The sequence below is a fragment of the Micromonospora sp. CNZ296 genome (assembly GCF_007827635.1).
Genome location: NZ_VISW01000005.1, coordinates 226868 through 284538, shown reverse-complemented (window position 1 = coordinate 284538; position 57671 = coordinate 226868). Strand labels below are relative to the sequence as shown.

The window sequence follows — 57671 nt, the reverse complement described above, 5'->3', positions numbered from 1 at the left end:
ACGCGCTCATCGCCCGGCAGGTCGAGGTCTTCCGGGACCGGGGCGAGCCGGTCGAGTGGAAGCTCGCCGGTCACGACGAGCCGGCCGACCTGGGCGACCGGCTGCGCGCCGCCGGATTCGTGCCGGAGGACCAGGAGACGGTCGTGGTCGGCCCGGTCGCGCCGCTCGCCGCCGCCGTCCCGGTGCTCCCCGAGGGGGTACGCCTGCGCGAGGTCACCAGCCGGGCGGACCTGGAGCGGATCGCCGCGATGGAGGAGGAGGTCTGGCACTCCGACCGCAGCCACCTGGTGTACGGGCTGGTCCGGGAGATCGAGGCCGATCCGCAGTCGATCACGATCGTGGTGGCGGAGGCGGGCGAGACCGTGATCAGCGCCGGCTGGATCCGTTACCAGCGGGGCACCGGCTTCGCCAGCCTCTGGGGCGGCTCGACGCTGCCGCAGTGGCGCAGGAAGGGCGTCTACCGGGCGCTCGTGGCCCACCGGGCGCGGCTGGCGCAGCAGCGCGGCAAGACGCTGCTCCAGGTGGACTGCTCGCCGGACAGCCGCCCCATCCTGGAGCGGCTCGGGCTCGTTGCGGTCACCACCTCCACGCCGTACGTCTACACTCCGTGATCATGGAACGGTTGACGGCGGACGAGCGGCTCACCCTGAAGACCGGTGCGTTCGGTGCCGTCTTCCTGGTCTCCAACGCCGTACCCGGGGTGCTGGCCATGGTGCGGGAGAGCTTCGCCGCCTCCGGCGCGCTCGCCGAGGTGGGGGGCGTGGTCAAGGAGGCGCTGACCACCGGGCCGCTGCCGCAGCTCCCCCGGGACTCGGTCCTGGAGGTCGAGTCGGTGGTGCTGCCCGCGCTGGGCCGGTCGGTGGAGATCCTGCGCGCCAAGTCGCCGGGCGACGTCGAGACGTACCGGTCGGTGGTGCTGGCCGCGGCGGAGCGGGTGGCCCAGGCGCACCGGGGGATCGAGCCGGCCGAGGCGGCGGCGATCGAGAAGATCCGGCAGGCGCTGGCCGAGCCGGCGTGACGGTGGTGAGTTGCGTCACTCCGGGCCGCCGGGGTGGCCATGCTACTTGCGGGTAACATTGCTCCGTGGGGAAGTGCACAGCAGCCCGCGGTTGACCCACGTTGCGTCACGCGGGAGGCTGCGCCCGTGACCGGGCGAGTGATCGCTACACCAAACAGGAGGGTCGTCGAAGCGCGATGAACATCGTCGTACTCGTCAAGCAGGTGCCCGATTCGGGCGCGGACCGCAACCTGCGTTCTGACGACAACACCGTCGACCGCGGTTCGGCGAACAACGTCATCAACGAGATGGACGAGTACGCCATCGAAGAGGCGTTGAAGATCAAGGAGGCGCACGGCGGCGAGGTCACCATCCTGACCATGGGTCCGGACCGGGCGACCGAGTCGATCCGCAAGGCGCTCTCCATGGGCCCGGACAAGGCCGTCCACGTGGTGGACGACGCCCTGCACGGCTCCTGCGCGGTGGCCACCTCGAAGGTGCTGGCCGCCGCCCTCGGGCAGCTCAACGCCGACCTGGTCATCTGCGGCGCCGAGTCGACCGACGGCCGGGTCCAGGTCATGCCGCACATGATCGCCGAGCGGCTGGGCGTGGCCGCCCTGACCGGCGCGCGCAAGCTCACCGTCGACGGGTCGAACCTGACCGTCGAGCGGCAGACCGAGGAGGGCTACGAGGTGGTCACCGCCTCGACCCCGGCCGTGGTCTCCGTCTGGGACACCATCAACGAGCCGCGCTACCCGTCCTTCAAGGGCATCATGGCGGCCAAGAAGAAGCCGGTGCAGACGCTCTCCCTGGGCGACCTGGGCGTGGCCCCGGCCGAGGTGGGCTTCGACGGCGCCACCAGCGCCGTGGTGGAGCACTCCAAGCGCCCGCCGCGCTCCGGCGGCGAGAAGATCACCGACGAGGGCGAGGGCGGCGTGAAGCTGGTCGAGTTCCTCGCCACCGAGAAGTTCGTGTGAGAGGTCACTGACATGTCTGAGGTTCTCGTCGTCGTCGAAGCCACGAAGGAATTCGGCGTCAAGAAGGTCACCCTGGAGATGCTCACCCTCGCCCGCGAGCTGGGCACCCCGAGCGCCGTCGTCCTCGGTGGCGCCGGCGCCGCCGAGGCGCTGAGCGCCAAGCTCGGCGAGTACGGCGCGGAGAAGATCTACGCCGCCGAGGGCGAGGAGATCGACGGCTACCTGGTGGCCCCCAAGGCCACGGTGGTCGCCGAGCTGGTCAAGCGCGTCCAGCCGGCCGCCGTGCTGCTCGCCTCGTCGCAGGAGGGCAAGGAGATCGCCGCCCGCCTCGCGGTCAAGCTGGACAACGGCATCCTGACCGACGTGGTCGGCCTGGCCGCCGACGGCACCGCCACCCAGGTCGCGTTCGCCGGCTCCACCATCGTCAAGTCCAAGGTCACCAAGGGCCTGCCGCTGGTCACCGTCCGGCCGAACTCGCTCAACCCGGCCCCGGCCGCTGCCACCCCGGCGGTCGAGCAGCTCACCGTGTCGGTCACCGACGCGGACAAGCTCGCCAAGGTCGTCGAGCGGGTCGCCGAGCAGAAGGGCTCCCGCCCCGAGCTGACCGAGGCGTCGGTGGTCGTCTCCGGCGGTCGCGGTGTCGGCAACGCCGACAACTTCAAGCTGGTCGAGGAGATGGCCGACCTGCTCGGCGGCGCGGTCGGCGCGTCCCGCGCGGCAGTCGACTCCGGCTACTACCCGCACCAGTTCCAGGTGGGCCAGACCGGCAAGACCGTCTCCCCGCAGCTCTACGTCGCGCTGGGCATCTCCGGTGCGATCCAGCACCGGGCCGGCATGCAGACCTCGAAGACCATCGTCGCGGTGAACAAGGACGCCGAGGCGCCGATCTTCGAGCTGGCCGACTACGGCGTGGTCGGCGACCTGTTCAAGGTCGTCCCGCAGGCCGCCGAGGAGATCCGCAAGCGCAAGTGAGCGTCGCGTGAAAGAAGGCCGCCGCCCGGTGCACCGGGCGGCGGCCTTTCTCGTAGGGAGCTGATCGGCGGGCCGGGGAGCTGAGCCGGCCCGCCGATCAGCCCGTCAGGGTGCCCCTCAGCAGGCTGTCGCCGGAGTGGCCGGGCTTGTTGTCGTACTGCTCCGCGCTGACGTCGACCACGGTGTAGGTACGCAGGTCGACGTTCGGGGGGATCGGCAGGAGCGCGTCCCCTGATCCGTTGCTCAGCGTACCCACGGAGAACATATCCATCGTGTTCGGATCGATCAGCCAGACCTCGTAGTACCCCGGAACGGTCGGGAGATTCGCCACGTGCAGATGCAATCGGTGGTCGCCGAGCACCCGGGCGTCGCCGGAGGCGTCCTTCGGCGTCGAACCGAACGCGGCGAGCGGCGCGCTGGCCAGCACCGGCGGCCGGGGATCGGTCTCCTCGCCGCCGCCGAGCACCGCGGCGGTTCCGGCCACGCCGATCACCGCGGCGGCTGTGGCGGTGACCGCTGTGGTCGCCCAACCCGGCCAGCGCCGGCTCCGCCGCGGACGACGTGCCACGACGGGTACGGCGGCCGGCTCCACCGGGTCGGCCGAACGCGGCAGGCGCCTGTCGGTCAGCGCCGGCAGCTGCTCGGCGGCCCGGACCTCGGCCATGATGCCCTGCCAGATGTGCTCCGGCGGGTCGGGCAGCTCGGCCAGGCCCTGGGTGCCCGCGCCGAGCCCGGCGACGTGCTGGAGCGTCTCCACCTCGCCCCGGCAGTGGTCGCAGGTGTCCAGATGGGTGGCCTCGCCGTCAGCCGCCTCGCTCTCACCGAGCGCCAGAAAGACCAGCCGGTCGTGGTCCAGGTGCTGCACCGTCCACCTCCCATCTGCGTTTCAGGCTCTGCATGCCGCGTCTGATGTGACTCTTGACGGTGCCGAGCGGCACTCCGGTCACCGCCGCGATCTGCTGGTGTGTCAGGTCGTCGTAGAACGCCAGCTCCAGCATCCGGCGCTGCTCGTCCGGGAGCCGGGCCAGCTCGTCGGCGACCACCAGGCGGTCGACCACGGTGTCCGGGTCGGGGCCGGTGGAGACCGGCTCCGGCAGTTGCTTCACCGTCTCGACCACCCGGGTCTCCCGGGCCGAGGCCCGGATCCGGTCGACCACCTTGCGCCGCCCGATTCCGAGCAGCCAGCCGACCAGTGAGCCTTTCGCCGGGTCGAACGTCTCCCGGCCGAGCCAGGCGGCGACGAACGTCGCCTGGGTCACGTCCTCGGCATCGCTGCGGTTCACGAGCGTCGTGGCGGCCAGGTGCAGCACCGCTCGCCCGTACCTGTCGTACGCCTCTCGCAGGGCCGCCTCGTCGCCGTCGCGGAACCGGGTGGCGAGGTCGTCCTCGCCCGGCGGTTCGGGGCCCTGCCTCGCCGCCGTCACCGGGCGGCTCGCCTTCCGTGGGGCATGCCCGACTGTAACTCCCACAGCCTTCGCCCCACTCTCCCGGTGTGTCGGTCACGACCCTCGTCACCTCTCCTTCGTCGCCGGAGGGTCCGGCGGATGCGCCCGGAGACGGGAAAAAGAAATCGGATCCGGGCGCATCCGGGGGCGACGGAGCCGGCGTAACCCGTTCTGCAAGCCAGGCCTGACGAATCAGCACCAACCACCAGGAGGCAGACAATGCAGTACGCGATGTTCCGTCGGGTCGCCGCGGGCGGCGCAGTGGCCGCCCTCACCTTCGCCGGCGTCGGCGCCGCCACCATGAGCCCGGCCTACGCCGCCTCGTCGAAGGTCTCCGTGGTCCACGGCATCCCGGACACCCCGGTCGACGTGTACGTCAACGGCGAGAAGACGCTGAACAACTTCAAGCCCGGCGACGTCGCCGGCCCGCTCACCCTGCCCGAGGGGGAGTACGACATCGCCCTGACCAAGCCGGGTGAGGCCATCGACAAGGCGATCCTGAAGGTGGACGACGCCGCGGTGCCGGGCGGGGCGAACATCAGCCTCGCCGCCCACCTGAGCGCCGCCGGCGAGCCGCAGATCACCCCGTTCGTCAACGACGTGTCCAAGGTGGGCGCCGGCAAGGCCCGGCTGATCGTCCGGCACACCGCCGCCGCCCCGGCCGTCGACGTGCGGGCCGGCGGCAAGCCGGTCTTCGAGGGCCTGACCAACCCGAAGGAGGCGAAGGCGGACGTGGCCGCCGGCTCGGTCGAGGCGGACGTGGTGCTCGCCGGCACCGACACCGTCGCCATCGGCCCGGCCGACCTGAACCTGAAGGAGGGCACCGCCACCATCGTCTACGCGATCGGCTCGGCCGAGGCGAAGAACCTGAGCGTGGTCGCCCAGACCATCAACGGCCTGCACTCGGCGCCGGGCGGCGTGCCCAGCGGCACCGGCGGCCAGGCCGGCACCGGCGTGGACACCTGGTGGTACGTGCTGGCCGGGGCCGGCGTGCTGCTCCTGGTCGGCGGCGGGGCGCGGGTGGCGGCAACCGCCCGGGCCGGTCGCCGGTGACGGTGCGCAACCGCGGGGCGCTGGCGGCGATGGCCGCCGGCGCCGCCGCGCTCACCCTGGCGGGTGTGGTGGCGTGCGGGTCCGAGCCCGCCGAGGACGTCGGCGGCGACGAGGTGACCGCCCTGGCCGGCGCCACACCCACGCCCACACCGGCGGCGACGGCGACCGGCGGCGGTTCGGTACCGGTGAACCCGGGGACGCTGCCGGCCGACAGCGAGATCGTGCCGCCGGTGAAGCTGAGCATCCCGCCGATCCGGGTCACCGCTACCGTCAACCCGGTGGGCGTCAACGAGCGCACCGACGAGTTCGAGGTGCCGCCCAGCGTGGACCAGGTCGGCTGGTACCGCTACGGCCCGGGCCTGGAGGCCGGCGCCGGCTCGGTGGTGATCGCCGGGCACGTGGACAGCGCCGAGCAGGGCAAGGGTGCGTTCTTCCGGCTGCGTGAGCTGGGCCAGGGGGACGAGCTCACCGCCACCGGCTCGGACGGCCGCGAGCGCTCCTACCGGGTGGTTGCCCGGGAGGAGTACCGGAAGTCGAAGATCCCGCTGGAGCGGTACTTCGCGCGCGACGGTAAACCCCGCCTCACGCTGATCACCTGCGGCGGGCCGTTCGACGCGAAGACCCGCAGCTACCGGGACAACATCGTGGTCACTGCCGTTCCCGCGTGATCACGGCCGTTCCCGCGTGAGCGCGCGAGAGCGGGCCGGACCGCCCCGGGTGGGACGGGGCGGTCCGGCCCCCGGTGCCTGGTACGCAGGCCGTTAGGCTGAACCGTGATGGCATACCTTGATCACGCGGCGACGACCCCGATGCTGGACGAGGCACTCGAGGCGTACGTCGCTGCCGCCCGCGAGGTCGGCAACGCCTCGTCGCTGCACGCGGCGGGCCGCCGGGCCCGGCGGCGGGTGGAGGAGTCCCGCGAGCGGGTGGCCGCCGCGCTCGGCGCTCGCCCCTCCGAGGTGATCTTCACCGGCGGCGGCACGGAGAGCGACAACCTCGCCGTGAAGGGCGTCTTCTGGGCTCGTCGCGCCGCCCGGGCCGACCGGGTCCGGGTGGTCTCCAGCGCGGTCGAGCACCACGCCGTCCTCGACGCGGTGGACTGGCTGGTCGAGCACGAGGACGCGCAGGCCGGCTGGCTGCCGGTCGACGCGGCCGGACGGCTCGATCCGGAGCGACTGCGCGCCGAGCTGGCCGAGCACGGCGAGCGTGTCGCGGTGGTCACCGCCATGTGGGCCAACAACGAGGTGGGCACCGTCCAGCCGGTGGCCGAGCTGGCCGCCGTCGCCGCCGAACACGGGGTGCCGTTCCACACCGACGCCATCCAGGCGGTCGGGCAGGTCCCCGTCGACTTCGCCGCCAGCGGCGTGTCGGCGCTCACCGTGACCGGGCACAAGCTCGGCGGCCCGGCCGGTGTGGGCGCGCTGCTGCTGGCCCGCGACGTGGCGGCCACCCCGCTGCTGCACGGCGGCGGCCAGGAGCGCGACGTACGCTCCGGGACGCTGGACACCGCCGGCATCGTCGCGTTCGCCGTCGCCGTCGAGGCCGCGGTCAAGGGCCAGCAGGAGTACGCCGCCCGCGTCGCCGCGCTCCGCGACGAGCTGGTCGAGCGGGTCCGGCAGGCCGTCCCCGAGGTGATCTTCAACGGCGACCCGGCCGACCGGCTCCCGGGCAACGCGCACTTCTCCTTCCCCGGCTGCGAGGGAGACGCGCTGCTGCTGCTCCTGGACGCCCAGGGCATCGCCTGCTCGACCGGGTCGGCCTGCTCCGCCGGGGTGGCCCAGCCCTCGCACGTGCTGCTGGCGATGGGCGCCGACGACGACCGGGCCCGGTCCTCGCTGCGCTTCACGCTCGGCCACACGAGCACCGGCGCGGACGTGGACGCGCTGATCGCCGCGCTGCCCGCAGCGGTGGAGCGGGCCCGCCGCGCGGCCGCCCTCCGTACTCCCCGCTGACCCGGATACGCTCGGTGAGGACGAGGGGAGTGGGCCGGTGAGGGTTCTGGCGGCGATGTCGGGCGGGGTGGACTCCGCCGTCGCGGCGGCACGGGCGGTGGAGGCCGGGCACGACGTGACGGGCGTGCACCTGGCCCTGGCCCGTAACCCGCAGACGTACCGCACCGGCGCCCGGGGCTGCTGCACGCTGGAGGACTCCCGGGACGCCCGGCGCGCCGCCGACGTGCTCGGCATCCCGTTCTACGTGTGGGACATGGCCGACCGGTTCCACGACGACGTGGTGGACGACTTCGTGGCCGAGTACGCCGCGGGGCGTACCCCGAATCCCTGCCTGCGCTGCAACGAGAAGATCAAGTTCGCGGCGGTGCTGGACCGGGCCGTGGCCCTGGGCTTCGACGCGGTGGTGACCGGCCACCACGCCCGGCTCGGCGCGGACGGCCTGCTGCGGCGCAGCGTGGACGCGGCCAAGGACCAGTCGTACGTGCTGGCGGTGCTGACCCGCGCGCAGCTCGACCGGTCGATCTTCCCGCTCGGTGACTCGACGAAGGCCGAGGTGCGCGCGGAGGCCGCCCGGCGCGGCCTCGCCGTGGCCGACAAGCCGGACTCGCACGACATCTGCTTCATCGCCGACGGCGACACCCGCGGCTTCCTCGCCGAGCGGCTCGGCGAGGCGCCGGGCCAGGTGGTGGACGCGCTCACCGGCGCGGTGGTGGGCAGCCACAGCGGCGCCTACCAGTACACCGTCGGACAGCGGCGCGGCCTGCACCTGGACCGCCCGGCGCCGGACGGCCGGCCCCGCTACGTGCTGTCCATCACCCCGACCACGAACACGGTGACAGTAGGCCCGGCCGAGGCGCTGGAGGTCTCCGACGTACGCGCCACCCGCCCGGTGTGGACCGGCGGGCCGCGCCCGGACGGGCCGGTCGAGTGCGAGGTGCAGCTCCGGGCGCACGGCGACGTGGTGCCGGCCGCCGTCGAGGTCGACGCCGACGGCCTGCGCGCGTCGCTGCGCCGCCCGGTCCGGGGTGTGGCAGCCGGCCAGGCGATAGTGGCCTACCGGCCGGACCCGGCCGGTGACGTGGTCCTCGGCTCCGCCACCATCACCGCCGCCTGACCGGCGACGGGCAGCGGATAGGCTGCGGCCGTGACTGAGCAGGCGTGGCCCTGGCCCACCGGCGCGGCGACCGGCATCGGGTCGCTGCCCGGCACCGACATCGCCGAGGCGCAGCGGATCGTGCTCGGCGAGCTGCCCGCACTGCCGCACCTGCCCGAGCTGCCAGCCCGGGGGCCGGGCGCGGACATCGTCGGCCGCACCGCCGGCCTGCTCGTCGAACTGCCGGTCGAGCTGTACGCGGCCCGCTGGCGGATCGCCCCGCGCCCCGGCCGGGACGTGCGTCGTGCCCGCGACCTGATGGAACGCGACCTCGACCAGCTCGCCGAGCAGGCCGAGGAGTACGCCGGACCGGTCAAGGTCCAGGCCGCCGGCCCGTTCACCCTCGCCGCCGTGCTGGAGCTGCCGATCGGCGGCCGGATGCTGCGCGACCCGGGCGCGGTACGCGACCTCGCCGGCTCGCTCGGCGAAGGGCTGCGCGGGCACGTCGAGGCGGTGACCCGGCGGCTGCCCCGTGCCTCGGTGCTGCTCCAGCTCGACGAGCCGTCCCTGCCGGCGGTGCTGGCCGGCCGGGTGCCCACCGAGAGCGGATTCGGCACCCACCGTCCGGTGGAGACCGAGGTGGCGCGGGCGCTGCTGCACGACGTGATCGAGGCGGCCGGTGTTCCGGCGCTCGTGCACTGCTGCGCGCCGGACGCGCCGCTGGAGCTGATCCGGTCCGCCGGCGCGGTGGGCGTCGCGCTCGACCTGTCGCTGGTCACCGACCTCGACCCGCTCGGCGAGGCGATCGACGCCGGGCTCGGGCTGCTGGCCGGCGCCGCGCCGACGCTGCCGCCGCCGTCCGGTCGGGCGCCGACGTCGGCCGAGGTCGCCGACCGGGTCCGGCGGGTCTGGGACCAGCTCGGCTTCCCCCGCCGCCGGCTGGCCGAGCAGGTGGTGGTCACCCCCGCGTGCGGCCTGGCCGGCGCCACCCCGGGGTACGCCCGCGCGGTGCTCACCGCCTGCCGCGACGCGGGCCGGCGGCTCGCCGAGGACTGACGTTTTTCCGTCGTACCCGCCGGGCACGATGACCGGCATGATTGGACGACTGCGTTCCACAGTGATCGACTGCCCCGATCCGCGCGCGCTCGCTGCCTTCTACTCCGAGCTGCTCGGCCTGCCCGTGGTGGAGGAGAACTCCGACGGCGACGAGTGGGTGGTGCTCGGCGGCCCACCCGGGCACCAGCCGCGGGTGGCCTTGCAGCGGGCACCGGGCCTGCGCACCCCCGACTGGCCCGATCCGGCCCGGCCGCAGCAGTTCCACCTCGACGTGAGCGTCGACGACATCGAGGCGGCCGAGAAGGCGGTGCTGGCGCTCGGCGCACGGCGGCTCCCCGGTGAGGGGGAGGGCTTCCGGGTCTACGCCGACCCGGTCGGCCACCCGTTCTGCCTCTGCTGGGACTGATCTTCCGCCACTTGCGCGGCGGGGGCATGATCGCCACCGTGACCGCCTCCACCGCCACCGGCCGGGCCGCCGGTTCGCTGTTCGGCCTGGCCTACGGCGACGCCCTGGGCAAGCCGACCGAGTTCCTCACCGTCACCGAGATCGTCCGGCGCTACGGTCCGGGCGGTCCGCGCGAGCTGACCGGCGACCCGGCCCTGGTCACCGACGACACGCAGATGGCGCTGGCCGTGGCGTGGGCGCTGCACGACGCGCCCGCGTACACGGCCGAGGTGGTGGAGCCGCTGCTGCGGCAGCGCTTCGTCGACTGGTCGGTGAGCCCGGAGAACAACCGCGCCCCGGGCATGACCTGCCTGCGGGCCTGCGCCGAGCTGGCCCGGGGCTCCCGCTGGCAGGAGGCCACAGTCGCCGGCTCCAAGGGCTGCGGCGCGAACATGCGCGTCACCCCGGTCGGGCTGCTCGACGTCGACCTGGACACGATGGCCGGGCTGGCCCAGCTCCAGGCCGGCCTGACCCACGGCCACCCGACCGGGCTGGCGGCGAGCGAGCTGACCGCGTACGCGGTCCGGCTGCTGCGCGACGGCGCGGCGCTGCCGGAACTGCCCGGCCTGCTCACCGAGCGGGCCCGGGCGCAGCGCACCGTCTACCGGGAAGACTGGCTCGGTGACCTGTGGCAGCGGCCCGGCGAGAGCAACGCGGCCGAGTTCGTCGCCCGGGGCTGGGACGACTGCCTGCGCGTGCTCGGCCGGCTGGAGGCGGCGCTGGCCCGCCCGGACGACGGCGGCGACCCGTGCCGGTTCACCGGTGAGGGGTGGATCGCCGAGGAGGCGCTGGCCACCGCGCTGCTCTGCGCGCTGCGCCACACCGACGACCCGGTCGGCGCGCTGGCCCGGGGCGCCACCACGGCCGGTGACTCGGACTCCATCGCCGCGCTGGCCGGCGCGTTCGTCGGGGCCGCGTACGGCACGGCCGCCTGGCCCGCCGGGTGGGCGGGGCGGATCGAGTACGCCGGCCAGCTCACCGCGCTCGCCGACGCGTTCGACGGGGAGGCGTCCGGCGCCGGCTCACCCCGTGACGGCCGGGGACCGGCGGCGTGACCCCGCCTTCCGGGTGAGGCCGGGGCGAGGCGGCTCGCTCAGCCGGTGAGGTGGCTCAGCCGGCGGACGCCCCGCCACAGGTCCGGGTCGCAGGTGCCGGCCCGGTCGGCGAACGCGTCCAGCGGCACCGGGATCGGCTCGCTGACGTCGAGGTAGCTGTCGTGGTCGGCGTCCGGATCCCAGTCCCGGGTCGGGATCGGCAGGTGGTCGTCCCGGTCCGACTTGTCCTGGCTAGTGATCTTCAGGACCTCGGCGTCCCGGCCGTCGACGCGCAGCACCAGACAGGGACGCACCTTCGAACCGGTCCCGTCGGCGTAGGGCACGTCGGCCCACCAGATCTCCCCGGGCCGGGGCTCGTCCCGGCTCGTCCATCCGGCGCCCCGCGGCCTCGGCGGCGTCGCGGTGCGGCCGCCCCGTGGCCCGGTGCCGGCCCGGTCACCGCGGCGTCCACCGCCGGTCCGCTCGCCGTCCGGTCCGCCGGTGCGGCTGCCACGCCCGGTGCCCGGCCGCCGTCCGTCGGCCCGGTCGCGCTTCCCGTCGGCCCGGTCGCGCGTCCCGGCGCGTTCGGCCGCCCGGCGGCGCCAGTCGTTCCACAGCCAGCCGGCTGCGACGCAGGCCGCGATCACCAGCGCCCAGATCACCCCGTCGCGCATCCGTCGTCCGCCTTCCGACCGTTGTGGCCCACTACCGCCGACCGATCGTCGCACGGCCCGGCCCCACCCGCCCGGGTGGCGCGGTGGGCGTCCGTTCGCCCTGCTCGGCGCGGGTGGCCGGACGACTGTCACAGCCGACCGCTACGGTTCTCGGGTAGCACGAACACGGGAGGTCGACAGCGGTGTCCGAAGGCGGCGGCGTGTCCGAAGAAGCGGTTCCCTCAGCGGTCGACGCGGCCCAGGACGCGGCGGCGGGTGCCGAGCCGACCCCGGCGGCCCGGGAGCGGCACGCCACGCTCAGCCAGGAGCTGACCGAGCACCAGTACCGCTACTACGTGCTCGACGCGCCGACGGTCACCGACGCGGAGTTCGACAAGCAGCTGCGGGAACTGGAGGCGCTGGAGGCCGAATACCCGGCGTTGCGCACCCCCGACTCGCCCACCCAGCGGGTCGGCGGCACCTTCTCCACCGACTTCACGCCGGTCACGCACGCCGAGCGGATGCTCTCGCTCGACAACGCCTTCGCCGACGAGGAACTGGCCGCCTGGTCGGAGCGGGTCGAGCGCGACGCCGGCGGCCCGGTGCCCTACCTGTGCGAGCTGAAGGTCGACGGGCTCGCCATCAACCTCACCTACGAGAAGGGCCGGCTGGTGCGCGCGGCCACCCGGGGCGACGGCCGCACCGGCGAGGACGTCACCGCCAACGTGCGCAGCATCAAGGGCGTACCGGCCCGGCTGACCCCGGCCGGCGACTTCCCCGACGTGCCCGACCTGATCGAGGTGCGCGGCGAGATCTACTTCCCGGTGGCCGCGTTCGCCGACCTGAACGCGAGCCTGGTCGAGCAGGGCAAGGCGCCGTTCGCCAACCCGCGCAACGCCGCCGCCGGCAGCCTGCGGCAGAAGGACCCCCGGGTGACCGCCTCCCGCCCGCTGCGCCTGGTGGTGCACGGCGTCGGCGCGCGCACCGGGTTCCGGCCGGCCGCGCAGTCCGAGTCGTACGCCGCACTCAAGGCGTGGGGGCTGCCCACCAGCGACCGGTGGCGGGTGGTGGACGACCTGGCCGGCGTCGCGGAATACATCGCCTACTACGGCAGGCACCGGCACGACGTCGAGCACGAGATCGACGGCGTGGTGGTCAAGGTCGACCCGGTCTCCATCCAGGGCCGCCTCGGCTCGACCAGCCGCGCGCCCCGCTGGGCGATCGCCTTCAAATACCCGCCGGAGGAGGTCAACACCAAGCTGCTCGACATCGAGGTGGAGGTCGGGCGCACCGGCCGGGTCACCCCGCGCGCCGTGCTCCAGCCGGTGCGGGTGGCCGGCTCCACCGTCGCCTACGCCACCCTGCACAACGCCCGAGAGGTCGAGCGCAAGGGTGTGCTCATCGGCGACACGGTGGTGCTGCGAAAGGCCGGCGACGTGATCCCCGAGGTGCTCGGCCCGGTGGTCGAGCTGCGCCCGGCCGACGCCCGCCCGTTCGTCATGCCTACCACCTGCCCGGCCTGCGGCACGCCGCTCGCGCCGGCCAAGGAGAGCGACGTCGACATCCGCTGCCCCAACGGGCGGGCCTGCCCCGGTCAGATCCGCGAGCGGGTCTTCTACCTGGCCAGCCGCAAGGTGCTCGACATCGAGGTGCTCGGCGAGAAGGGCGCGGCGGCGCTGCTGGACGCCCAGATCATCACCAACGAGGGCGACCTGTTCCAGCTCGACGCCGAGCAGTTGAGCCGGTCGCCGTTCTTCGTCAACAAGGACGGCAGCCTGGGCAGCAACGCCACCAAGCTGCTCGACAACCTCGCCGAGGCCAAGGAACGCGACCTGTGGCGGGTGCTGGTGGCGCTGTCCATCCGGCACGTCGGCCCGACCGCCGCCCAGGCGCTCGCCCGGCACTTCCGCTCGGTCGCCGCGATCGAAGCCGCCGGTGAGGAGGAGCTGTCCTCGGTGGACGGCGTCGGCCCGACCATCGCGGCGAGCGTCAAGGAGTGGTTCGCCGTCGACTGGCACCGCGACGTGGTGCGCAAGTGGGCCGCGGCGGGCGTACGGATGGCCGAGGAGGCCGCCGACGAGGGGCCGCGACCGCTCGACGGGATCACGGTAGTGGTCACCGGCACGCTCGGCGGGTTCAGCCGCGACCAGGCGGCCGAGGCGATCCAGGTCCGGGGCGGAAAGGTGACCGGCTCGGTCTCCAAGAAGACGGGCTTCGTGGTGGTCGGCGACAATCCCGGCTCCAAGGCCGACAAGGCCGCCACCCTGAAACTGCCGATCCTCGACGAGGACGGATTCCGGGTGCTGCTGGACTCCGGCCCGGAGGCGGCCCGCGAGGTGGCCCGGGTGCAGGACTGACAGGCTGGTCACAGCGATCGTCCGGCGGATACCAAGTTAATTACGACTACGACCGATTCGTGACTGTCGTGTCGGGGAAATCGCCTCGGAGGGCGTTTCATTGGCGTACGACGCGTGACGGCGCGCGCCAGGACGTTCCCCGGGAGGTGCGATGGAGACCGGCGACCCGCGTAACTCCGTCCCGCCCGGGCGGAGCGGGCCGTTCTTCGGCTTCGTCGGCGCGATCGGCGTGGTCGCCCTGGCGGTCTCGGCCGGGCCGCTCGTCGCGCTCGCCGACAGATGGAGTGAACTGCCGGCCGCGTTCTGGACGATGGCGGCGCTCGCCGTCGCCTGCGACGCCCGCCCGTTCGTCCCGCCCGGCCGGCGGCAGACCTCGGCGGTGTTCCCGTCGACCTGCTTCACCTTCGCCATCCTGCTCGGCTGGGGCTTCGGTCCGGCCGTCGCGGTGCAGGCCGTGGCGGTCGCGGTCAGCGGCTGGCGGCTCGGGTACGCCCCCTGGCGTACCGGCTTCAACGCCGCGCAGTACGCGTGCGCGCTCGCCGCCGCGTACGCGGTCACCCGGCTGGGCCCGGGTGAGCTGTTCGACGGCGGCCGTCTGCACTGGACCGACGTGGCGGCGGTGGGCGGCGCGACGGTCGCCTGGTTCGTGGTCAACTACGGGCTGGTCAGCTCCGCGGTCCGGTTGCGCTTCGGCGACAGGTGGTGGCCGAGCGTCCGCAGCGGCCTGGCCTACGAACTGCTCGCCACCGGTTCGCTGCTGCTGCTCGCGCCGGTGCTGGTGGCCGCCGCCCGGGCCAGCGCGGCGCTGATCCCGCTGGTGCTGGTGCCGCTGTTCGCCGTCTACCGGATGGCCCGGCTCTCCGCCGAACGGGAACAGCTCGCCGACGTGGACCCGCTCACCGGGCTGCCCAACCGCAAGGCGCTGCTCACCGAGGTGGCCGAGCAGGTGCACCTGCACGGCGACCGGGCCGCCCGGGGCGCGCCGGACGCGCACCTGGCGCTGCTGCTGCTCGACCTCGACCGGTTCAAGCACGTCAACGACGCGCTCGGGCACGCGGTGGGGGACCGCCTGCTGGTCGAGGTGAGCGCCCGTCTGACGGGCGCTGTGGACGCCGGTGACATGGTGGCGCGGCTCGGCGGCGACGAGTTCGCCATCGTCGTACCCCGGCTCACCGACATCGACCAGGCTCGCGAGCGGGCCGACCGGGTGGTCGCCGCGCTCGCCGAACCGGTGCCGCTGGACGGGCTGCCGCTGGACGTGGGCGGCGCCATCGGCATCGCGCTCTACCCCGACCACGGCGAGGACTTCGCCACCCTGATGCGCCACGCCGACGTGGCCATGTACGACGCGAAGCACCGCAACGACACGGTGGCGGTCTACGCGCCGGAGTCCGACCACAACTCGGCCGAGCGCCTGAGCCTGCTGGCCGACCTGCGCCGGGTGCTGGAGTCCGGCCCGTCCGCGCAGGGCGGGGAGACTGTGGGCGTACGCGGGGGTGACGGCGCCGCCCTGACCCCGGCGCTGCCGGTGCGGGCCGACCGCCCGGCCCGCAACCAGCGGCCGGCGCGCGACGGCGGCCGGCGGTCCGGCGACGGGGCGAACCGCTGGCTGCGACGGCGCCGCGAGCGCGTCGAGGAGCGGCACGACGACGACCTGATCGAGCGGATCCTCACCGGCGCCGACCCGATCCGCCGCCGGGCCGCCCGGGCCGGCGCCGGACCGGTCGCGGGTCCGCTCGTGGTGGGTGACGCGGAGCTCGCGCCGGAGACGGAGACGGAGACCGCCGACGCCGACGTCACCCGGGACGCGGAGGCCGCCGTGAGCACCGGTGCGCCGGGCGTCATCGGGCCGACCGCCGACGGAAGCACGGTGGCCGGGCCGGACGAGCAGGCCGGGCACCCGGGCGAGATCACCATGTACTACCAGCCGCAGATCGCCATCGCGACAGGCGAGGTGGTGGGCGTCGAGGCGCTGCTGCGCTGGCGGCACCCGCGCCGGGGCATGGTCGACCCGGGCGAGCTGATCCAGGTCGCCGAGCAGAGCGCGGTGATGCGGCTGCTCACCCGCCGCGTGGTGGACGACGTGGTGGAGCAGCTCGCGAAGTGGTCGGCGGCCGGGCTCACGCTGCGGGCCGCGCTCAACGTCAGCGTCCGTGACCTGCACACCGGCGAGATCGCCGACCAGATCGCCGACCGGCTGACCCGGTACGGCGTGCCGCCGGAGCGCCTCCAGGTGGAGATCACCGAGGGCGCGCTGATGGCCGACCCGCGGCGGGTGCTCGCCAGCATCACCCAGCTGCACCGCATCGGCGTCGGCATCGCGCTCGACGACTTCGGCACCGGTTACTCGTCGCTCCAGCACCTGCGGCGGCTCCCGCTGTCCGAGGTGAAGGTGGACCGGTCGTTCGTCCTCGGGATGGCCGAGGACCCGGACGATGCGGCGATCGTCCGCTCGATGATCGAACTGGCCGGGGCGCTCGGGCTGCGTGTGGTGGCCGAGGGCGTGGAGGACGAGCGCACCTGGCGGATGCTGCACGCCGCCGGGTGCGACGTGGCGCAGGGCTGGTTCCACGCCCGGCCGATGCCGGCCGAGGACCTGGTGGCCTGGCTGTCCCGCTACCGTCCGGTGCGCCCGGCGGAGGCGGGGAGCCGCAGCGGTCCGGCCCCGGAGGGGGAGTCGAAGGCGTCGTCGTGACGGCGGGACAATAGACTCGCTCCGGTCACCGCGCGTCATCGAGCACGCCCGCACGCGCGGCCGGCCCACCGCAGACGTCTCAGGACAGCCACGAAGGGGGCACTGATGGCCGCCATCTCCCGCGAGGAGGTCGCGCACCTCGCGCGACTGTCGCGGCTCGCCGTCACGGAGGAGGAACTGGACACCTTCGCCGGCCAGCTGGATGTGATCCTCCAGTCGGTCGCGCAGGTCGGCGAGGTCGCCGCGGCGGACATCCCGCCGACGTCCCACTCCGTGCCGCTGACGAACGTGCTCCGTGAGGACGTGGTGCGGCCGGGCCTGACCCCGCAGGAGGCGCTGTCGGGCGCCCCCGACGCCGAGGAGCAGCGGTTCCGCGTCCCGCGGATCCTGGACGAGGATGTGGCCTCATGACCGACCTGACCAAGCTCACCGCCGTTGAGATCGCCGGGCTGGTGGCGAGCGGCGAGACCTCCGCGGTCGAGGTCACCCAGGCCCACCTGGACCGGATCGGCGCCGTCGACGACCGGGTGCACGCGTTCCTGCACGTCGACACCGAGGGGGCGCTGGCGGCCGCGCGTGCCGTGGACGAGCGCCGCGCCGCCGGTGAGGAACTGGGCCCGCTCGCCGGTGTGCCGGTCGCGGTGAAGGACGTGCTCACCACCAAGGGCGTGCCGACCACGGTCGGGTCGAAGATCCTGGAGGGCTGGCGCCCGCCGTACGACTCGACGATCGTCGAGCGGCTGCGCGACGCCGGCACGGTGATGCTCGGCAAGACGAACATGGACGAGTTCGCGATGGGCTCCTCCACCGAGTACTCCGCGTACGGGCCGACCCGCAACCCGTGGGACCTGGAGCGGATCCCGGGCGGCTCCGGCGGTGGCAGCGCGGCGGCGCTGGCCGCGTACGAGGCGCCGCTGTCGATCGGCTCGGACACCGGCGGCTCGATCCGCCAGCCCGGCGCGGTCACCGGCACCGTCGGCGCGAAGCCCACCTACGGCGGCACGTCCCGCTACGGCCTGGTCGCGTTCTCATCGTCGCTGGACACGCCCGGCCCGTGCGCGCGTACCGTGCTCGACGCCGCGTTGCTGCACCAGGTGATCGGCGGTCACGACCCGCGCGACTCCACCTCGATCCCGGCCCCGGTGCCGGACGTGGTGGCCGCGGCGCGGCTCGGCGCCACCGGCGACCTGACCGGCGTGAAGCTCGGCGTGGTCACCGAGTTCACCGGTGAGGGCGCGGAGCCCGGCGTGATGGCCGCGTTCCGCGACGCCGCCGAGGCGCTGGCGAAGCTGGGCGCCGAGATCGTCGAGGTCTCGTGCCCGAACTTCAAGTACGCGCTGCCGGCGTACTACCTGATCGCGCCGAGCGAGTGCTCCTCCAACCTGGCCCGGTTCGACGGCGTCCGGTTCGGCCTGCGGGTCGGCGACGACGGCAACCGGTCGCTGGAGGAGGTCATGTCGCTGACCCGCGAGGCCGGCTTCGGCCCCGAGGTCAAGCGCCGCATCATGCTCGGCACGTACGCCCTCTCCTCGGGCTACTACGACGCCTACTACGGCCAGGCGCAGAAGGTCCGCACGCTCATCACGCGGGACTTCACCAGTGCGTTCGAGCAGGTCGACGCGCTGATCTCGCCGACCACGCCGTTCGTGGCGTTCCCGATCGGGTCGCGCACCGCCGACCCGTACCAGATGTACCTGGCCGACCTGTTCACCATCCCGACGAACCTGTACGGCGGCCCGGCCATCTCGGTGCCGTGCGGCCTGTCCGACGGGCTCCCGGTCGGCTTCCAGATCATGGCGCCGACCATGGCCGACGACCGGATGTACCGGGTCGCCGCCGCGCTGGAGAACGCCGTCGGCACGCTCACCCCGCCGGCGCTCTGAACCAAGGGGTACGGAGGCGGGCCGCCCGCCTCCGTACCGGACGACGTCCCGCGCCCGGTGCGGTCACCACGACCGCGCCGGGCGCGGCTGTCGTCGCGGCGACACGGTGATCACCGATCAGTGGATTGCCCGGGGTCACTGGCACTGGTCGAATAAACTCCGGGTCTGCTGGATCGACTGGACTGTGGCCCGCTGGCGGACGCGAGCGGTTCCGACCGAGAGCTGGATGTGCGATGGGGACACTTCGCCCGGCCATGGCCCTGACGATGGTCGCGGCGTTGCTGCTGGGCGCCGCGCAGCCCGCCACCGCGCAACCGGCCACCGCCGTCACGGAGACCGTCACCATCACCTCGGGCAAGCCCCGGCCGGTCATGGTCATCGGGCAGGTCTACGCGATCCACACCGTGGAGGCCACAGGTGGCACCGAGCCGTACCGGTTGTCGGTGACGTCGGGCGGTCTGCCGCCGGGGATGCTCGTGGTGGGGACGTCGCTCGGTGGTGCGCCGACGACGCCCGGCACGTACACGTTCACGTTGCGGATGACCGACCAGAACGACCTCTTCGACGAGCAGACGGCGACCATCGAGGTACGCGAGCCGACTGTCGTCATCACGTCCGGCACGCCGCGGTCGCCCATGTACCTCGGGCGGGTGTACGCGATCCACACCGTCGAGGCCACAGGCGGCACCGAGCCGTACCGGCTGTCGGTGACGTCGGGCGGTCTGCCGCCGGGGATGCTCGTGGTCGGGACGTCGCTCGGTGGCGCGCCGACCACCCCCGGCACGTACACGTTCACGTTGCGGATGACCGACAAGAACGACCGCTTCGACGAGCAGAAGGCCACAGTCGTCGTCGCCGAGGCGGCGACGGTGTTCACCTCCGGCGAACCGCCCGCCGCCACTGCCGGTAAGCCCTACTCCTTCCGGTTCACCGCCGACGGTGACTCGGACATCGCGTTCGCCCTGGCCGCCGGGGCACTGCCGGGCGGTCTCACCCTCGACGAGGAGGGCCGGCTCCGCGGCACCCCGGGCAGCGCCGGCACGTTCACCTTCACCGTCTCGGCGAAGGGATACAGCACCAGCGCCACGACTGAGGTGTCCCTGACCGTCGCCGCCCCGGCCCCGGCCACCCCCACGGCGACCCCGACCGGCTCGACGCCCACCCCGGCCGCCCCGACTGCGACGCCGACGCCGAGCGATCCGGCCGCCACGCCGTCGGCGAGCAGCAGCACCGTGGCGCCCCAGCCGACGCCCTCGCCGTCGAAGGTGAGTGGCGCGTGGCTGCCGATCACCGGGCCGGGTTCGCCGCTCGTACTGCTGCTGTTGAGCGTCGTGGCCTTCTCCGTCGGCGGCATCCTGCTCGTGCTGGCCTACAACCGCCGGCGGAGCTTCACCGCACCCGAGTGACGCCCGGCCCGGGCCAGGTCGTCGTGGCGGGCCGCCGTGCGGTGATCTCGAAGCCCGGCAGCGGGGTGGCCGGGCCAGCCGATTAGGCTGGAGCGGTTCTGTCCGGATCGCGCCTGGAGCTCAGATGACGACGACACTGCCCGCGTACGACGAGGTCGTCGCGCGCTTCGAACCGGTGATCGGCCTGGAGACCCACGTCGAGCTGGGCACGAACACCAAGATGTGGTGCGGCTGCCCGACCGACTTCGGCGGCGAGCCGAACACCCGGGTCTGCCCGGTCTGCCTCGGCCTGCCCGGCTCGCTGCCGGTGGCGAACAAGGCCGCCATCGAGGCGACCATCCGGATCGGGCTGGCGTTGAACTGCTCGATCGCCGAGTGGTGCCGGTTCGCCCGGAAGAACTACTTCTACCCGGACATGCCGAAGAACTTCCAGATCAGCCAGTACGACGAGCCGCTGTGCTTCGACGGCTACCTGGACGTCGAGGTGAACGGCGAACTGGTGCGCATCGGCATCGAGCGGGTGCACCTGGAGGAGGACACCGGCAAGACGCTGCACGTCGGCGGCGCCACCGGTCGCATCCACGGCGCCACCGAATCGCTCGTCGACTACAACCGGGCCGGCATCCCGCTCGTCGAGATCGTCACCAAGCCCATCCCGGGCACCGGCGCGCTCGCGCCCGAGGTCGCCCGCGCGTACGTCACCGAGCTGCGTGACGTGATCCGCTCGCTCGGCGTCTCCGACGTGCGGATGGAGGAGGGCTCGCTGCGCTGCGACGTCAACACGTCGCTGAACCGGCCGGGCGAGGAGTGGGGCACCCGCACCGAGACCAAGAACGTCAACTCGCTGCGCTCGGTCGAGCGGGCGGTGCGCTCGGAGATGCTGCGCCAGGCGTCGGTGCTGGAGGCCGGAGGCCGGATCACGCAGGAGACCCGGCACTTCCACGAGGACACCGGCGACACCACGTCGGGCCGGTCCAAGGAGACCGCCACCGACTACCGGTACTTCCCGGAGCCGGACCTGGTGCCGCTCGCCCCGGACACCGCGTGGGTGGCCGAGCTGAAGGCCGCCCTGCCGGAGCTGCCGCGGCTGCGCCGCAAGCGGATCCAACAGGACTGGGGCCTGTCCGACCTCGACATGCAGTCGGTGGTAAACGCCGGCGCGGTCGAGCTGATCGAGGCGACGGTGGCCGCCGGCGCCACCCCGGCCGCGGCCCGCAAGTGGTGGCTGGGCGAGCTGTCCCGCCGCGCCAACGAGACCGGCGTGGAGCTGGCCGACGTCGGTGCCACCCCGGCCCAGGTCGCCGAGCTGCAGGGCCTCGTCGACGCCGGCAAGCTCAACGACAAGCTGGCCCGTACCGTGCTGGAGGGCGTGGTGGCCGGCGAGGGCTCGCCGACCGAGATCATGACCAACCGCAACCTGGAGGTCGTCTCGGACACCGGCGCGCTCACCGCCGCCGTGGACGAGGCGATCGCCGCCAACCCGGACGTCGCCGACAAGATCCGCAGCGGCAAGGTCGCGGCGGCCGGCGCGCTGGTCGGCGCGGTCATGAAGACCACCCGCGGCCAGGCGGACGCGAAGACCGTCCGCGAGCTGATCCTGGCGCGCCTCGGCGCCTGACGTGTTGTAAGGAAGGGCCCCTTCTTAACGCCTGGTGCATGGGAAGGGGCCCTTCCTAACGCCTCGCCACCCCCTCCCCGGACAGGGCGTCAACGGCGACGCCCGGATGGAGTCACCGTGAACCAGCACGACCTCGACGTCCTCGATGAGATCCAGCGCCGGGTGCTCTGGCTCGCCACCCGCATCGTCGACGCGGCCAACCACGACCGCGACACCGGTGACGGGGTGAAGGTCGGCGGCCACCAGGCGTCAAGCGCCTCCCTGGTCACCGCGATGACAGCGCTCTGGTTCCACCACCTGGACGCCGAGGACCGGGTGGCGGTGAAGCCGCACGCCTCGCCGGTGTTCCACGCGATCCAGTACCTGCTCGGCAACCTCGACAGGTCGTACCTGCCGAAGCTGCGGGCGCGCGGTGGGCTCCAGTCGTACCCGTCGCGCACCAAGGACCCGGACGAGGTGGACTTCTCCACCGGCTCGGTCGGCCTGGGCGCCGCCGCGCCGCTGTTCGCCGCCGTCACCCGCCGCTACGTCGACGCGCACTTCGGCGCGCGCCCGCACTCCCGGTTCGTCGCCATCATCGGTGACGCCGAGCTGGACGAGGGCAACATCTGGGAGGCCGTCGCCGACCCGGCAACCACCGGGCTCGGCAACGTGATGTGGCTCGTCGACTTCAACCGCCAGTCGCTGGACCGGGTCGTACCCGGCATCCGGATCAACCAGTGGCGCGGCCAGTTCGAGGCCGCCGGCTGGCACGTCGTGGAGGTCAAGTACGGCCGCAAGCTGGCCGAGGCGTACGCCCGGCCCGGCGGCGCGGCGCTGCGCGACTGGATCGACCGGATGCCCAACGAGCAGTACCAGTCGCTGTTCGGGCTGGCCGGGCCGGCGCTGCGCAAGCAGTTCCTGGACGGCGCGCCGGCCGAGGTGGCCGCGTTCGTCGCCGACATCGGCGACGACGAGCTGGGCCCGCTCGTCACCGACCTGGGCGGGCACGACGCGCAGGCCATGCTCGACGCCTACGCCCAGTGCGACGCCGTCACCGATCGGCCCAGCGTCGTCTTCGCGTACACGGTCAAGGGCTGGGGCCTGCCGATCGCCGGCAACCCGCGCAACCACTCGGCGCTGCTCACCACCGAGCAGGTCGACGCGCTGCGCGCCGCGCAGGGCCTGACCCCGGAGACCGAGTGGGACCGTCTCGACCCGGCGACACCGGCCGGCATCCGGGCCGGCGAGCGCCGGGAGGCGCTGTCCCGCCCGCCGCGCGAGCGCGCGCTGGGCGTCACCGTTCCGGAGACCACGAGGGTACGCGCGAACAAGCCCGTCTCCACCCAGGAGGTCTTCGGCCGGGTGCTGGTCGACCTGGCCCGTGATCCGCAGGTTGCGCCCTACCTGGTGACCACCGCGCCGGACGTGGCCACCTCGACCAACCTGGCCGGGTTCATCAACAAGACGGGCGTCTTCGCGCCGACCGAGCAGCGTTCCTGGACCGAGGACCGGATGCTGCGCTGGACCGAGAGCCCCGCCGGGCAGCACATCGAGCTGGGCATCTCGGAGATGAACCTGTTCCTGCTTCTCGGCCAGCTCGGCCTGTCGTGGGACCTGTCCGGCCAGCCGCTGCTGCCGGTGGGCACCGTCTACGACCCGTTCGTGCTGCGCGGTCTCGACGCGTTCCTGTACGGCACGTACTCCGGTTCCCGGTTCGTGGTGGCCGGCACCCCGTCCGGCATCACGCTGGCCCCGGAGGGCGGCGCGCACCAGTCCACCATCACCGCATCGGTCGGCCTGGAGCTGCCCGGGGTGACGTTCCTGGAGCCCGCGTACGCCGGCAGCCTCGACTGGCTGCTCTGCGACGCGCTCGGGCAGATCGCCGGCGGCTCCGCTCCGGCCGCGACAGCCGCGCCGGCCGAGGACGGGGCGTACTACTTCCGGCTCAGCACCCGGCCGATCGACCAGGCACCGTTCGAGGCGGCCCGGGCACGGCTCGGGGACGCCGTGCTGCGGCGGCAGGTGGTGGCCGGCGCGTACCGGCTCGTCGACGCGCACCAGGCGTACCCCGATCTGGCTGACGCCCCGGTCGTGCAGCTCGCCGCCTCCGGCGCGGTGCTGCCGGAGGCGCTCGCGGCCGCCGCGGAGCTGGCGGAGGAGGGCGTGGCCGCGCACGTGGTCGACGTGACCAGCCTGGACCGGCTCTACCGCGCGTGGCAGCGGACGCTGCGCCAGGGTGTGCGGACCGCGACCGTGCCGAGCGTGCCGGGCGCGCTGCGGTCGGCGTTCGCCGACCGGGTGCCGGTGGTCACCGTGCACGACGCGGCCTCGCACGCGATGGCCTGGCTCGGCTCGGCGGTCGTCGCTCCGGCGGTGCCGCTCGGGGTGGACGAGTTCGGCCAGTCCGGCAGTGTCCGGGAGCTGTACGAGCTGCACGACCTGCTGCCCGGCAGCATCGTCAACGCCGCGCTGGCCGCGATCGCGCTGCGCTGAGGCGCGCGTCCGTTGCGCTGACCGCACGCCGCCACGGGGCCGGCCGGACATCCGGGCGGCCCCGGGCCCTCGCGGTGGAGGTCCGGCCTCCGTGCGGCGGTCCCGGGTCCTCGCGGTGAGGTCCGGCCTCCGGGTGGGCCTCAGCCTCTCGGCTCGCCGGTCTTCCGGCTCTCTCGGGCGATCCGGCCCGCCCTTGGCACTCGGCCCGGTGCGTCCTGCGACCGGGTTCTGCCGGCTCTCCTGGCTCCCGGATCGACCCCGGCACGGCGGGCCGCGTCCTGGCCGATTCGGGTGGCGCGGTGGACGGCATTCCTCACGGAAAGTGACGGCGGGAATGGCTGCGGAGGGTAACCGCCTCTGGCGACCCGGGGGATCACCTCTCGGCCCCTTTGCTCTGCAGCCATATCCGCATCACCGCCCTGAGCTGGGGCGTAGTGGAACGCTCGCCGCTCTGCACCCACCCAGACGGTGACGCTCGGTTCCTGCTGCGCCGATGGGTGCAGAGCAAAGTCGGCGGCGGGGCATCCCCGTGCCCGACGGGCTTGGTGACGCCGAGTGACCGAGTGTCAGTGCGGCAGGGCGCCGGGCTGACCGCGAGAAAGGCGAGAAGCGGGGCGGTCAGCTCGTGGGGGTGGGGCTCAGCGTGGTCGTGCCCGGCGACGGCGACTCCGACGGGCCGCGGGTCGGGGTCGGGGTGACCGGCACCTGGTCGCCCTTCGCCGGGTCGCGGATGACGTGCCGCTCCAGGTTGACCTGCGACTGCCCGGTGCCGCCCACAGTGATCTCGTCGTACGCCTGGAGCAGCTTCTGCTGGTCGAAGTAGAGCACAGTCATGGTCAGCGGAGTCGGCTTCTCGCCCTCCAGGCCGCGAAGCCCGGCCCCACCGGTGGAGCCCTGCACCATCAGCGTGGTCGGCTGCTTGCCCTCCACCTGCGGCAGCTTCGACACCTGCCGGGAGTGGGTGTGCCCGGAGAGCACGAGCGGGCAGTCGCCGGAGAGCGGGCCGGCCGAGGCGGGGTCGTGGATGAGCGCGATGTCGACCTTGCGCGGCGACTTGTCGATCGTGGCGGCGAGCTGTTCGCCGGCGCCGATCACCTGGTCGGCGACGGCCGAGGTGAGGCCGCTGCCGGCCGGTGAGGTCTCCTTGTCGGGGGTGAAGCGGGGGTCGCCGATGCCCGCGATGGTCAGCCCACCCACTGTGGTGACCGAGTTGTTCAGCACGATCGCGTTCGGCTGCTGCGCCACCGCGGCGGCGGTGCGCGGCGAGTCGTGGTTGCCGCGGATGAACACGTACGGCTTCTTGAGCAGGCCGATCGACCCGACGAACGAGGCTTCCGGCTCGCTGCCCCAGTCGGTCATGTCGCCGGTGTCGACCACCACGTCGATGCCGAACTGCTCGACCACGGTACGGATCAGCTGCCAGCCGGTCGGGTTGAGGTGGATGTCCGACACGTGCAGCACCCGTGTGGTGCCGGGCGACGGCTGCACCACGGGCAGGGCGGAGACCGTGGTGTAGAGCTTGCTGACGTTGCCGACCAGCCGTTGGAGCTGCTCGGCGTACTTGGTGTAGTCGTTCGCGATCCGCCGCGCGTCACCGACGATCGCCGGCGCGTTGACCAGCAGGCCCTCGTACCGCGGCTCCTCGATCGCCTGCGGACGCAGCGTGCTCGCGGCCATCCCGAGGCTGCCGGCGGTCACGACCAGCGCCAGGCCGCCGGCCCAGGCGGTACGCCGGACGTCCCGGAAGACGAGCGCGGCCAGCAGCAGCGTTGCGAGCACGACCGAGGCGAGCGTACGCAGCCCGAGCCGCATCACGCCGTCGCGGACGTCCTGGACGGCGGACTGGCTGGCCCGGCTGATGCTGGCCGGGTCGTCGATGAGCGCCTCGGTGCGCCCCTGATCCAGCGAGCCCACCTCGACTGTGAGGTACGCCGGGCCGTCGTGGCTGTCCAGCAGCAGCGCGCCCAGCGGCGGGATGTCGACGGTGGTGCCGCCGGACAGCGACGGGCTGAGTTTCAGTTCGGCCCGGAACGGGCCGATGTCGGTGCCGACGTGGCCGCCCGCGTACGTGCCGATCACGATGCCGCCGAGCGTGACCGCGAGCAGAGCCAGCACGACACCCAGCCGGCGCAGCCGGTGACCGGGCCGCCACGCCGTCAGGCGGCGGGCGCGCCCGCGCTCCGGAGACGTCTCGTCCCCGGTGCGGTGCTGTTCGTTCTCGTGGCCGTCCATGCTGAGATTCTGACCTGCCCCTTGCGCGATCTTGACAAACCCGGTGGGCCGGATCAGCTCCGGCCGGCGCCCCCGTCGGCGAAGACGAGCCGCAGGAGGCGGTCGTCCTCGGCGGTGGGCGTACCCCGCCCGTCCCGGTTCGACGTGCTCACCCAGAGCGAGCCGTCCGGCGCCGCCGCGACGGCCCGTAGCCGACCGTACCGGCCGTTGAGCAGGTCGCGCGGCTGACCGAGGACTGTGCCGTTGCCGGCCAGCTCCACCAGCCAGAGTCGCTGGCCGCGCAGGCAGGCGGCGACGAGCAGACGGTCCGCCGCCGCCAGGCCGGAACAGGAGGCGTCACCGGTGGGCCACTGTGTGAGCGGGTTCACGTAGCGCTTGTCGTCGCCGCGCCCCTCGACCCGGGGCCAGCCGTAGTTCCCGCCCTTGTTGATCTGGTTGATCTCGTCCCAGGTGTTCTGGCCGAACTCCACCGCGTACATCTTCTTGTCCGGCGTCCAGGCGAAGCCCTGGACGTTGCGGTGGCCCGTCGACCAGACCGGCGATCCGGCGGTGGGGTTGCCCGGCGCAGGCTTGCCGTCCGGCGTGATCCGGAGGATCTTGCCGCCGAGGCTCTTGGCGTCCTGGGCGTTCTCGGTGCGCCCGGCGTCGCCGGTGCTCGCGTAGAGGTGGCCGTCCGGGCCGAAGCCGAGCCCGCCGCCGTTGTGCGTGCCGGACTTCGGGATGCCGGTCAGGATCGGCTTCGGCGCCTGCCCGAGCTGCATCTTCGCGATCCGGTTGTCGTCCTCGGCCGTGTAGTAGACGAAGACCGTGCGGTCCTTGGCGTACGCGGGGGAGACCGCGATGCCCAGCAGGCCGCCCTCGCCGCCGGCGGCCACGTCCGGCACGGTCTGCACCGGCCGGACGGCCAGCCCGTCCGGGCCGAACTCCGGGCCGACCTGGAGGATCCGTCCCTTGTCCCGCTCGGTCACCAGCGCCCCGCCGTCGGGCAGGAACGCGATGCCCCACGGCACCTCCAGCCCCTTGGCCAGCACGGTGGCGACAACCTGCTGACCGGCCCCGCCGGGACTCGCGGTGCCGGACGGTGTGGGGAGGTTGGGCGGCGCGCCGGCCGGGTCCGGCTCGGGCTCGCCGAGGGAGCAGCCGGCGGCGCCCAGGAGCAACGCCGCGCAGGACGCCGCCAGCGCCGTCCGGAGGCGGCTGACACGGGGGTACGCAAGACGCGGGCTCACCCGGCCCAGCCTAGCCGGGCGGACCGGCGAACCGGGCACGTCGCGCGCACCCCTGCCCGCGTCCGGCCGTTCGGAGGAGTCCCGGTCAGCCGGCCCGCAGCGCGAGCAGGGCGACGTCGTCCTCGCGCCGGTGCGCGGCGGCGAGCAGCCGGTCGCAGAGCAGGTCCAGCGGTACGCCCGGCCCGCCGGCCGCGAGGTGGGCGAGCAGCTCGGCCTGTCCCTCGTCGATCGGCTGGTCCCGGCGCTCGATCAGCCCGTCGGTGTGCAGCAGCAGCGTGTCGCCCGGTGCCAGGGTCAGCGTCCGGCCGGTACGCCGGGGCGGCCGGGCCAGCCCGAGCAGCGGCCCGCGGCCGTCGGCCACCGAGACCGTGCCGTCGGCGCGGACCAGCAGCGGCGGCGGATGCCCCGCGTTGCACCAGAAGACCGTCAGCCCGCCGGCGGCCGGACGGACCCGGGCCAGCACGGCGGTCGCGACGGTGGGCACCCGAAGCCCGCCCATGGCCTGGTCGAGGTGGGCCACCAGATCCTCCACCGGGTCGTTACGCCCGTACGCGTTGCCCCGCACCAGGTTGCGCAACTGGCCCATGGTGGCCGCCGCCTCGATGTCGTGCCCGGCGACGTCGCCGATCGCGGCGATCAGCTCGCCGTCGGGCTGGACGAACGCGTCGTACCAGTCGCCGCCCACCTCCACCCGGTCGGCGGCCGGCAGGTAGCGGGCGGCCAGCTCGATTCCGGGCACGGCCGGCAGGCTCGGCAGCATGCTGTGCTGGAGCACCTCGGCGACGTGCCGCTGCTCCCCGTAGAGGCGGCTGTTGCCGACCGCCTGTCCGGCACGTACCCCGATGTCCTGCGCGGTGCGCAGGTCGCTGGCGTCGAAACCGCGCCGCCCCTGACGGTTGACGAGCGTGACGGCGCCGATCACCCGGTCCCCGGCGGCGGTGATCGGCACGGTCAGGTGGGAGCCGATGCCGAGACGGTCGGCGAGCGGCACCAGCTCCGGGCGCGTGGTGCCGCGCGCCACGTCGTCCAGGTCGGCCACTGCGCGCACCGCCGGCCGCCCGGTACGCAGCACCGACCGGATCTGCGACTCCGCGCTGAGCCCGGTGGTCAGCAACTCGGCGATGCGGGTCAGGTCGGCCTTGCGCTCGGCGTCGCGGTGCACGCCGGTGACGGTGCGCGGCCGGCCCGCCGGGTCGACGAGCGTGATCAGGCACCAGTCGGCGAGCAGCGGCACCATCGCGTGCCCGAGCCGGTCCACGGCGGTGGCCACGTCGAGCGTGCCGCCGAGCATCTCGCTCATCCCGGCCAGCATGGCGAGCCGGTCGTGCGCCTCCTCGGCGCGGCGGCGGGCCTGCTCGGCGCCGCGGACCGCGATACGCAGTCGCAGCTCCGAGGAGCACGCGGCGGCCAGGTCGGCGAGCGTCCGCAGCTGCTCCTTCGTCCAGGCCCGGGGCTTGCTGTCGATCGCGCAGAGCGAGCCGAGCACCCGCCCCTCCAGGTCGGTCAGCGGCATGCCCGCGTACGCCACCACGCCCAGATCCTCGATCGCCAGGTTGAGGCGTACGCGCGGGTAGAGACGGGCGTCGGGCAGCACCAGCGGCATCTCGATGTCGACGACGTGCTGGCAGAACGAGTGGCTCAGCGGCGTCTCCCGGCGGGCCGCCCACGGCTCCGGCAGGCCGGTCGCGCCGGGAAAGAACTGGCGCTCGGCGTCCACCAGGGATACGAGTGCGACAGGCACGTCCAGCAGGTCGCCGACCAGACGCGCGAACCTGTCGAACGCCTCGTCCAGTACGGCGTCGAGCCGGGTCTCGTCGAGTGAACGCAACCGGTCGGGGTCGGCGAGCGCCGGAATCGGCACGGACACCCGTCCCCGGCCGTCCTCGCTCATCGCCACCGCCCTCAGCAAGCGGAACACCCGACCGGCATCCCGTTCTCGGTTATACCCCGCCGGGCCGCCACTCCATTCCCGGCGCGGTGTTCGTCACGGGTCACGCCGCGCCGGCCGGTCCGGGGCCGATATCGTCGGCGGTCGTGAAGGTATGGATCCCGCACCCGGAGGGCCGCCGGCTGCTCGGCGAGCTGCCGCCCGGCGTCACCGTGGAGCTGCTGGACGACCCGCGGCGGCTTCCGTCGTCCCCGTCCGGGGTGCGGTTCTGGGTGCCACCGTTCCTGTCCGGCCCGGACGCCGGGGCGCTCCTCGCCGAGCTGCCCGACGTCGAGGTGGTGCAACTGCTCTCCGCCGGGGCGGACGCCTGGGTGGGGCGGATCCCCGACGGCGTGACGCTCTGCGACGCCCGGGGCGTGCACGACTCACCCACCGCCGAATGGGTGGTCGCCGCGATCCTCTCCTCGCTGCGCGGATTCGCGCCGCTGGCCCGCGCGCAGGACCGGCGCGAGTGGGCGTACGACGAGGTGGCGCCCACCGACGAACTGGCCGGCAAGCGGGTGCTGATCGTCGGCGCGGGCTCGATCGGCACCGCGGTACGCGACCGGCTCGCCCCGTTCGAGGTGAGCTTCACGCTCGTGGCCCGTACGCCGCGACCCGACCAGGGCGTGCACGGGGTGGACGAGTTGCCCGCGCTGCTGCCCGAGGCGGACGTGGTGGTTCTCCTGGTGCCGCTGACCGAGCAGACCCGGGGCATGGTCGACGAGCGCTTCCTCGCCGCGATGCCTGACGGCGCGCTGCTCGTCAACGCCGCCCGCGGGCCGGTGGCGCGTACCTCGGCGCTTGTGGCCGAGCTGACCTCGGGCCGCCTGCGCGCGGCGATGGACGTCACCGACCCGGAGCCGCTGCCCGCCGACCATCCCCTGTGGGAGCTGCCGAACGTGTTGCTCACCCCGCACGTCGCCGGCTCGGTACGCGGGCTGCTGCCCCGCGCGTACCGCCTGGTGGGCGAGCAGTTGCGCCGGTACGTGGCCGGGGAGGAGCTGACGAACCGGGTGGTCGACGGCTACTGATCGCCGGTGGCTTAATGATCGCTGCCGGTGTCCGGCAGCTCCTGCCCGGTGACGGCGATCAGCCGGGGCAGTTCGGTGGCGCGTACCGCCGGCAGCATCACCACTTCGCCGTCGTCGAGCCGGGCCACCGCCCGGCCGCGGGGGTCACCGGCGAGTTCGGCGACCTGGTTCCACGGCACCCGGCGCTGCCCGACGAGCGCCCGCAGCCGCAGCTCCCGGGCATCGGCGTCGGTGCCGGCCCGCCAGGCCCAGACCGCGACGGCGAGCGGCACGAGCAGCACCCAGAGCAGCCACCAGCGGGCGGAGGCCAGCGGCAGCGCGCCGATGAAGGCGACGATCGCGGCGACCAGGATGGCCTGGTTGTGACGGAAACGGACGGTATCGGCGCGGCTCACCCCCCGATAATCCCACCCGGCCAGTCCACCCCACCCCGCGGGCGTCCCCACCGCTCCCGCGTCCCTCCCCACTCCCGCCGACCATCTTGGTACGGTTCCGCCCCTCGCGGGGCGGTCCGGTACCAAGATCTCGCTCGAGTTGGAGATCTTGGAAGCGTTGGGCCCCTCCGCGGGCCGTTTCCTTCCAAGATCTCGCCCGGGAGACCGACGCGGGACCGACGCGTCGATCTCGGGCGTGATCCGGGCCGGTGACCGCCGTTGATGTGACGGATGTCACTGTGGCGGTGACGTCACCGGGCGCTTCCGGGATCGTTTCTAGGCGTGGCCGCAGCGGTCCCCGCCGATGCGTTCCCGTACCGCCCCGACCCCGCACGTCGTACCGCGCACCGCAACCGCACCGCCCCCGTGCCCCCTCACGAAGGCGACCGCCGTGCCCGTCCCCCCTCCCGCCGTTCCCCGTCGGCGATCAGTCCTGCCCGATGTCGCCGTCTCACTCGTCGGCACGGCCTTCCTCCTCGCCGGCGTCGCCGGTGCCCTGCCCGGCCCCGCAGCCGCCGCGCTCGCCGTCGCCGGAGGCTTCGCCCTCGCCTGCGTCCGGCTCGCCTGGCTGGCCGGAGCCGCCACACCGACCGACCGCCCCGCACCGCCCGACGGCCCCGCGCCGCCCGACCGTCCCGCACCGCCCGACCGTCCCGCACCGCCCGGCCACCGCGCGTCGACTGACCGTCCCGCACCGCCCGACCATCCGGCACCGACCGACCGCCCCGCGCCGCCCGGTCACCTCGCACCGACCGGTCACCTCGCACCGACCGGCCACCCCGCGCCGACCGGCCGTCCCGTGCCGACGGGCGAAGCTCCGGACCTCGCCGTGACCCGCGGCGCGACGGCGCTCGGCCCGAGGACCGGGCGGCGGGCTCGCCGGGCTGCGCTGTCCCGCCGGGTCGCCGCCATCCTGGACAGCGCCGTCCTGGTCGCCGGGCTCACCGTCGCGGTGCTGCCACTGAGCGACGCCGCCCACCGGCTGCCGATCGCGCTGGCCGGGCTGTGCCTCACCGGGGCGCTGCACGTGACGGCCCTGCTGCGCCTGCCCGGCCGATCGCGGCTGTCCGGCCCGGAGCTGGTGCGCCGTACCGTCGACGTGCTGGCGCTCGGCGTCAGCCTGGTCTTCGCGGGCTGGATGCTGCTGCCGGGCGGCCCGGTCCCGGCCGTGGCCGGAATGGTGGCGGCGGGCGGCGCGGTGGTGCTCGCCGTGCTCGCGGTGGCGGCCGTCGCCGAACGCCGCCGCCGGCCGGGCGCCGCGCGCTGCCACGCCGGGGCCGCCCTGACGCTCGGCGGGCTGACGCTACTGGTGGTGCTGCTGGCTTACGGCGCGCCGGACCGGGCGCTGCCGCTCGTCGCGGCGCCCCTGGTGGCCGGGGCGCTGCTCACGGCCGCAGGCGCCCGGCGTACCTCGGGCGGTGAGCGGCCGGGCCGGGACGCGGCGCCGGCCGCCTGGCCCCGCCTCACCGCGCCGGCCGGGATCGCCGCGCTGGCCGCCGGGGTCCACCTGATGACGGCGGGGGAGTTCAGTACCGCCGCGATGGCCCTGGGCCTGGCCGTCATTCCGCCGATCATGGTGGGTGAGCTGCTCGCCGCCGCCGACCAGCGCCGCCGGGTGCAACGGCTCGCGGCCCGCGAGGCGTGGTTGCGGCGCCGGCTCGGACCGGACTCCCGGCCGGTGGAGCCCGTGCCGCTGACCCGCGCGGATCTGGTCCGGGCGATGGCGGAACGCAGTGGCGGCGGGCTGCTCGTCGTCGACCTGCACGGGGTGGGTGGCGCCGTGCCGGAGGGGCCGGTGCTCAGCGAGGCCGCGCGCCGGCTGCGGGCAAGCTCCGAGACGCACGATCTGGTGGCCCGGCTCGGCGACACCGAGTACGCCGTCCTCACCGATCTCGGGCCGGTGCTCGCGTACGCGCTCGGCCTGCGGCTGCTGGCGGCGCTGGCCGAGCCGTACCCCCGGCCCGGAGGCGTCGCCCGGCTCGGGGTGAGCGTCGGGCTGGCCGAGACCAGCGGTGGCGATCCGGAGGACGTGCTGCGCCAGGCGGACCTGGCCCGCCGCCGGGCGGTGCAGCTCGGCCGGGACCGGGTCGAGTGGTACGACGCCTACCTGGAGGAGCAGCTGGTCCGCCGCCTGGATCTGGAGCGGGAGCTGCCCGGCGCGGTGGCGCGCGGTGAGCTGGACCTGGTCTACCAGCCGGTGGTGGCGCTCGCCGATCGGATGCCGGTGGGTACGGAGGCGTTGCTGCGGTGGCGCAGCCCGGCGCTGGGCACAGTGCTCCCGGCGGAGCTGCTGCCGGTGGCGGCCGACCTGGACCTGACCGGCGAGATCGGGCGGTGGGTGCTGGACCGGGCCTGCCGCCAGCTCACCGCGTGGTCGGAGGGCGGTCGCGAGCTGTGGATGGCGGTGAACGTGACGCCGCGCGAGCTGGCCGCGCCGGACTTCGTGGCGCGTACCGCTACCGCGCTGGCCGCGTACGACGTGGCACCGGAACGGCTGGTGGTGGAGGTGGCCGAGCCGGTGGTGGGACTGGAGCTGTCCACAGTGGTAGCTCGGCTGGCCGGCCTGCGGTCGATCGGTGTGCGGATCGCGCTCGACGACTTCCGGGCCGAGCACGCCTCGCTCGCGCAGCTCCGCCGACTGCCGATCGACCTGCTCAAGGTGGGTCCGCACCTGGTCGGCCCGGGTGGGGACGGTCAGCGCCCACTGATCGACGTGGTGGCGAACCTGGCCGACCGGCTCGGCGTGGAACTGGTGGTCGAGGAGCTGGAGTCGGAGGGGCAGGTGGCCGGCGCGCGGCGGGCCGGCTGCCGGTACGGCCAGGGCTTCGCGCTGGCCCGGCCGGCGACCGCCGAGCGGGTCGAGGCGTGGTTCGAGGAGTATCCGTCCACCGCCCGGTGAGCTGAACCGGTTCAGCGGGTCGTCGTACGAGGTGGGGCGGTGCTGCCGCGCGGCGTCAGGTGCGCCGTCTCGTCCTGCACGACGGCTGCCGGCTCGCCCGCGATCACGGCCAGGAGCTGCCGGGCGGCGTGCGCGCCGTACGCCGGGATGTCCCGGCCCAGCGCGGTGAGCGGCGGGTGCACCAGCCGGCAGAGCGGCGAGTCGTCCCAGGCCACGATGGACAGGTCGCCGGGCACGGTGAGGCCCATCTCCTGGGCCACCGAGAGCCCGGCGATCGCCATCACGTCGTTGTCGTAGATCACCGCGGTGGGGCGGCCGGCGGAGCTGAGCAGCCGGCGGGTGGCGCGCGCGCCCTCCTCACCGGTGTAGTCGGACCAGACGGTGGTCGCCTCGTCCAGCCCGAGCCGCCGGCACACGCCGGTGAACGCCTCGGTGCGGATCTCGGTGTGCAGCAGCGTGGGCAGCCCGCCGATCCGGGCGATGCGCCGGTGGCCGAGCGCGACCAGGTACTCCACCGTCTCGACGAGGGCCGCCGCGTCGTCGGCCCAGACGCTCGCCAGGCCGCCGGTGTGCCCGGGGCCGCCGATCACCACCGCCGGCAGTTGCAGTTCCTCCAGTGCCGGCACCCGCCGGTCGTCGGTGCGCAGGTCGCAGACGAGCACACCGTCCACCCGGCGTTCGGCCCACCACCGCCGGTAGACGGCGATCTCGGCCTCCTGGTCGCTGACCACCTGGAGCGTGAGCGCGTACGAGCGGGCCGACAGTTCGGCCTCGACGCCGCTGATCAGCTCCATGAAGAACGGCTCGATGCCGAGTATCCGGGCGGGGCGGCACAGCGCCAGCCCGACCGCCTTGGCGGTGGCGCCGGACAGTGCGCGGGCGGCGCTGCTCGGACGGAACCCGATCTCGGCGGCGATGGCGAGGATCCGCTGCCGGGTCGCCTCGGAGACACCGGGCTGGCCGTTGAGCGCGTACGACACCGCGCCCTTGGAGACCCCGGCGCGCCGGGCGACGTCGGCGATGGTCGGCCGCTTCACCGAAGCGTTCCTCCACTGTGTCCGGCCCTCGCGGGCGTTCTCGGTCGCCGGGTCACCGGCGTCTGGTGACGCTACTGCACGCCGCGCCGGTCCCGGGTGCCACCGGCGGGTGGCGGTGGACGGGTTCCGGCGGCCGTCGCTTGTGCGGTTCAGCTTAGAGCGCCGATCGCCCGGCACCTGCCCTGGACGGCCGTGAACGGCAGTCGTGAGCGGCGGTGAGGTTGCCGGACGGGCACATCGGTAACCGCCCGTTGACAGCCCTGAAGGTGAACCGTACGGTGGCCTCACTTATCCGGTTCAGTCAACGTTCCTCGATATCGGGAGCGTTCCCATTCGGCGCGGAGGATGACATGAAACGGTCCTGGACGCACCTGGCGCGCGTGGCCGCCGTCGGTGCCGTCAGCCTGGTCATGATCGCCGCCTGTAGCGGCAGGAGCACCACCGGCGGCTCGGACTCGGCCGGTGGTCAGGTCACGCTGAAAATCAACTTCTGGGGCGACTTCGGGCTCCAGGATCTGAAGGCCAAGTACGAGGCCGAACACCCGAACGTCAAGATCCAGCTCAACTCGGGCGAGTACAACGCCCAGCACGAGGACCTGCAGAAGAAGCTCGTCGCCGGCAACGGGGCGCCGGACATCGCGGCGATCGACGAGGGCTTCATGGTCCAGTTCCGCAGCCAGTCCGACAAGTTCGTCAACCTGCTCGACAAGGGCGCCGGCTCGTACGAGAGCAAGTACCTGCCCTGGAAGTGGAAGCAGTCGCTGTCGGCCGACGGCAAGACGCAGATCGGCCTCGGCACCGACGTCGGCGGACTGGCCATGTGCTACCGCACCGACCTGTTCAAGGCCGCCGGCCTGCCCACCGAACGCGACCAGGTGTCAGCGCTCTGGCCCACGTGGGACAAGTTCATCGAGGTCGGCCAGCAGTACACCGCCACGACGAAGAAGAAGTTCATCGACGCCGGCACCAACCTGTTCAACCCGATTCTCGGCCAGCAGCCGGTCGGCTTCTACGACGAGCAGGACCAGCTCCGGATGGAGCAGGGCCCGAAGGTCGCGTTCGACTACACGGTCAAGGCCGTGGGCGCCGGGCTGTCGGCCAACCTGGTCAGCTTCCAGGCTGACTGGGACAAGGGCTTCACCAGCGGCGCGTTCGCGGTGCTCGCCTGCCCGGCCTGGATGCTCGGCCACATCAAGGACACCGCGCCGGGCACCGAGGGCAAGTGGGACATCGCCGCGGTACCGGGTGGCGGCGGCAACTGGGGTGGCTCCTTCCTGACGCTGCCGAAGCAGGGCAAGAACGTCGACGAGGCGTACAAGCTGCTGACCTGGCTGGTCGCGCCGGAGCAGCAGATCGAGATCTTCAAGAAGGTCGGCAACCTGCCGTCGCAGCCGGCGCTCTACACCGACCCGGCGATCGCCGACTTCAAGAACCCGTTCTTCAACGACGCCCCGGTCGGCCAGATCTTCCCGAAGATGGCGCAGGGCCTCACCCCGCAGTACCTGGGCCGGAAGAACGGCCCGACCCGGGTGGCGGTGGAGAACGTGATCCGGCGGGTGGAGAACAAGTCGCTCAAGTCCGACGCCGCCTGGTCCGAGGCGGTCAAGGAGGCCGAGAAGGCCGCCAAGTCCTGACGTGTCAGCGGTGACGGGGCGGCCCGGTCCGCCCCGTCACCGTCCGATCTCCCGGCCCTGGAGTGAACCGATGTCCAGCACCCGTGCCGCGCCCGCGCCGCCCGGCCGCCCACCCGCGCGCAAGCGCGGCCGTACCGGCGCCGGCGACCGGCGGATGACCTGGCGCGACCGGCTGTACCGCTTCGACATGCGGTACATGCCGTACCTGATGATCGCGCCGTTCTTCCTGCTCTTCCTCGTGTTCGGGCTGTTCCCGCTGCTGTTCAACGCGGTCGTGTCGCTGCGCAACTACCGGCTGGACGACCCGACGCTGCCGTACTGGGCCGGCGCCGAGAACTTCAGCCGCCTGTTCGCCGACGAGGACTTCTGGAACGCCCTCTACAACACGTTCGGCATCTTCCTGCTCTCCACCGTGCCGCAACTGCTGCTCGCGCTGCTCGTCGCGTCGCTGCTCAACCGCAAGCTGCGGGCGCAGACGTGGTGGCGGGTGGGCGTGCTGCTGCCGTACGTAACACCGATCGTGGCCTCGACGATGGTGTTCAGCGTCTTCTTCTCCCGCGACTTCGGCATGGCGAACTGGGCGCTCGGCCTGCTCGGCATCGGCGGCCCGGACGACCCGATCGACTGGCGGGCGGACAAGCTGCACGCCTGGATCGCCATCGCCACCATGGTCAACTGGAAGTGGATCGGCTACAACGCGCTGCTCTACCTGGCCGCCATGCAGTCCATCCCGCGCGACGTCTACGAGGCCGCGGCGATCGACGGCGCCGGGCCGTGGAAGCAGCTCTGGCGGATCACCGTCCCGATGATCCAGCCGGTGGTCCTGTTCACGGTCATCCTGTCCACCATCGGCGGGTTGCAGCTGTTCACCGAGCCGATGCTGTTCGACCCGAACGCCCAGGCCGCGACCGGCGGGCCGGACGGCGAGTGGCAGACCATCGCCCAGCTCATCTACAAGGTCGGCTGGAAGGACCTCAACCTCGGGTACGCCGCCGCGATGTCCTGGGCGCTGTTTCTGATCATCCTGGTCGTCGCAGGCGTCAACTACCTCCTGACCAACCGACTCTCCGGAGGCCGCCGGTGACGACGCGACGCGTGGTGGCCCGGGCGCCACAGGACACCCCGGCCGGGCTCTGGACCTACCTGCTCCTCGCGGTGAGCATGCTGTTCGCCGCGTTCCCGCTCTACTGGATGTTCGTCATCGCCACCAGCGACGACGAGGCGCTGGCGATGCTGCCACCGGCTGTCGTACCGGGCGACCGCTTCCTCACCAACGTCGACGAGGTCTTCTCCCTCCAGGACGTCTACTTCGCCGCATCACTGGTCAACAGCGTCATCGTCTCGGTGGTGGTGACCGCCTCGGTGCTGTTCTTCTGCTCACTGGCCGGCTTCGCCTTCGCCAAGCTGCGCTTCAAGGGCAGCCGCGCGCTCATGCTGTTCGTGGTGCTCACCCTGACCGTGCCCAACCAGCTCGGCATCGTCGCGCTCTACATCGTGATGGGCGAGCTCGGCTGGAACGGCACACTGCTCGCCGTCATCGCGCCCGGCCTGGTCACCGCGTTCGGCGTGTTCTACATGCGGCAGTTCATCGTGAACACCGTCCCGGACGAGCTGATCGAGTCGGCCCGGGTCGACGGCGCCACGACCATGCGGGTGTACGCGACCATCGTGCTCCCGGCCATCCGCCCGGCCCTGGCGGTGCTCGGCCTGCTCACGTTCGTGGCCACCTGGAACGACTTCCAGTGGCCGCTGATCACGCTCAGCGGCACCGACTACCCGACGTCGATGGTGGCGGTCTCCGACCTGGCCAGCGGCAACTACGTGATCTACCGGCGGGTGCTCGCGGGCGCGTTCATCGCCACCGTTCCCCTGCTGGTCATGCTGTTCATCGGTGGACGTCAGATCGTCCGCGGAATCATGGAAGGCGCGGTGAAGTCGTGAGCCGTCGAACGCTGCTGCACGAGGGGTGGACGCTGCGGGCCGAGCCCGGGCCGGCGGTGCCGCCGGAGATCGCCGGGACGGCGGTGCCGGCGACAGTCCCCGGTTGCGTCCACACCGACCTGCTCGCGGCCGGCCTCATCCCCGACCCGTACCTGGACGACAACGAGAACCGCCTCACCTGGATCGGCCGCACCGACTGGGTCTACGAGACCACGTTCGCCGGGCAGCCCGGTGACGACGAGCGGGTCGACCTGGTCTGCGCCGGCCTCGACACGGTCGCCACCGTCACGCTCAACGGCGTCGAGGTCGGCCGCACCGAGAACCAGCACCGCTCGTACCGCTTCGACGTCCGCGGGCTGCTGCGCCCGGACGGCAACACCCTCGCCGTACGCTTCGACTCCCCGTACCGGTACGCGGAGGCGCACCGGGACCGGCTCGGTGACCGGCCGAACGCGTACCCGGAGCCGTTCCACTTCATCCGCAAGACCGCCTGCAACTTCGGCTGGGACTGGGGGCCGACGCTCGTCACCGCCGGCATCTGGCGCGACATCGGCCTGCACTCCTGGTCCACCGCCCGGCTCGCGTCGGTCCGGCCGATTGTCACGGTGGCCGACGACGTCGGCCGGGTCGAGCTGCACGTGCAGGTCGAGCGGGCCGGCGACGAGCCGCTGACCGTCCGCGCCGCCGTCGCCGGGGTCACCGCCGACGTCGCCGTACCGGCGGGGGAGCGGACCGCCGTCGTGACGCTCACCGTCGCGGACCCCGCGCTGTGGTGGCCGATCGGGTACGGCGACCAGCCCCGGTACGACCTCGACGTCACCCTGCACGGCGCCGACGGCCGGGAGCTGGACGCCGCCGCCCGCCGGATCGGGTTCCGTTCGGTCCGGCTGGACACCACGCCCGACGCCCACGGCACCCCGTTCACGCTGCACGTCAACGACGTGCCGGTGTTCGTCAAGGGCGTCAACTGGATCCCCGACGACGCGTTCCCCAACCGGGTCACCCGGGAGCGCCTCGCCGGGCGGTTCGGCCAGGCGGCCGACGCGAACGTCAACCTGCTGCGCGTCTGGGGCGGCGGCCGGTACGAGTCGGACGACTTCTACGACCTCGCCGACGAGATGGGGTTGCTGGTGCAGCAGGACTTCCTGTTCGCCTGCGCCGCGTACCCGGAGGAGGAGCCGTTCCGCACCGAGGTCGAGGCGGAGGCGCGGGAGCAGGTGACCCGCCTCGCCGGGCACCCGTCGCTGGTGCTCTGGACCGGCAACAACGAGAACATCTGGGGCTGGCACGACTGGGACTGGCAGGAGCCCCTGGCCGGACGCACCTGGGGACGCGGCTACTACCTGGACCTGCTCCCCGCGATCGTCGGCGAGCTGGACCCGACGGTCCCGTACTGGCCGGGTAGCCCCTGGTCCGGCAGCGAGGACGTCCACCCCAACGACCCGGCGCACGGCACCACGCACATCTGGGACGTGTGGAACACCGACGACTACACGCGCTACCGGGACTACGTTCCACGCTTCGTGGCCGAGTTCGGCTACCAGGCGCCGCCCGCGTACGCGACGCTGCGCCGGGCCCTCTCCGACGACCCGCTCACGCACGACTCGCCGGGCATGGCACACCACCAGAAGGCTGCGGACGGGGACGGCAAGCTCCGGCGCGGGCTCGACGCCCACCTGCCGCCGCCCGCCGACTTCGACGACTGGCACTACCTCACCCAGCTCAACCAGGCCCGCGCCATCCAGCTCGGGGTGGAGCACTTCCGCTCGCACCGGCCGGTCTGCACCGGCACCGTCGTGTGGCAGCTGAACGACTGCTGGCCGGTCACGTCCTGGTCGGCGATCGACGGCGACGGCCGCCGCAAACCCCTCTGGTACGCGCTGCGCCGCGCCTACGCCGACCGGCTGCTGACGGTGCAGCCGCGCGACGGCGGGCTGGCGCTGGTGGCGGTGAACGAGACCGATCGGGCGTGGAGCGGGCCGGCCACCGTCACCCGGCTGGCGCTCACCGGGGAGCCGAGGGCGAAGACCTCGGTCGACCTCGACGTCCCCGCGTACTCCTCGGTGGTGCTGGCGCTGCCGGCGGAGCTGGCGCGGCCGGACGACGGCCGCGCGGAACTGCTCGTCGCGGACGCCGGGGACACCGCGGAGCGCGCGCTGTGGTTCTTCGCCGAGGACCGCGACGTGCGGTGGCCGGCGGCGCAGTGGGACGCGACTGTCGAGCCGGTCGACGGCGGCCGGCGGGTCCGGGTGACCGCCCGGACCGTGCTGCGCGACCTGACGCTGTTCCCTGATCGCCTCGATCCGGCCGCGCAGGTGGACCGGGCGCTGGTGACGCTGCTGCCGGGGGAGAGCGCGACGTTCACCGTGCACGCGCCCGGCCCGCTCGACGCCGACGCGCTCACCCGCCGCCCGGTGCTGCGCTGCGTCAACGACCTCGTCTGAAGGGCCTTACCCGCATCTCCGTCGATTTGAAGATTTCTGCAAGTGATAAAGTCTTCAGAGTCGTCGGAGAGGTGAGTCATGTCGGTGCCGCTGTACCAGGCCAAGGCGGAGCTGTTCCGCACCCTCGGGCACCCCGTGCGCATCCGGGTGCTCGAACTGCTCCAGGACGGGCCGAAGCCGGTCCGCGACCTGCTGGCCGCCATCGACGTGGAGGCGTCGAACCTCTCCCAGCAGCTCGCCGTGCTGCGCCGCGCCGGCATGGTCACCTCGTACCGGGACGGCCCGCTGGTCATGTACGCGCTCAGCACCCCCGACGTGGCCGACCTGCTCGCCGCCGGACGGCGCATCCTCGGCGCGGTCCTCACCGACCGGGACGCCCTGCTGGACGAACTGCGGGCCTCCGGGACGGACCGGTGAGCGCGGCTGCCCTTCGCGCCGGTGACGCCGTACGCCGGGCGGGCCGGCTGTTCGCCGGGCTGCTGCCCGGCCGGGCCGACTGGCAGAACGCGCGCCGCTCACCCCGGCGCGACCTGCTCGCCGGGCTCACCGTCGCCGTGGTGGCGCTGCCCCTGGCGCTCGCCTTCGGCGTCACCTCCGGGCTCGGGGCGCAGGCCGGCCTGGTCACCGCCGTCGTCGCCGGGGCCGTCGCGGCGGTCTTCGGCGGCTCCAACCTCCAGGTCTCCGGTCCCACCGGGGCCATGACAGTCGTGCTGGTGCCAGTGGTGCAGCAGTTCGGTGCCGGTGGCGTGCTGATGGTCGGCGCGCTGGCCGGGCTGATCCTGATCGCGCTCGCAGTGGCCCGCCTCGGCCGGTACGTCCGCTACCTGCCGGCCCCGGTGATCGAGGGCTTCACCGCCGGCATCGCCGTGGTCATCGCGCTGCAACAGGTGCCGGCCGCGCTCGGCGTCACCGCCGCGCACGGCGAGAAGGTGTGGGCGGTGGCTGCCGACGCGGTCGCCCGGTTCGCCGCGCACCCCCGGCCCGCCGCGATCGCTGTGGCGCTCGGCGTGGCGGCGCTGATGCTGCTCGGCGGCCGATGGCGGCCCGCCGTGCCGTTCTCCCTGGTCGGGGTGGCCGCCGCGACGCTGCTCGCCGAGCTGGCCCCGATCGACCTGGCCCGGATCGGCGAGCTGCCGCAGGGGCTGCCCGCGCCGTCGCTGGACTTCGTGGACCTCGGCGCGCTGGGCGTACTGCTGCCGAGCGCCCTCGCCGTGGCCGCGCTCGCCGCCCTGGAGAGCCTGCTCTCCGCCACTGTGGCGGACGGCATGACGGTCGGCGAGCGGCACGACCCGGACCGGGAACTGTTCGGCCAGGGCCTGGCCAACCTCGCCTCCCCGGTCTTCGGCGGCATCCCGGCGACCGCCGCCATCGCCCGTACGGCGGTGAACGTCCGCGCCGGGGCGTCCTCGAAGCTCGCGGCGCTCACCCACGCGGTCGCCCTCGCCGCGATCGTGCTCGCCGCCGCCCCGCTGGTCGGCCGTATCCCGCTGGCCGCCCTGGCCGGGGTGCTGCTCGCCACCACGGTACGGATGGTGGAGGCGGCCTCCCTGCTCGCGCTGATGCGGGCCACCCGCGCCGACGCGGTGGTGCTGGTGCTGACGTTCGCCGTCACGGTGATCTGGGACCTGGTGACAGCAGTGGTCGTCGGGCTCGCGGTCGCGGTCGTCCTGGCGCTGCGCGCGGTGGCCCGCAGCGCCAAGCTGGAACAGGTGCCGCTGGACACCGGCGAGCACAGCGACGAGGAACACGCGCTGCTCGCCGAGCACATCGTGGCGTACCGGCTGGACGGGCCGCTGTTCTTCGCCGCCGCGCACACGTTCCTGCTGGAACTGGCCGAGGTGGCCGACGTGCGGGTGGTGATCCTGCGCATGTCCCGCGTCTCCACGGTCGACGCGACCGGTGCCCAGGTGCTCGGCGACGCCATCGCCCGGCTGCGCGGCCGGGGGATCATGGTGCTGCTCTCCGGCATCACCCCGGGCCACGACCAGGTGCTCAGCACGCTCGGCGTCGCCGACGAGCTGCGCCGCGAGGGCCTGGTGTTCGCGGACACCCCGGCCGCCATCCGGTACGCCCGGGGTGTCGCCCTCGCCGCGAGCCCGGCCTAGGCTTCGGTCCCTTCGAGTGCCCGCCTGCGCACGCCGAAGATGATCAGGTAGCCGAGGATCCAGACCTCGCCCACAGTGGCGGGGATCACCAGCAGGTCGCCGGCGGCGCCGGCGCCGGGGGCGAGGTACGCGACGAACGTCATGAGCACGTAGCCGACACCACCGGCGACGAGGACCCAGCCCAGCGGCCGGGGCAGCCAGCCCGACCGGAGCACGCACCAGCCCATCGGCACCAGCCAGAGGCCGAAGAAGAGCCCGCCCACCTCCCATAGGTTCCCGCTGACCAGGTAGAGCAGCTGGACGGTGTCGGCGTCGCCCGGCCCGCCGGTCGCGACCTGCAAGGCCGTCGCGAGGACGGCGGCGCTGCCGAGGATCGCGACGGCGTTGACGAGCCCGAAGGCGGCGATGCTGCCCGCGGCGGTGCCGTCGACAGTACGGAACAGGCGGTGGAACCAGACCGCGGTGAGCGTCTGGGTGAGGACGACCAGTAGTTCGAGGGCGATGCCGAGGCGGGCCAGCGGCTCGTGGGCCACCAGGTTGGCGAGCGTCGTGCCCGCGTCATCGGCGTCGAAGAGCATGGGACGGACGGTGAGGAACCCCAGGGCGCCGGTGACGGCGAGCCCGAGGTAGAACAGCCCGGTCACCCGGGCGGTACGGATCAGCTGGTGCATGGCGGCTCCTTCGGGGGTGATCGACGTGCCGTGGCCGGGGTCGCCTTACGTCGTAAGGCCAACCATACGTTGTAAGGTCAAGGGAGATGGGAAGCCGCATGGGAGCGAGGAAGCCTCGGGAGCCGCTCAGCCGCGAGCGGGCCCTGGCCAGCGCGATCGCCCTGGTCGACGCCGAGGGGATGGCGGCGCTCACGATGCGACGGCTCGCCGCCGAACTCGGCGTCGAGGCCATGTCGCTCTACCACCACCTGCCCGGCAAGGCCGGACTGCTCGACGGCCTCGTGGACGCCGTCGCCGCCGAGATCACCGCAGCCGCCGAACGGGCCGAGGCCGACGCGCCCGGCGGTGACTGGCGTACCCGGCTGCGGCTGCGCTTCCTCGCCGCGCGTGCGGTCATGCTGCGGCACCCGTGGGCCCCGGCGCTGCTCAGCTCCCGCCCGACCGTCCCCGCCGGGGTGTACGCCTACTACGACGGCATCCTCGCCACGCTCGTCGAGGGCGGCTTCTCGTACCGGATCGCCCACCGGGCGCTGCACGCCTTCGGCAGCCTTGCGCTCGGCTTCGCGCAGGAGGTGTTCCGGCCGGACGCGGGCGGGGAGGCCGACGCGGCGGCAGCGGAGGCCGAGATGGTGGCGCTGGCCGAGCGGCTGCCGCACCTGGCCGCCATGGTCGCCGCCGAGACGCACGACGCGGCGGATCCGACGCTCGGCTGGTGCGATTCTCAGACCGAGTTCGAGTTCACCCTCGACCTGCTCTTCGACGGCCTGGAGCGACACCGGGCAGGCTGACGCACCGGCGGGTTCGGACGGCGCACGCCGGGTACCAGGACGGCATGACTGATCCGGTTGAGCTGTCCGAACTGCACGCCGGAGGCGCCGACCCCGACGACGTCACCCCGGAGGACCCGCACGCGGACCTGGACGGCACCGACGAGAACTCACCAGCGGAGTTCGGCCTGCCCATCGACGGCACCGCACCGGCCGAGGAGGACCCCACCCAGCAGTGAGGGGAACGTCATGGGTGTCAAACGGGTCATGGCGTTCCCACCCGAGGGCGGGAAAGGACGAGCGCTAGTCGGGCAGGGCGGCGAGGCCGGCCAGCAGTTCCCACCGCTCGGCCTCGGTGAGCGCCGCGTACGCCGGTTCGTCGCGGCGGTCGGTGTCCGCCTCGATCGCCGCGCGTTCCGGGCCGTCCGGCAGCGCCCGGATCCCCTCGGCGGTCAGCCCGGCGGCCCGCCACGCGGCCCGGTGCGCGTCGGCGCGGTGGTGGCGCAGCGAGCCCAGCCGGGTGACCAGCAGCAGCGCCGGGGAGGCGCCCTCCGGCTCGTACGGCGGGGACATCGCCCGGAACACCGGCCCGCCGGTGGCCTGCGCGTGCGTCAGCACCCGGCCGACCAGGTCGGCGAGGCGGGGCACGATGCGCAGACCGGGCAGCACACCGGGCAGTGTCGACCACAGTTCTTCGGCTGCCTCACCGGTGGCCCGCTGGGCGAACAGCGTCAGCTCGCGGCCGAGGTCGGTGAGGTGCCAGGCGCCGTCGGCGTCCCGGACCACGACGCCCTGCTCCAGCTCCTCGTCCATGCTTCCGGAGGTGTAGATCAGGCCGTCGGCCAGCGCCTCGGCGGGCATCGGCCGGGCCAGCACGCCGGAGAAGAAGCTGTTCTCCGCGCCGAGTGTGCAGCCGCGCTCGGCGTAGAACGCCTTCATCCGGGCGCGGGCTCCCCACCTGGCGCCCACGTACACCCGGTCGATCGCCGGCCGGACCAGTCGCGCGTAACTCACCGTCGTCTCCACGCCGCCGGAGGTTACCGGCGCGCGGGCGTTAAGAAGGGCCCCCTCCTCTACCGGAGGCGTTAAGAGGGGGCCCTTCCTTACGTCACTCCGGGACGCGACGGTAGGCGCCGTCGCTGGCCGAGGTCGCCATCGACGCGTACGCGCGCAGCGCCGCCGACACCGGACGCTGCCTGTCGACCGGGGTGTACGGACGGTCCCGCTTCTCCTCGGCCACCCGCCGCGCCTCCAGCTCGTCGGCGGGCACGTTCAGCTCGATCGACCGGCCCGGGATGTCGATGACGATCTCGTCGCCGTCGCGGACCAGCGCGATCAGGCCGCCCGAGGCCGCCTCCGGGGAGACGTGCCCGATGGACAGGCCGGAGGTGCCGCCGGAGAACCGGCCGTCGGTCAGCAGCGCGCAGGAGCGGCCCAGCCCACGGCCCTTGAGGAACGAGGTGGGGTAGAGCATCTCCTGCATGCCGGGGCCACCCTTCGGGCCCTCGTAGCGGATCACCACCACGTCCCCGGCGACGATCTCCTTGGCGAGGATCGCGGTCACCGCGTCGTCCTGCGACTCGTAGACCTTGGCCGGGCCGCGGAACGTCAGGCACTCCTCGGGCACACCGGCGGTCTTCACCACGCAGCCGGCCGGCGCGAGGTTGCCGTGCAGGATGGCCAGGCCGCCGTCCGCGCTGTACGCGTTCTCCCGGTCCCTGATGCAGCCGCCGGCCGCGTCGGTGTCCAGCGACGACCAGCGGTTGGTGGTGGAGAACGGCTCGGTGGTGCGCACCCCGCCCGGCGCGGCGTGGAACAGCTCGACCGCCTCCGGCCGGGCCGCGCCGCCGCGCACGTCCCAGTCGGCCAGCCACTTGTCGAGGCTGGGGGAGTGCACCGACCGCACGTCGCGGTGCAGCAGCCCGGCGCGGTCCAGCTCACCGAGGATGGCCGGGATGCCGCCGGCGCGGTGCACGTCCTCCATGTGGTAGTTCGGGGAGTTCGGGGCGACCTTGGCCAGGCACGGCACCCGGCGGGAGATCGCGTCGATGTCGGCCACGCCGAAGTCCAGCTCCGCCTCGCGGGCGGCGGCGAGCAGGTGCAGCACCGTGTTCGTGGATCCGCCCATCGCCACGTCGAGGGCGATCGCGTTCTCGAACGCCTCCCGGCCGGCGATCGAGCGCGGCAGCACCGAGGCGTCGTCGTTCTCGTACCACTGCTTGGCGATCTCGACGACGGTGCGCCCGGCCTCGACGAACAGCGACCGCCGCGCGGCGTGGGTGGCGAGCGTCGACCCGTTGCCCGGCAGGGCCAGGCCGATCGCCTCGGTGAGGCAGTTCATCGAATTGGCGGTGAACATGCCGGAGCAGGAGCCGCAGGTCGGGCACGCGGAGCGCTCGATCTCGCCGAGCTGGTCGTCGGTTACCGCCTCGTTCGAGGAGGCGATCATGGCGTCGATCAGGTCGATCTTGGAGTGCACCACGCCCTCGATCGCCACCGTCTTGCCGGCCTCCATCGGGCCGCCGGAGACGAAGACGGTCGGGATGTTGAGCCGCAGCGCGGCCAGCAGCATGCCCGGGGTGATCTTGTCGCAGTTGGAGATGCAGACCAGGGCGTCCGCGCAGTGCGCGTTGACCATGTACTCCACCGCGTCGGCGATCAGCTCCCGGCTGGGCAGCGAGTAGAGCATGCCGCCGTGGCCCATGGCGATGCCGTCGTCCACGGCGATCGTGTTGAACTCCCGGCCGACGCCGCCGGCCTCGGCCACCGCGTCGGCGACCAGGCCACCGAGGTCCTTGAGGTGGACGTGACCGGGTACGAACTGGGTGAAACTGTTCGCGATGGCGACGATCGGCTTGCCGAAGTCGTCGTCGGTCATCCCGGTGGCCCGCCAGAGGGCCCGGGCGCCGGCCATCGTCCGACCATGGGTGGAGGTCCTCGACCGCAGCTCAGGCATGACAACCAGTCTGACACCATCCGCGCGGCGACTCCGCCGCGCGCACCCTGTGTCCCAACAGTTGCACACCCGGTCCCCCACGGGAGGCGCTCATTCGGCAGAGTTGACGCGTGCAGTCGTCCCCGGGGATGGTCACCGTCGCGGTGTTGAGCGGGATCGCCGCGGCCGGTGCCGCCGTGCTGCTCGTCGCGTCGGTGCGGCGTCGCACCGGCCCCCGCCGGCCGGCTCACCTGCTGCTCGCGGTCGCCGCCGGCGCCGCCCTGTTCAGCCTCCTGGTCGGCCTCGGCGGTCTGCTGGCCGCCGGTGACCACTGGGCGCACCGGCAGGGCCAGCGGACCGGATGGGCGGTCCTCGTCGCCGCCGGTACGACGCTCGCCGCGCTCGGCCTCGGCGCCGCCGTCCTGCGGCTGCCCGGCGCGGCCGCGACCCGGGCCGCCACCGCCCGGCTGCTGCTCGACGGCCTGATCATGGGCAGCGCGCTCTGGTTCGTCGGCTGGGTGGCGTTCAGCGAGCCGACCCGGCTGCTCGGCGACGCCACACCCGTCGCCTGCCTGCCGATCGTGCTGGCCACCGTGAGCGCGGCGCTCACCACGGGGCTCACAGTGATCGTCGTGCTGCGGGTCGCGCCGCCGCGCGGATGGCTCACGCTGCTCGCCGCCGGCGCGATAGCGGTGACGGCCGGCGGGCTGGCCGTGTCCGCCGGGCTCTGCCAGGCCGGCCCGGGCATGGTGCTCACCGGCGCGGTGCTGACCGCCGCCGGTCTGCTGGCCACCGCCGTGGCCGGGCGCCGGGCCGACCTGACGCAGCTCGACGTCGACTTCATCCGCCGCGACGGCGAGTACGCCTTCGTGCCGATGTTCGCCATGGCCGCCTCCGCGATCTACCACCTGGTGCAGGGCGGCGGGTTCGACGGGTACGCCATCGTGGCCGGCACGGTCGAGGGGTTCGCCCTGGTGACCCGGCAGTACCTCGCCCTCAACGACGTCCGCGGCTACGCCATCCGGCTGGCCGAGCGGGAGGCGCACTTCCGCGAGCTGGCGCACACCGACCCGCTGACCGGGCTGGCGAACCGGCGCGGGCTGCTGCGTGCCCTGCACCGCAGTGCCGAGGCGGGCGTGCCGTGCGTGCTGCTCGGGCTCGACCTCGACGGCTTCAAGAACGTCAACGACATGCGCGGGCACGACGTCGGCGACGCGGTGCTGATCGAGGTGGGGCGACGGCTGCGGGGCAACCTGCGCCCGGGTGACCTGGCCGCCCGGCTCGGCGGCGACGAGTTCGCGGTGCTGATGCACGGGTCGGCCGACCCCGGCCCGGTCGCGGACCGCCTGCTCGGGGTGCTCGGCCGCCCGTACGAGCAGGGCGACGGGCCGGTCTTCCTGTCGGTGAGCATCGGCGTGGCCGCCGGGCACGGTGAGCAGGACGTCGAGCTGCTGCTGCGCAACGCCGACCTGGCGCTGCGCTACGCCAAGCAGCGGGGCAAGAACCGGATCGAGCGCTACGACGCCACCTACGACCAGTTGCTGAGCCGCCGTACCCGGATGGAGCACGAGCTGCGCGGCGCGATCGAGCGCGACGAGCTGCGGCTGGTCTTCCAGCCGGTGGCCTCGCTGCCGTCGGTGCGGCCGGTCGGCGCGGAGGCGCTGCTGCGCTGGCGGCACCCGGAGCTGGGCAACGTCCGGCCGGACGAGTTCATCCCGCTCGCCGAGGAGTGCGGGATGATCGCCAAGCTCGGCGCGTGGGTGCTGCACCAGGCCTGCTACCAGCTCTCCCGCTGGCTGGCCGACGGGCACGACGTCTGGGTGTCGGTGAACGTGTCGCCGCGCGAGCTGCACGCCCCCGAGTACGTGGTCCAGGTCGCCGACGCGCTGCGCGCGCACCACGTGCCGCCGCAGCGGCTGGTGCTGGAGGTGACCGAGCACGCGGTCGCCACCGACCTGGACGAGCTGATCCGGCGGCTCACCGCGCTGCGGCTGACCGGCGTCCGGATCGCACTCGACGACTTCGGCGCCGGTTACTCGTCGCTCGGCCAGCTCCGGCGGCTGCCGATCGACATCCTGAAGATCGACCACAGCCTGGTCGCCGAGCACGAGCCGGTCCGGCCGGTCGGGCGGGACGGTCCGGCGTTCGCCCCGATGGTCGACATCGTCATGCGCCTGGGGCACCAACTGGGGCTGGAGGTGATCGCCGAGGGCGTCACCAACCCGACCGAGCTGGCCGCGGTGGTGGCCGCCGGGTGCCGGTTCGGCCAGGGCGCGCTGTTCGGCTGGGGCGTACCGGCCGAGCACCTGGAGGCGATGCTGGAGGCGGCCACGGCGCCCGGCAACCGGCACACCGCGATGCCGCCGGTGCCGCCGCCCGCGCCGGCGCGCGCCCCGTCGCCGCTGCTGCCCCGGCTGCGCAACAACCCGCCCGCCCCGCGTCCCTCGATGGAGGGATCTTCGCAGGTGGCGCCGGGCGCGGAGGGGGTCGCGGCGACCGACACGCCCACGTCCGTGAACCAAAATGTGGGATCAGTTGACTCATCGCGTGAGATGCGTCAGGCTTAGCCGCATGTCGTCGAACCGGTCGCCGCGAGTACTTACCTGAGCGCACTCTCCCACCGAGAGTGCGCTGGCCCCGTGCATCCTGCACGTGGGCTTTTTTGTTGCCGTCGGACCATCGCCGGGACCTCCCCGTCCCATCCTGAGAAGCGCGTCACCCACTCACTTCCGAAGGCTTGAACCGCCATGACGAGACCCACGCCAGAGACCCTCGCCCACTCCGCCCGCCGTGCCCGCTCCGGCACCGGCGCGGCCGGTGACTCCGACCCCGCCGCCCGCCCCGGCCGTACCGTCCCGGCGGCCGCCACCACCGAGACGCCCGTACGGGAGCCCGCCACCGCGGAGGTCTCGGGCGCCGGTTCGCTCGTGCGGTCGCTGGAGGCGCTCGGCGTCGACGTGGTCTTCGGCATTCCGGGCGGCGCGATCCTGCCCGCCTACGACCCGCTCTACGACTCCACGGTCCGGCACATCCTGGTCCGCCACGAGCAGGGCGCCGGGCACGCGGCCACCGGCTACGCGCAGGCCACCGGCCGGGTCGGCGTCTGCATCGCCACCTCCGGCCCGGGCGCGACGAACCTGGTGACGCCGATCGCGGACGCGTACATGGACTCGGTCCCGATGGTGGCGATCACCGGGCAGGTGGCCCGGCCGTCGATCGGCACCGACGCCTTCCAGGAGGCGGACATCCAGGGCATCACGCTGCCCATCACCAAGCACAACTTCCTGGTGCAGACCGCCGACGAGATCCCCCGCGTGCTGGCCGAGGCGTTCCACCTGGCCGCGACCGGCCGGCCCGGCCCGGTGCTCGTCGACATCCCGAAGGACGTGCTCCAGGCGCCGGCGACGTTCTCCTGGCCGCCCACGCTCGACCTGCCCGGCTACCGGCCCACGCTGCACCCGCACGGCAAGCAGATCCGCGAGGCGGCCCGGCTGATGACCGCCGCCCGCCGCCCGGTCCTCTACGTCGGCGGCGGCGTGCTCAAGGCCGGCGCCACCGAGGGGCTGCGCAAGCTGGCCGAGCAGACCGGCATCCCGGTGGTCACCACGCTGATGGCGCTGGGCGCGTTCCCCGACTCGCACCGCCAGCACCTGGGCATGCCCGGCATGCACGGCACCGTCGCCGCGGTCTACGGCCTCCAGAAGGCCGACCTGATCGTGGCGCTGGGCGCCCGCTTCGACGACCGGGTGACCGGCAAGCTGGACTCGTTCGCGCCGGACGCGACAGTCGTGCACGCCGACATCGACCCGGCCGAGATCGGCAAGAACCGGCACGCCGACGTCCCGATCGTGGGTGACGCGCGGCACGTGATCGACGAGCTGACCGCCGCCGTCACCGCCGAGCAGGCCGCCCACCCACCGGCCGACCTGACCGACTGGTGGGCCCAGCTCGACGACCTGCGCGAGCGGTACCCGCTGGGCTTCGAGGAGCCGGCCGACGGCACGCTCTCCCCGCAGTACGTGATCAAGCGGCTGGGCGAGATCGCCGGCCCGGACGCGGTCTACGTGGCGGGCGTCGGCCAGCACCAGATGTGGGCCAGCCAGTTCATCTCGTACGAGAAGCCGCACACCTGGCTCAACTCCGGCGGCCTGGGCACCATGGGCTACGCCGTTCCGGCCGCGATGGGCGCGAAGGTCGGCAAGCCGGACACCACCGTGTGGGCGGTCGACGGCGACGGCTGCTTCCAGATGACCAACCAGGAGCTGGCCACCTGCGCGCTGGAGGGCATCCCGATCAAGGTCGCCGTGATCAACAACGGCAACCTCGGCATGGTGCGGCAGTGGCAGACCCTGTTCTACGGGGAGCGCTACTCCAACACCGAGCTGGGCACCCACAAGCACCGCATCCCGGACTTCGTCAAGCTCGCCGAGGCGCTCGGCTGCGTCGGGCTGCGCTGCGAGAACGCCGCCGACGTGGACAAGACCATCGAGGCGGCCATGGCGATCAACGACGCGCCCGTGGTCATCGACTTCGTGGTCGGCAAGGACGCGATGGTCTGGCCGATGGTCGCCGCCGGCACCAGCAACGACGAGATCATGTTCGCGCGGGGCGTGCGTCCCGCTTTCGACGAGGACGAGCTCTAGGTCATGACCGAATGCACCGAGCGCAGCGAGGGCCATGAGGGCATGACGAGGAAGGCACAGCAATGACTATGCACACGCTGTCCGTGCTGGTGGAGAACAAGCCGGGTGTCCTCGCCCGCGTCTCCGGGCTGTTCTCCCGGCGCGGGTTCAACATCGACAGCCTCGCCGTGGGCGAGACCGAGAACCCGGACGTCTCGCGCATCACCATCGTGGTCAACGCCGAGTCCTCGCCGCTGGAGCAGGTGACCAAGCAGCTCAACAAGCTGGTCAACGTACTCAAGATCGTGGAGCTGGATCCGCAGGTGTCGGTGGCGCGGGAGCTGCTGCTGGTCAAGGTCCGCGCGGACCGCGCGGCCCGCGCCCAGGTGCTGGAGACGGTCGGCCTGTTCCGCGCCCGGGTGGTCGACGTCGCGCCGGACACGCTGACCATCGAGGCCACCGGCACGCCGGACAAGCTCGACGCGCTGCTGCGCGACCTGGAGCCGTTCGGCATCAAGGAGATGGTCCAGTCCGGCACCGTGGCGATCGGGCGGGGTTCGCGGGCCATCACCGCCGGCCCGGCCCTGCGCGCCGCCTGATCCGTACCCACAAGTTTTTCGACGGGCCGACGGGCACCGCCGTACGAAAGGGAAGTCAATGAGCGTTGAGGTGTTCTACGACGACGACGCCGACCTGGGCCTGATCCAGGGCCGCAAGGTCGCCGTGATCGGGTACGGCAGCCAGGGCCACGCGCACGCGCTGTCGCTGCGCGACTCCGGCGTCGACGTGGTGATCGGCCTGCCCGCCGGGTCGAAGAGCCGGCCGAAGGCCGAGGAGCAGGGCCTGCGGGTGCTCACGCCCGCCGAGGCGGCGGCCGAGGCCGACGTGATCATGATCCTGGCGCCGGACACCGCCCAGCGTGGTCTCTACGCCGACGCCATCGCGCCGAATCTGGCCGCGGGCAAGGCGCTGTTCTTCGGCCACGGCTTCAACATCCGGTACGGCCTGATCAAGCCCCCGGCCGACGTGGACGTGGCGATGGTCGCCCCGAAGGGCCCCGGTCACCTGGTCCGCCGCCAGTACGTCGACGGCAAGGGCGTGCCCTGCCTGGTCGCGGTCGAGCAGGACGCCAGCGGCAACGCGTTCGGCCTGGCCCTGGCGTACGCCAAGGCGATCGGCGGCACCCGGGCCGGCGCGATCCGGACCACGTTCACCGAGGAGACCGAGACCGACCTGTTCGGCGAGCAGGCGGTGCTGTGCGGTGGCGCGGCGGCGCTGGTGCAGACCGGTTTCGAGGTGCTCACCGAGGCCGGCTACGCGCCCGAGGTGGCCTACTTCGAGTGCCTGCACGAGCTGAAGCTGATCGTCGACCTGATGTACGAGGGCGGCATCGCCCGGATGCGCTACAGCATCTCCGACACCGCCGAGTACGGCGACCTGTCCCGTGGCCCGCGCGTCATCGACTCGCGGGTCAAGGACGAGATGCGCAAGATCCTCGGCGAGATCCAGTCCGGCGAGTTCGCCCGCGAGTGGGTGGCCGAGGACGAGGCCGGCCGGCCGAACTTCGCCAAGTGGCGGGCCGAGGGCGCGGCGCACCCGATCGAGGAGACCGGGCAGAAGCTGCGCGCGATGATGAGCTGGGTCGACCGGCCGATCACCGAGACCGCCTGAGCTTCTCCCTCGTGCGGCCCGCGGCCCGACGCTCTCCCCGGCGTCCGGCCGCGGGCCGCCGTTCGTTCACGTGCTGGGACACGGTGAGTAACGCCTCGTCCCGCACCGCCCCCGGTGAACGGGGGATGACAGGCGTGCGACGGACCTGTGTGAGGGCGCTCACCCCGCAGTCCGCGACCCGGAGAGCGGGCAGGCACCTACCATTCCTTGGTGTGGTGCCCGAGCGCACCCGACGGCCGTGGCACGGATCGGCGCAGGGCGCAGCGCGGCGTCCCGGCGCCCCAGGCCGAACCATTACCGAGCGTCTACGAGGACCGATGAATCCTGTCGTACTGATCGCCGAAGAACTCGCCCCCGCCGCCATCGAGGTGCTCGCGCACGACTTCGACGTGCGCCACGTGGACGGCACCGACCGCCCCGCTCTGCTCTCCGCCCTCTCCGAGGCCGACGCGGTGATCGTACGCAGCGCCACCCAGATCGACGCCGAGGCGATCGCCGCCGCGCCGCGGCTGAAGGTGGTCGCCCGGGCCGGCGTCGGTCTGGACAACGTCGAGGTGCCGGCCGCCACCGCCCGGGGCGTCATGGTCGTCAACGCGCCCACCTCGAACATCGTCTCCGCCGCCGAGCAGGCCGTCGCGCTGCTGCTCGCGGTCGCCCGCAACACCGCCAGCGCCAGCGCCGCGCTCAAGGCGGGGGAGTGGAAGCGGTCCAAGTACACCGGCGTCGAGATCCAGGGCAAGACCGTGGGCGTGGTCGGCCTCGGCCGCATCGGCGTGCTCTTCGCGTCTCGCATCGCCGCGTTCGGCACCCGGCTGATCGCGTACGACCCGTACATCCAGCCGGCCCGCGCCGCGCAGCTCGGCGTCCGCCTGGTCGGGCTGGAGGAGCTGCTGCGGGAGAGCGACTTCATCTCGATCCACCTGCCCAAGACGCCGGAGACGGTCGGCCTGATCGGCGAGAAGGAGCTGGCGATCGTCAAGCCGGGCGTCCGGATCGTCAACGCCGCCCGCGGCGGCCTGGTCGACGAGCAGGCGCTCGCCGACGCGATCGCGGAGGGCCGGGTCGCCGGCGCCGGTGTCGACGTGTACGCCAAGGAGCCGTGCACCTCCTCGCCGCTGTTCGCCTTCGACAACGTGGTGGCCACCCCGCACCTGGGCGCCTCCACCAACGAGGCGCAGGACAAGGCCGGTCTCGCGGTGGCCAAGAGCGTCAAGCTCGCGCTCCAGGGCGAGTTCGTCCCGGACGCGGTGAACGTGCAGGCCGGCGGCGTGGTCGCCGAGGACGTCCGCCCGCTGCTGCCGCTGGCCGAGCGGCTGGGCCGGGCGTTCACCGCCCTGGCCGGCGGGGTGGCCGCCAGCGTCACCGTCGAGGTGCGCGGCGAGATCGCCGCCCACGACGTGTCGGTGCTCAAGCTCGCCGCGACCAAGGGGCTGTTCAGCTCCGTGGTGGAGGAGCAGGTCACCTACGTCAACGCGCCGCATCTGGCCGCCGAGCGGGGCGTCGAGGTCACGCTGGCCACGCCGGGCGAGACCGTCGACCACCCGAACCTGGTGACCGTGCGCGGGGCGCTGCCGGACGGGCGTACCGTCCGCGTCTCCGGCACCGTGGCGCACACCGGCACCCGCGACGTGTTCAAGCTGACCGAGGTGGACGGTTTCGACGTGGAGATCGGCGCGGAGGGCATCCTGGTCTTCCTGCGTTACGCGGACCGGCCCGGCGTGGTCGGCACCGTCGGCACGCTGCTCGGCGAGGCCGGCGTCAACATCGCGGCCATGCAGGTGGCCCGCCGCGAGGCCGGTGGCGAGACGCTGATGACGCTGACCGTCGACCAGGCGCTCGGCGCCGACCTGCTCACCTCCGCCGCCGACTCGATCGGCGCGGTCGCGGCCAGCGCGGCCGACCTGCGCGACGTGTAGTCCGGACAGGACACATCGGGGCCCGGCCGGATCGGCCGGGCCCTTCGTCGTCCCGGTGGGTCAGGAACGGACGCGGGCCGGTGGCGGGTAGACCGAGCCGTCCTGCGCGTCGAAGAGCATCAGGTCGTGCTCGCCGGCCAGCCGCTCGACGTCCAGCAGGACCTGATCGGGGCAGGCCGGGTTCAGGTTCATCTCGATGTGGTCGGCCGCCGTGTGCAGCGGCGCCTCCCACGGCGTACCGGGCCGGGCCGGGCGGTCCGGATAGCTCGCCGTGATCGCCCGGTAGAAGGCGACGAGTCGCGGGTCGGGGTGCTGCTCGCCGTGGCGGCCCTCGCGGCACTGCTGCACGGCCGCCCGCACCTGCTCCGGTGTCGCCCCGTTCGGCAGGGCCCACACGCTCAGATCGAAACTCACGGCGGACAGCGTGCCATCCCGGGCCCGGCCCGTCACCTCTGCCCCACCGTGCGTTCACCGCTGATTGCCGACATCGTTCACCCGGCGTCCGCTGTGGAGACTCTTGCGTCGAGTTGCGTCGATTCGCTAGCGTACCGATGCGGTTTCCGCTGAGTCGATCCCCGGCCCGTCTTCGGGTGGCGCGGTCGGGCGTCCGGCCCCTCGGCCCGCACCCCTCGATTGCGCGAGCCACGCGCACTCGTCGCTGACCGGCCCTCACGGTCGTTGCCGAGACCGTGGGGGCCGATCGCGCTCCCGGCCGGTGTCGTGCGGGCGGACGGCGACTCAGCGCCGGTGGTGCGCGAACAGCGGGCGGTAGTCCGTGTCGTGACGGAACCAGGCCAGCCCGGCCGGTCCGGCGGCGTACAGGGCGGTGGCGTAGGCGTCGGCGACGGCGAGGTTCGGGCCGAGCACGGTGGCGGCCACCAGCCGGTCGGTCGGCTCGCCGGTGTGCGGGTCGACGACGTGCCCGCGCCGGCCGGTGACGCCCGACGTGCCGACCGCGCCCGTTGTCATCTCCAGCACGACAGGTGTCCGGCGGGTGTCGGTGGGGTGGTGCACGGCGACACGCCACGGGCCGCCGTGGGCGGCGTGTCCGCGTACCGTCAGGTCGGCGCCGCTGAGCACGGCGTAGTCGTGGATGCCGGCGGCGCGCAACCGCGCCGCGGCCCGTTCCACCGCCCAGCCGCCGAGCAGGCCGCCCGGGTCGAAGCCGCCCGGCACGGCCCAGGCGTCGAACCAGCCGTCGGTCGCCGCCCGCATCGCGGCGCAGAGGTCGATCAGGTCGGCCAGTGGGGGGTACGAGTCGGGACTGATCTCGTCGCGGCGCAGCCGGGAGACGAGGCTGTCCGGCCGGTTCGGGCCGTAGGTGAGGTCGACGGCGCGCAGCTCGGCGACGGCGTCGCGCAGCGCCTCGCTGACCGCCCGGTGGCCGAACCACTCCGGCGCGTTGAGGAGCATGGTGTAGTCGGCGGTCGAGGTGGTGACGGTGTGGCGGACGCTGATCCGGCCGGACGCCGCGGCACCGGCCCGCTCGACGCGGTGGTTCGTGGCGCCCAGGTGCAGGTCCGGGCGGGTCGGGCGGAACGCGGACTGGTCGACCCAGCGGGTACGTGGCTGCTCGTCCGCCCAGTGGGCCCGCCGGTGCTCGATCCGCATGACACCTGCCCCCTCGGTGGTCGCCGCTACGTCGCGGCGGTGCCGCATTCCGGGCCCCCGTCGACCCGTGGACTCGACCCTAAGCAGTGGAGATGACCGCACCATGAATGTCGGCTGGGAGCCTCCTGTGATTCGCCGTCCCGGATGATGGAAGATTCGTACCGGGGGCCGGGACGGCGACGTACGGTTGCGCCTAACGACGAGACGAGGAGCGCCAGGTGGCACACATCGCGGTGGTGGCCGGCGACGGCATCGGACCCGAGGTGGTCGCGCAGGCCCGCAAGGTCCTCGACGCGGTGGTGCCCGGGATCGAGGCCACCGAGTACGACCTGGGCGCGGCGCGCTATCACCGCACCGGCGAGGTGCTGCCCGACTCCGTCCTCGACGAGCTGGCCGGTCACGACGCCATCCTGCTGGGCGCGGTGGGCGACCCGACCGTGCCGCCGGGTGT

The 57671-nt window shown here is 73.4% G+C and carries 47 protein-coding genes (2 of these 47 running past the window's edge); 34 read left to right on the top strand and 13 right to left on the bottom strand.

Annotated elements, in window-relative coordinates; all coding sequences use genetic code 11:
• The 4 genes from FB455_RS11495 to FB455_RS11480 form a co-directional block, all read left to right on the top strand.
• Positions 1–611, top strand: the 3' portion of a protein-coding gene (locus FB455_RS11495) for a GNAT family N-acetyltransferase (RefSeq protein ID WP_013284452.1). Its footprint begins 187 nt before the window's first position; only the last 611 of its 798 coding nucleotides appear in the window; its start codon lies off the left edge, out of view; it ends in the stop codon at positions 609–611.
• A 2-nt stretch (positions 612–613) separates the two neighbouring features.
• Positions 614–1018 (top strand): hypothetical protein, encoded by a 405-nt coding sequence (locus FB455_RS11490; RefSeq protein ID WP_013284453.1) that lies wholly within the window; start codon positions 614–616, stop codon positions 1016–1018.
• A gap of 176 nt (positions 1019–1194) precedes the next feature.
• Positions 1195–1974, top strand: a complete 780-nt coding sequence (locus tag FB455_RS11485; RefSeq protein WP_013284454.1) for an electron transfer flavoprotein subunit beta/FixA family protein — start codon at positions 1195–1197, stop codon at positions 1972–1974.
• Positions 1975–1986: 12 nt separating this feature from the next.
• Positions 1987–2946, top strand: coding sequence for an electron transfer flavoprotein subunit alpha/FixB family protein (locus FB455_RS11480; protein ID WP_013474293.1), 960 nt, complete (start codon positions 1987–1989; stop codon positions 2944–2946).
• Between the two features lie 97 nt (positions 2947–3043).
• Here the strand turns inward: FB455_RS11480 and FB455_RS11475 are convergent, their stop codons facing one another.
• Complete coding sequence (locus FB455_RS11475; RefSeq protein WP_030270154.1) at positions 3044–3811, bottom strand: anti-sigma factor; 768 nt, start codon at positions 3809–3811, stop codon at positions 3044–3046.
• Positions 3765–4370 (bottom strand): RNA polymerase sigma factor, encoded by a 606-nt coding sequence (locus FB455_RS11470; RefSeq protein WP_030270152.1) that lies wholly within the window; start codon positions 4368–4370, stop codon positions 3765–3767. Before FB455_RS11470 ends, FB455_RS11475 begins: the two co-directional genes overlap by 47 nt.
• Positions 4371–4610: 240 nt before the next feature.
• On the opposite strand from FB455_RS11470, the gene FB455_RS11465 reads away from it, so the two are divergent.
• From FB455_RS11465 to FB455_RS11435, 7 genes are all read left to right on the top strand, one after another.
• Entirely contained in the window at positions 4611–5444 is an 834-nt protein-coding gene (locus FB455_RS11465; RefSeq protein ID WP_013474295.1) for a DUF4397 domain-containing protein, read from the top strand.
• The gene (locus FB455_RS11460) at positions 5441–6112 is read left to right on the top strand and encodes a class F sortase (RefSeq protein ID WP_145753286.1); all 672 of its coding nucleotides are present in this window, start codon (positions 5441–5443) and stop codon (positions 6110–6112) included. The genes FB455_RS11465 and FB455_RS11460 overlap by 4 nt, the downstream gene beginning before the upstream one ends.
• 108 nt (positions 6113–6220) lie before the next feature.
• Positions 6221–7396 carry a cysteine desulfurase family protein gene (locus FB455_RS11455; protein WP_030270148.1) on the top strand — a complete coding sequence of 392 codons (1176 nt, stop codon included), beginning with the start codon at positions 6221–6223 and terminating at the stop codon, positions 7394–7396.
• A 37-nt stretch (positions 7397–7433) separates the two neighbouring features.
• Positions 7434–8510: a tRNA 2-thiouridine(34) synthase MnmA gene (gene mnmA / locus FB455_RS11450; protein WP_013284461.1), complete on the top strand. Its 1077-nt coding sequence runs from the start codon at positions 7434–7436 to the stop codon at positions 8508–8510.
• 30 nt (positions 8511–8540) lie between these two features.
• Positions 8541–9545: a methionine synthase gene (locus FB455_RS11445; RefSeq protein ID WP_145753284.1), complete on the top strand. Its 1005-nt coding sequence runs from the start codon at positions 8541–8543 to the stop codon at positions 9543–9545.
• A gap of 37 nt (positions 9546–9582) precedes the next feature.
• Entirely contained in the window at positions 9583–9951 is a 369-nt protein-coding gene (locus FB455_RS11440) for a VOC family protein (RefSeq protein WP_030270144.1), read from the top strand.
• A 26-nt stretch (positions 9952–9977) separates the two neighbouring features.
• Positions 9978–11045: an ADP-ribosylglycohydrolase family protein gene (locus FB455_RS11435; protein WP_145753282.1), complete on the top strand. Its 1068-nt coding sequence runs from the start codon at positions 9978–9980 to the stop codon at positions 11043–11045.
• A 38-nt stretch (positions 11046–11083) separates the two neighbouring features.
• Here the strand turns inward: FB455_RS11435 and FB455_RS11430 are convergent, their stop codons facing one another.
• Positions 11084–11698 carry a type II toxin-antitoxin system PemK/MazF family toxin gene (locus tag FB455_RS11430; protein ID WP_145753279.1) on the bottom strand — a complete coding sequence of 205 codons (615 nt, stop codon included), beginning with the start codon at positions 11696–11698 and terminating at the stop codon, positions 11084–11086.
• A 182-nt stretch (positions 11699–11880) separates the two neighbouring features.
• On the opposite strand from FB455_RS11430, the gene ligA reads away from it, so the two are divergent.
• The 7 genes from ligA to FB455_RS11395 all read left to right on the top strand — a co-directional run bounded on the left by ligA (position 11881) and on the right by FB455_RS11395 (position 24111).
• A complete protein-coding gene (gene ligA, locus FB455_RS11425) occupies positions 11881–14034 on the top strand; it encodes an NAD-dependent DNA ligase LigA (RefSeq protein WP_145753276.1) in 2154 nt (717 codons plus the stop codon).
• 151 nt (positions 14035–14185) lie between these two features.
• A complete protein-coding gene (locus tag FB455_RS11420) occupies positions 14186–16729 on the top strand; it encodes a GGDEF domain-containing phosphodiesterase (RefSeq protein WP_145753274.1) in 2544 nt (847 codons plus the stop codon).
• A gap of 105 nt (positions 16730–16834) precedes the next feature.
• Positions 16835–17140: an Asp-tRNA(Asn)/Glu-tRNA(Gln) amidotransferase subunit GatC gene (gatC, locus tag FB455_RS11415; protein WP_013284468.1), complete on the top strand. Its 306-nt coding sequence runs from the start codon at positions 16835–16837 to the stop codon at positions 17138–17140.
• Complete coding sequence (gene gatA, locus FB455_RS11410) at positions 17137–18612, top strand: Asp-tRNA(Asn)/Glu-tRNA(Gln) amidotransferase subunit GatA (RefSeq protein WP_145753271.1); 1476 nt, start codon at positions 17137–17139, stop codon at positions 18610–18612. Before gatC ends, gatA begins: the two co-directional genes overlap by 4 nt.
• Positions 18613–18845: 233 nt before the next feature.
• Positions 18846–20018: a putative Ig domain-containing protein gene (locus tag FB455_RS11405; RefSeq protein WP_145753269.1), complete on the top strand. Its 1173-nt coding sequence runs from the start codon at positions 18846–18848 to the stop codon at positions 20016–20018.
• A 124-nt stretch (positions 20019–20142) separates the two neighbouring features.
• Positions 20143–21636 (top strand): Asp-tRNA(Asn)/Glu-tRNA(Gln) amidotransferase subunit GatB, encoded by a 1494-nt coding sequence (gene gatB / locus FB455_RS11400; protein WP_091329759.1) that lies wholly within the window; start codon positions 20143–20145, stop codon positions 21634–21636.
• A gap of 117 nt (positions 21637–21753) precedes the next feature.
• Entirely contained in the window at positions 21754–24111 is a 2358-nt protein-coding gene (locus FB455_RS11395; RefSeq protein ID WP_145753267.1) for a transketolase-like TK C-terminal-containing protein, read from the top strand.
• A 618-nt stretch (positions 24112–24729) separates the two neighbouring features.
• Here FB455_RS11395 and FB455_RS11390 read toward each other — a convergent pair.
• The 3 genes from FB455_RS11390 to FB455_RS11380 form a co-directional block, all read right to left on the bottom strand.
• Entirely contained in the window at positions 24730–26343 is a 1614-nt protein-coding gene (locus FB455_RS11390) for a metallophosphoesterase family protein (RefSeq protein ID WP_013474306.1), read from the bottom strand.
• 53 nt (positions 26344–26396) lie between these two features.
• Complete coding sequence (locus FB455_RS11385; protein ID WP_145753265.1) at positions 26397–27572, bottom strand: PQQ-dependent sugar dehydrogenase; 1176 nt, start codon at positions 27570–27572, stop codon at positions 26397–26399.
• Positions 27573–27657: 85 nt separating this feature from the next.
• Positions 27658–29463: a SpoIIE family protein phosphatase gene (locus tag FB455_RS11380; protein ID WP_145753263.1), complete on the bottom strand. Its 1806-nt coding sequence runs from the start codon at positions 29461–29463 to the stop codon at positions 27658–27660.
• A gap of 143 nt (positions 29464–29606) precedes the next feature.
• On the opposite strand from FB455_RS11380, the gene FB455_RS11375 reads away from it, so the two are divergent.
• Positions 29607–30533 carry a 2-hydroxyacid dehydrogenase gene (locus tag FB455_RS11375; RefSeq protein WP_145753261.1) on the top strand — a complete coding sequence of 309 codons (927 nt, stop codon included), beginning with the start codon at positions 29607–29609 and terminating at the stop codon, positions 30531–30533.
• 11 nt (positions 30534–30544) lie between these two features.
• Here FB455_RS11375 and FB455_RS11370 read toward each other — a convergent pair whose 3' ends face one another.
• Entirely contained in the window at positions 30545–30928 is a 384-nt protein-coding gene (locus tag FB455_RS11370) for a PH domain-containing protein (protein ID WP_030270122.1), read from the bottom strand.
• Between the two features lie 430 nt (positions 30929–31358).
• On the opposite strand from FB455_RS11370, the gene FB455_RS11365 reads away from it, so the two are divergent.
• Positions 31359–33866, top strand: a complete 2508-nt coding sequence (locus FB455_RS11365; RefSeq protein ID WP_145753258.1) for an EAL domain-containing protein — start codon at positions 31359–31361, stop codon at positions 33864–33866.
• Between the two features lie 11 nt (positions 33867–33877).
• Here the strand turns inward: FB455_RS11365 and FB455_RS11360 are convergent, their stop codons facing one another.
• A complete protein-coding gene (locus FB455_RS11360) occupies positions 33878–34903 on the bottom strand; it encodes a LacI family DNA-binding transcriptional regulator (RefSeq protein WP_145753256.1) in 1026 nt (341 codons plus the stop codon).
• Between the two features lie 350 nt (positions 34904–35253).
• Here FB455_RS11360 and FB455_RS11355 point away from each other — a divergent pair, with 350 nt between their 5' ends.
• From FB455_RS11355 to FB455_RS11330, 6 genes are all read left to right on the top strand, one after another.
• On the top strand, positions 35254–36537 hold the full coding sequence (locus tag FB455_RS11355) for an ABC transporter substrate-binding protein (RefSeq protein ID WP_013284480.1): 1284 nt from the start codon (positions 35254–35256) through the stop codon (positions 36535–36537).
• 70 nt (positions 36538–36607) lie between these two features.
• Positions 36608–37621: a carbohydrate ABC transporter permease gene (locus FB455_RS11350; RefSeq protein WP_013284481.1), complete on the top strand. Its 1014-nt coding sequence runs from the start codon at positions 36608–36610 to the stop codon at positions 37619–37621.
• The gene (locus FB455_RS11345; RefSeq protein ID WP_145753254.1) at positions 37618–38478 is read left to right on the top strand and encodes a carbohydrate ABC transporter permease; all 861 of its coding nucleotides are present in this window, start codon (positions 37618–37620) and stop codon (positions 38476–38478) included. The genes FB455_RS11350 and FB455_RS11345 overlap by 4 nt, the downstream gene beginning before the upstream one ends.
• Positions 38475–40922, top strand: a complete 2448-nt coding sequence (locus FB455_RS11340; protein ID WP_145753252.1) for a glycosyl hydrolase 2 galactose-binding domain-containing protein — start codon at positions 38475–38477, stop codon at positions 40920–40922. The genes FB455_RS11345 and FB455_RS11340 overlap by 4 nt, the downstream gene beginning before the upstream one ends.
• A gap of 78 nt (positions 40923–41000) precedes the next feature.
• On the top strand, positions 41001–41339 hold the full coding sequence (locus FB455_RS11335) for an ArsR/SmtB family transcription factor (RefSeq protein WP_013284484.1): 339 nt from the start codon (positions 41001–41003) through the stop codon (positions 41337–41339).
• Positions 41336–43027, top strand: a complete 1692-nt coding sequence (locus FB455_RS11330; RefSeq protein WP_145753250.1) for a SulP family inorganic anion transporter — start codon at positions 41336–41338, stop codon at positions 43025–43027. The genes FB455_RS11335 and FB455_RS11330 overlap by 4 nt, the downstream gene beginning before the upstream one ends.
• On the opposite strand, the gene FB455_RS11325 is transcribed toward FB455_RS11330, so the two are convergent.
• Positions 43024–43698 carry a DUF4386 domain-containing protein gene (locus FB455_RS11325; protein ID WP_145753247.1) on the bottom strand — a complete coding sequence of 225 codons (675 nt, stop codon included), beginning with the start codon at positions 43696–43698 and terminating at the stop codon, positions 43024–43026. The two genes, FB455_RS11330 and FB455_RS11325, sit on opposite strands and share 4 nt — an antisense overlap.
• 86 nt (positions 43699–43784) lie before the next feature.
• Here FB455_RS11325 and FB455_RS11320 point away from each other — a divergent pair, with 86 nt between their 5' ends.
• The gene (locus FB455_RS11320; protein ID WP_145753245.1) at positions 43785–44486 is read left to right on the top strand and encodes a TetR/AcrR family transcriptional regulator C-terminal domain-containing protein; all 702 of its coding nucleotides are present in this window, start codon (positions 43785–43787) and stop codon (positions 44484–44486) included.
• A 44-nt stretch (positions 44487–44530) separates the two neighbouring features.
• A complete protein-coding gene (locus tag FB455_RS34255; protein WP_170215129.1) occupies positions 44531–44704 on the top strand; it encodes a hypothetical protein in 174 nt (57 codons plus the stop codon).
• A gap of 64 nt (positions 44705–44768) precedes the next feature.
• On the opposite strand, the gene FB455_RS11315 is transcribed toward FB455_RS34255, so the two are convergent.
• Positions 44769–45479: a hypothetical protein gene (locus FB455_RS11315; protein WP_145753243.1), complete on the bottom strand. Its 711-nt coding sequence runs from the start codon at positions 45477–45479 to the stop codon at positions 44769–44771.
• Positions 45480–45573: 94 nt separating this feature from the next.
• Entirely contained in the window at positions 45574–47421 is a 1848-nt protein-coding gene (gene ilvD, locus FB455_RS11310; RefSeq protein WP_013284500.1) for a dihydroxy-acid dehydratase, read from the bottom strand.
• A 110-nt stretch (positions 47422–47531) separates the two neighbouring features.
• Here ilvD and FB455_RS11305 point away from each other — a divergent pair, with 110 nt between their 5' ends.
• The 5 genes from FB455_RS11305 to serA all read left to right on the top strand — a co-directional run bounded on the left by FB455_RS11305 (position 47532) and on the right by serA (position 55609).
• A complete protein-coding gene (locus FB455_RS11305) occupies positions 47532–49967 on the top strand; it encodes a putative bifunctional diguanylate cyclase/phosphodiesterase (RefSeq protein WP_013284501.1) in 2436 nt (811 codons plus the stop codon).
• 180 nt (positions 49968–50147) lie between these two features.
• The gene (locus tag FB455_RS11300; RefSeq protein ID WP_145753241.1) at positions 50148–52043 is read left to right on the top strand and encodes an acetolactate synthase large subunit; all 1896 of its coding nucleotides are present in this window, start codon (positions 50148–50150) and stop codon (positions 52041–52043) included.
• Between the two features lie 62 nt (positions 52044–52105).
• On the top strand, positions 52106–52621 hold the full coding sequence (gene ilvN / locus FB455_RS11295) for an acetolactate synthase small subunit (RefSeq protein ID WP_013284504.1): 516 nt from the start codon (positions 52106–52108) through the stop codon (positions 52619–52621).
• A 58-nt stretch (positions 52622–52679) separates the two neighbouring features.
• Positions 52680–53693: a ketol-acid reductoisomerase gene (gene ilvC, locus FB455_RS11290; protein WP_047891854.1), complete on the top strand. Its 1014-nt coding sequence runs from the start codon at positions 52680–52682 to the stop codon at positions 53691–53693.
• A gap of 317 nt (positions 53694–54010) precedes the next feature.
• The gene (gene serA, locus FB455_RS11285; RefSeq protein ID WP_013284506.1) at positions 54011–55609 is read left to right on the top strand and encodes a phosphoglycerate dehydrogenase; all 1599 of its coding nucleotides are present in this window, start codon (positions 54011–54013) and stop codon (positions 55607–55609) included.
• A gap of 60 nt (positions 55610–55669) precedes the next feature.
• On the opposite strand, the gene FB455_RS11280 is transcribed toward serA, so the two are convergent.
• On the bottom strand, positions 55670–56023 hold the full coding sequence (locus tag FB455_RS11280; RefSeq protein WP_030270079.1) for a hypothetical protein: 354 nt from the start codon (positions 56021–56023) through the stop codon (positions 55670–55672).
• A gap of 324 nt (positions 56024–56347) precedes the next feature.
• Positions 56348–57220 (bottom strand): FAD:protein FMN transferase, encoded by an 873-nt coding sequence (locus tag FB455_RS11275; RefSeq protein WP_145753238.1) that lies wholly within the window; start codon positions 57218–57220, stop codon positions 56348–56350.
• Between the two features lie 218 nt (positions 57221–57438).
• On the opposite strand from FB455_RS11275, the gene FB455_RS11270 reads away from it, so the two are divergent.
• Positions 57439–57671, top strand: partial view of a 3-isopropylmalate dehydrogenase gene (locus FB455_RS11270; protein ID WP_013284509.1) — the beginning only. The gene runs 799 nt beyond the window's last position; only the first 233 of its 1032 coding nucleotides appear in the window; it begins with the start codon at positions 57439–57441; its stop codon lies beyond the right edge, outside the window.

What these genes read in the sequence shown, in the direction of transcription:
- FB455_RS11435 (WP_145753282.1), top strand. Translation starts at nt 9,978, where the DNA reads ATGATCGCCACCGTGACCGCCTCCACCGCCACCGGCCGGGCCGCCGGT.
- FB455_RS11465 (WP_013474295.1), top strand. Translation starts at nt 4,611, where the DNA reads ATGCAGTACGCGATGTTCCGTCGGGTCGCCGCGGGCGGCGCAGTGGCC.
- gatB (WP_091329759.1), top strand. Translation starts at nt 20,143, where the DNA reads ATGACGACGACACTGCCCGCGTACGACGAGGTCGTCGCGCGCTTCGAA.
- FB455_RS11485 (WP_013284454.1), top strand. Translation starts at nt 1,195, where the DNA reads ATGAACATCGTCGTACTCGTCAAGCAGGTGCCCGATTCGGGCGCGGAC.
- FB455_RS11390 (WP_013474306.1), bottom strand. Translation starts at nt 26,343, where the DNA reads ATGGACGGCCACGAGAACGAACAGCACCGCACCGGGGACGAGACGTCT.
- FB455_RS11490 (WP_013284453.1), top strand. Translation starts at nt 614, where the DNA reads ATGGAACGGTTGACGGCGGACGAGCGGCTCACCCTGAAGACCGGTGCG.
- FB455_RS11325 (WP_145753247.1), bottom strand. Translation starts at nt 43,698, where the DNA reads ATGCACCAGCTGATCCGTACCGCCCGGGTGACCGGGCTGTTCTACCTC.
- FB455_RS11320 (WP_145753245.1), top strand. Translation starts at nt 43,785, where the DNA reads ATGGGAAGCCGCATGGGAGCGAGGAAGCCTCGGGAGCCGCTCAGCCGC.
- FB455_RS11335 (WP_013284484.1), top strand. Translation starts at nt 41,001, where the DNA reads ATGTCGGTGCCGCTGTACCAGGCCAAGGCGGAGCTGTTCCGCACCCTC.
- FB455_RS11350 (WP_013284481.1), top strand. Translation starts at nt 36,608, where the DNA reads ATGTCCAGCACCCGTGCCGCGCCCGCGCCGCCCGGCCGCCCACCCGCG.
- ilvD (WP_013284500.1), bottom strand. Translation starts at nt 47,421, where the DNA reads ATGCCTGAGCTGCGGTCGAGGACCTCCACCCATGGTCGGACGATGGCC.
- FB455_RS11355 (WP_013284480.1), top strand. Translation starts at nt 35,254, where the DNA reads ATGAAACGGTCCTGGACGCACCTGGCGCGCGTGGCCGCCGTCGGTGCC.
- serA (WP_013284506.1), top strand. Translation starts at nt 54,011, where the DNA reads ATGAATCCTGTCGTACTGATCGCCGAAGAACTCGCCCCCGCCGCCATC.
- gatA (WP_145753271.1), top strand. Translation starts at nt 17,137, where the DNA reads ATGACCGACCTGACCAAGCTCACCGCCGTTGAGATCGCCGGGCTGGTG.
- FB455_RS11455 (WP_030270148.1), top strand. Translation starts at nt 6,221, where the DNA reads ATGGCATACCTTGATCACGCGGCGACGACCCCGATGCTGGACGAGGCA.
- gatC (WP_013284468.1), top strand. Translation starts at nt 16,835, where the DNA reads ATGGCCGCCATCTCCCGCGAGGAGGTCGCGCACCTCGCGCGACTGTCG.
- FB455_RS11405 (WP_145753269.1), top strand. Translation starts at nt 18,846, where the DNA reads ATGGGGACACTTCGCCCGGCCATGGCCCTGACGATGGTCGCGGCGTTG.
- FB455_RS11300 (WP_145753241.1), top strand. Translation starts at nt 50,148, where the DNA reads ATGACGAGACCCACGCCAGAGACCCTCGCCCACTCCGCCCGCCGTGCC.
- FB455_RS11430 (WP_145753279.1), bottom strand. Translation starts at nt 11,698, where the DNA reads ATGCGCGACGGGGTGATCTGGGCGCTGGTGATCGCGGCCTGCGTCGCA.
- FB455_RS11440 (WP_030270144.1), top strand. Translation starts at nt 9,583, where the DNA reads ATGATTGGACGACTGCGTTCCACAGTGATCGACTGCCCCGATCCGCGC.
- ilvN (WP_013284504.1), top strand. Translation starts at nt 52,106, where the DNA reads ATGACTATGCACACGCTGTCCGTGCTGGTGGAGAACAAGCCGGGTGTC.
- FB455_RS11275 (WP_145753238.1), bottom strand. Translation starts at nt 57,220, where the DNA reads ATGCGGATCGAGCACCGGCGGGCCCACTGGGCGGACGAGCAGCCACGT.
- FB455_RS34255 (WP_170215129.1), top strand. Translation starts at nt 44,531, where the DNA reads ATGACTGATCCGGTTGAGCTGTCCGAACTGCACGCCGGAGGCGCCGAC.
- FB455_RS11480 (WP_013474293.1), top strand. Translation starts at nt 1,987, where the DNA reads ATGTCTGAGGTTCTCGTCGTCGTCGAAGCCACGAAGGAATTCGGCGTC.
- FB455_RS11420 (WP_145753274.1), top strand. Translation starts at nt 14,186, where the DNA reads ATGGAGACCGGCGACCCGCGTAACTCCGTCCCGCCCGGGCGGAGCGGG.
- ilvC (WP_047891854.1), top strand. Translation starts at nt 52,680, where the DNA reads ATGAGCGTTGAGGTGTTCTACGACGACGACGCCGACCTGGGCCTGATC.
- FB455_RS11380 (WP_145753263.1), bottom strand. Translation starts at nt 29,463, where the DNA reads ATGAGCGAGGACGGCCGGGGACGGGTGTCCGTGCCGATTCCGGCGCTC.